General features: G+C 59.7%; 58 protein-coding genes and 1 tRNA gene (1 of these 59 running past the window's edge). 28 read left to right on the top strand and 31 right to left on the bottom strand.

What is annotated here, in order from left to right:
• The 5 genes from BUE92_RS01040 to BUE92_RS01020 all read right to left on the bottom strand — a co-directional run.
• On the bottom strand, positions 1-2,657 hold the 5' portion of the coding sequence (locus BUE92_RS01040) for a fimbria/pilus outer membrane usher protein (protein ID WP_073521583.1). The gene continues 16 nt to the left of window position 1, outside the view; only the first 2,657 of its 2,673 coding nucleotides appear in the window; it begins with the start codon at positions 2,655-2,657; its stop codon lies off the left edge, out of view.
• Between the two features lie 68 nt (positions 2,658-2,725).
• Entirely contained in the window at positions 2,726-3,517 is a 792-nt protein-coding gene (locus BUE92_RS01035; RefSeq protein ID WP_073521582.1) for a fimbrial biogenesis chaperone, read from the bottom strand.
• 93 nt (positions 3,518-3,610) lie between these two features.
• Positions 3,611-4,174: a fimbrial protein gene (locus BUE92_RS01030; RefSeq protein ID WP_073521581.1), complete on the bottom strand. Its 564-nt coding sequence runs from the start codon at positions 4,172-4,174 to the stop codon at positions 3,611-3,613.
• 235 nt (positions 4,175-4,409) lie between these two features.
• Positions 4,410-5,486, bottom strand: a complete 1,077-nt coding sequence (hppD, locus tag BUE92_RS01025; protein WP_073521580.1) for a 4-hydroxyphenylpyruvate dioxygenase — start codon at positions 5,484-5,486, stop codon at positions 4,410-4,412.
• A gap of 246 nt (positions 5,487-5,732) precedes the next feature.
• The gene (locus BUE92_RS01020) at positions 5,733-6,656 is read right to left on the bottom strand and encodes a DMT family transporter (RefSeq protein ID WP_073521579.1); all 924 of its coding nucleotides are present in this window, start codon (positions 6,654-6,656) and stop codon (positions 5,733-5,735) included.
• Between the two features lie 77 nt (positions 6,657-6,733).
• Here BUE92_RS01020 and BUE92_RS01015 point away from each other — a divergent pair, with 77 nt between their 5' ends.
• Positions 6,734-7,612: a LysR family transcriptional regulator gene (locus BUE92_RS01015; RefSeq protein WP_073521578.1), complete on the top strand. Its 879-nt coding sequence runs from the start codon at positions 6,734-6,736 to the stop codon at positions 7,610-7,612.
• On the opposite strand, the gene BUE92_RS01010 is transcribed toward BUE92_RS01015, so the two are convergent.
• The 5 genes from BUE92_RS01010 to BUE92_RS00990 all read right to left on the bottom strand — a co-directional run bounded on the left by BUE92_RS01010 (position 7,613) and on the right by BUE92_RS00990 (position 13,407).
• Complete coding sequence (locus BUE92_RS01010; RefSeq protein ID WP_081372153.1) at positions 7,613-8,344, bottom strand: fimbrial biogenesis chaperone; 732 nt, start codon at positions 8,342-8,344, stop codon at positions 7,613-7,615. It lies immediately after the preceding gene.
• A 5-nt stretch (positions 8,345-8,349) separates the two neighbouring features.
• Positions 8,350-9,393 (bottom strand): fimbrial protein, encoded by a 1,044-nt coding sequence (locus BUE92_RS27355; protein ID WP_081372152.1) that lies wholly within the window; start codon positions 9,391-9,393, stop codon positions 8,350-8,352.
• Positions 9,390-11,930, bottom strand: a complete 2,541-nt coding sequence (locus BUE92_RS01000; protein WP_256673920.1) for a fimbria/pilus outer membrane usher protein — start codon at positions 11,928-11,930, stop codon at positions 9,390-9,392. Before BUE92_RS01000 ends, BUE92_RS27355 begins: the two co-directional genes overlap by 4 nt.
• Before the next feature lie 83 nt (positions 11,931-12,013).
• A complete protein-coding gene (locus tag BUE92_RS00995) occupies positions 12,014-12,787 on the bottom strand; it encodes a fimbria/pilus periplasmic chaperone (RefSeq protein WP_073521576.1) in 774 nt (257 codons plus the stop codon).
• Positions 12,788-12,846: 59 nt separating this feature from the next.
• Entirely contained in the window at positions 12,847-13,407 is a 561-nt protein-coding gene (locus BUE92_RS00990; protein ID WP_073521575.1) for a fimbrial protein, read from the bottom strand.
• Between the two features lie 292 nt (positions 13,408-13,699).
• Between BUE92_RS00990 and BUE92_RS00985 the strand changes: the two genes are divergently transcribed.
• Positions 13,700-15,244 (top strand): EAL domain-containing protein, encoded by a 1,545-nt coding sequence (locus BUE92_RS00985; protein ID WP_073521574.1) that lies wholly within the window; start codon positions 13,700-13,702, stop codon positions 15,242-15,244.
• 194 nt (positions 15,245-15,438) lie between these two features.
• A complete protein-coding gene (locus BUE92_RS00980) occupies positions 15,439-15,804 on the top strand; it encodes a histone-like nucleoid-structuring protein, MvaT/MvaU family (protein WP_014718508.1) in 366 nt (121 codons plus the stop codon).
• 111 nt (positions 15,805-15,915) lie between these two features.
• Here BUE92_RS00980 and BUE92_RS00975 read toward each other — a convergent pair whose 3' ends face one another.
• On the bottom strand, positions 15,916-16,452 hold the full coding sequence (locus tag BUE92_RS00975) for a DUF4946 domain-containing protein (protein ID WP_073521590.1): 537 nt from the start codon (positions 16,450-16,452) through the stop codon (positions 15,916-15,918).
• A 179-nt stretch (positions 16,453-16,631) separates the two neighbouring features.
• On the opposite strand from BUE92_RS00975, the gene gloA reads away from it, so the two are divergent.
• Positions 16,632-17,153 (top strand): lactoylglutathione lyase, encoded by a 522-nt coding sequence (gene gloA / locus BUE92_RS00970; protein WP_003191301.1) that lies wholly within the window; start codon positions 16,632-16,634, stop codon positions 17,151-17,153.
• 63 nt (positions 17,154-17,216) lie between these two features.
• Here the strand turns inward: gloA and ahpF are convergent, their stop codons facing one another.
• The 3 genes from ahpF to BUE92_RS00955 all read right to left on the bottom strand — a co-directional run bounded on the left by ahpF (position 17,217) and on the right by BUE92_RS00955 (position 20,542).
• Positions 17,217-18,782, bottom strand: a complete 1,566-nt coding sequence (gene ahpF / locus BUE92_RS00965) for an alkyl hydroperoxide reductase subunit F (RefSeq protein ID WP_073521573.1) — start codon at positions 18,780-18,782, stop codon at positions 17,217-17,219.
• Between the two features lie 130 nt (positions 18,783-18,912).
• Positions 18,913-19,476 carry an alkyl hydroperoxide reductase subunit C gene (ahpC, locus tag BUE92_RS00960; RefSeq protein WP_003191303.1) on the bottom strand — a complete coding sequence of 188 codons (564 nt, stop codon included), beginning with the start codon at positions 19,474-19,476 and terminating at the stop codon, positions 18,913-18,915.
• Positions 19,477-19,609: 133 nt separating this feature from the next.
• Positions 19,610-20,542 (bottom strand): site-specific integrase, encoded by a 933-nt coding sequence (locus tag BUE92_RS00955; RefSeq protein ID WP_073521572.1) that lies wholly within the window; start codon positions 20,540-20,542, stop codon positions 19,610-19,612.
• 169 nt (positions 20,543-20,711) lie between these two features.
• Between BUE92_RS00955 and BUE92_RS00950 the strand changes: the two genes are divergently transcribed.
• Complete coding sequence (locus tag BUE92_RS00950) at positions 20,712-21,719, top strand: DNA-binding protein (RefSeq protein ID WP_073521571.1); 1,008 nt, start codon at positions 20,712-20,714, stop codon at positions 21,717-21,719.
• Here BUE92_RS00950 and gorA read toward each other — a convergent pair whose 3' ends face one another.
• Both gorA and galU read right to left on the bottom strand, forming a co-directional pair.
• Positions 21,720-23,078, bottom strand: a complete 1,359-nt coding sequence (gorA, locus tag BUE92_RS00945; protein WP_073521570.1) for a glutathione-disulfide reductase — start codon at positions 23,076-23,078, stop codon at positions 21,720-21,722.
• A gap of 105 nt (positions 23,079-23,183) precedes the next feature.
• Positions 23,184-24,023, bottom strand: a complete 840-nt coding sequence (gene galU / locus BUE92_RS00940) for a UTP--glucose-1-phosphate uridylyltransferase GalU (RefSeq protein ID WP_003173830.1) — start codon at positions 24,021-24,023, stop codon at positions 23,184-23,186.
• A gap of 310 nt (positions 24,024-24,333) precedes the next feature.
• On the opposite strand from galU, the gene BUE92_RS00935 reads away from it, so the two are divergent.
• Together BUE92_RS00935 and BUE92_RS00930 are read left to right on the top strand one after the other, a co-directional pair.
• Complete coding sequence (locus BUE92_RS00935) at positions 24,334-24,519, top strand: hypothetical protein (protein ID WP_073521569.1); 186 nt, start codon at positions 24,334-24,336, stop codon at positions 24,517-24,519.
• Between the two features lie 139 nt (positions 24,520-24,658).
• Complete coding sequence (locus BUE92_RS00930; RefSeq protein WP_073521568.1) at positions 24,659-24,940, top strand: hypothetical protein; 282 nt, start codon at positions 24,659-24,661, stop codon at positions 24,938-24,940.
• 5 nt (positions 24,941-24,945) lie between these two features.
• Here the strand turns inward: BUE92_RS00930 and BUE92_RS00925 are convergent, their stop codons facing one another.
• On the bottom strand, positions 24,946-25,176 hold the full coding sequence (locus tag BUE92_RS00925) for a hypothetical protein (RefSeq protein WP_003191314.1): 231 nt from the start codon (positions 25,174-25,176) through the stop codon (positions 24,946-24,948).
• Positions 25,177-25,321: 145 nt separating this feature from the next.
• Positions 25,322-25,672, bottom strand: a complete 351-nt coding sequence (locus BUE92_RS00920; RefSeq protein ID WP_003191317.1) for a hypothetical protein — start codon at positions 25,670-25,672, stop codon at positions 25,322-25,324.
• Positions 25,673-25,884: 212 nt separating this feature from the next.
• Here BUE92_RS00920 and BUE92_RS00915 point away from each other — a divergent pair, with 212 nt between their 5' ends.
• From BUE92_RS00915 to BUE92_RS00870, 11 genes are all read left to right on the top strand, one after another.
• Positions 25,885-26,187, top strand: a complete 303-nt coding sequence (locus BUE92_RS00915) for a DUF1883 domain-containing protein (protein ID WP_003173824.1) — start codon at positions 25,885-25,887, stop codon at positions 26,185-26,187.
• Positions 26,188-26,213: 26 nt separating this feature from the next.
• Positions 26,214-26,378, top strand: coding sequence for a hypothetical protein (locus BUE92_RS28410; RefSeq protein WP_178380669.1), 165 nt, complete (start codon positions 26,214-26,216; stop codon positions 26,376-26,378).
• A 3-nt stretch (positions 26,379-26,381) separates the two neighbouring features.
• Positions 26,382-27,047, top strand: coding sequence for a DNA oxidative demethylase AlkB (alkB, locus tag BUE92_RS00910; RefSeq protein WP_073521567.1), 666 nt, complete (start codon positions 26,382-26,384; stop codon positions 27,045-27,047).
• Positions 27,048-27,122: 75 nt separating this feature from the next.
• Positions 27,123-28,169, top strand: coding sequence for a bifunctional DNA-binding transcriptional regulator/O6-methylguanine-DNA methyltransferase Ada (gene ada, locus BUE92_RS00905; protein WP_073521566.1), 1,047 nt, complete (start codon positions 27,123-27,125; stop codon positions 28,167-28,169).
• Between the two features lie 112 nt (positions 28,170-28,281).
• The gene (locus tag BUE92_RS00900) at positions 28,282-29,346 is read left to right on the top strand and encodes an NAD(P)H-dependent flavin oxidoreductase (protein WP_073521565.1); all 1,065 of its coding nucleotides are present in this window, start codon (positions 28,282-28,284) and stop codon (positions 29,344-29,346) included.
• A 112-nt stretch (positions 29,347-29,458) separates the two neighbouring features.
• On the top strand, positions 29,459-30,211 hold the full coding sequence (gene modA / locus BUE92_RS00895; protein ID WP_073521564.1) for a molybdate ABC transporter substrate-binding protein: 753 nt from the start codon (positions 29,459-29,461) through the stop codon (positions 30,209-30,211).
• Positions 30,212-30,892, top strand: coding sequence for a molybdate ABC transporter permease subunit (modB, locus tag BUE92_RS00890; protein WP_073521563.1), 681 nt, complete (start codon positions 30,212-30,214; stop codon positions 30,890-30,892). It abuts the gene before it with no gap.
• A 5-nt stretch (positions 30,893-30,897) separates the two neighbouring features.
• Complete coding sequence (gene modC / locus BUE92_RS00885; protein WP_073521562.1) at positions 30,898-31,977, top strand: molybdenum ABC transporter ATP-binding protein; 1,080 nt, start codon at positions 30,898-30,900, stop codon at positions 31,975-31,977.
• Positions 31,978-32,051: 74 nt separating this feature from the next.
• Positions 32,052-33,101 carry a DNA topoisomerase IB gene (locus BUE92_RS00880; RefSeq protein ID WP_073521561.1) on the top strand — a complete coding sequence of 350 codons (1,050 nt, stop codon included), beginning with the start codon at positions 32,052-32,054 and terminating at the stop codon, positions 33,099-33,101.
• 124 nt (positions 33,102-33,225) lie between these two features.
• Positions 33,226-34,860, top strand: a complete 1,635-nt coding sequence (locus BUE92_RS00875) for an ABC-F family ATP-binding cassette domain-containing protein (protein ID WP_073521560.1) — start codon at positions 33,226-33,228, stop codon at positions 34,858-34,860.
• A gap of 69 nt (positions 34,861-34,929) precedes the next feature.
• Positions 34,930-35,634 carry a YoaK family protein gene (locus BUE92_RS00870; RefSeq protein WP_073521559.1) on the top strand — a complete coding sequence of 235 codons (705 nt, stop codon included), beginning with the start codon at positions 34,930-34,932 and terminating at the stop codon, positions 35,632-35,634.
• Positions 35,635-35,782: 148 nt separating this feature from the next.
• On the opposite strand, the gene BUE92_RS00865 is transcribed toward BUE92_RS00870, so the two are convergent.
• The 4 genes from BUE92_RS00865 to BUE92_RS00850 form a co-directional block, all read right to left on the bottom strand.
• The gene (locus BUE92_RS00865; RefSeq protein WP_073521558.1) at positions 35,783-36,136 is read right to left on the bottom strand and encodes a hypothetical protein; all 354 of its coding nucleotides are present in this window, start codon (positions 36,134-36,136) and stop codon (positions 35,783-35,785) included.
• Positions 36,137-36,308: 172 nt separating this feature from the next.
• A complete protein-coding gene (locus BUE92_RS00860; protein WP_047710921.1) occupies positions 36,309-36,620 on the bottom strand; it encodes an AzlD domain-containing protein in 312 nt (103 codons plus the stop codon).
• A complete protein-coding gene (locus tag BUE92_RS00855) occupies positions 36,617-37,312 on the bottom strand; it encodes an AzlC family ABC transporter permease (protein WP_073521557.1) in 696 nt (231 codons plus the stop codon). Before BUE92_RS00855 ends, BUE92_RS00860 begins: the two co-directional genes overlap by 4 nt.
• Positions 37,313-37,383: 71 nt before the next feature.
• Positions 37,384-37,599 (bottom strand): hypothetical protein, encoded by a 216-nt coding sequence (locus BUE92_RS00850; protein ID WP_003191339.1) that lies wholly within the window; start codon positions 37,597-37,599, stop codon positions 37,384-37,386.
• 177 nt (positions 37,600-37,776) lie between these two features.
• On the opposite strand from BUE92_RS00850, the gene BUE92_RS00845 reads away from it, so the two are divergent.
• From BUE92_RS00845 to BUE92_RS00810, 8 genes are all read left to right on the top strand, one after another.
• Complete coding sequence (locus BUE92_RS00845; RefSeq protein ID WP_073521556.1) at positions 37,777-38,133, top strand: metalloregulator ArsR/SmtB family transcription factor; 357 nt, start codon at positions 37,777-37,779, stop codon at positions 38,131-38,133.
• Positions 38,134-38,152: 19 nt separating this feature from the next.
• Positions 38,153-39,436: an arsenic transporter gene (locus tag BUE92_RS00840; RefSeq protein WP_073521555.1), complete on the top strand. Its 1,284-nt coding sequence runs from the start codon at positions 38,153-38,155 to the stop codon at positions 39,434-39,436.
• 11 nt (positions 39,437-39,447) lie between these two features.
• Complete coding sequence (locus BUE92_RS00835; protein ID WP_073521554.1) at positions 39,448-39,930, top strand: arsenate reductase ArsC; 483 nt, start codon at positions 39,448-39,450, stop codon at positions 39,928-39,930.
• 159 nt (positions 39,931-40,089) lie between these two features.
• Entirely contained in the window at positions 40,090-40,701 is a 612-nt protein-coding gene (locus BUE92_RS00830) for a LysE family transporter (protein WP_073521553.1), read from the top strand.
• Between the two features lie 318 nt (positions 40,702-41,019).
• Positions 41,020-41,313: a hypothetical protein gene (locus BUE92_RS00825; RefSeq protein ID WP_073521552.1), complete on the top strand. Its 294-nt coding sequence runs from the start codon at positions 41,020-41,022 to the stop codon at positions 41,311-41,313.
• Positions 41,314-41,549: 236 nt separating this feature from the next.
• A complete protein-coding gene (gene mgtA, locus BUE92_RS00820) occupies positions 41,550-44,264 on the top strand; it encodes a magnesium-translocating P-type ATPase (RefSeq protein WP_073521551.1) in 2,715 nt (904 codons plus the stop codon).
• A 64-nt stretch (positions 44,265-44,328) separates the two neighbouring features.
• Positions 44,329-44,676 (top strand): DUF2493 domain-containing protein, encoded by a 348-nt coding sequence (locus BUE92_RS00815; protein ID WP_003191350.1) that lies wholly within the window; start codon positions 44,329-44,331, stop codon positions 44,674-44,676.
• Between the two features lie 18 nt (positions 44,677-44,694).
• On the top strand, positions 44,695-45,507 hold the full coding sequence (locus BUE92_RS00810) for a hypothetical protein (protein WP_073521550.1): 813 nt from the start codon (positions 44,695-44,697) through the stop codon (positions 45,505-45,507).
• On the opposite strand, the gene BUE92_RS00805 is transcribed toward BUE92_RS00810, so the two are convergent.
• Complete coding sequence (locus BUE92_RS00805; RefSeq protein ID WP_073521549.1) at positions 45,504-46,211, bottom strand: tellurite resistance TerB family protein; 708 nt, start codon at positions 46,209-46,211, stop codon at positions 45,504-45,506. The two genes, BUE92_RS00810 and BUE92_RS00805, sit on opposite strands and share 4 nt — an antisense overlap.
• 125 nt (positions 46,212-46,336) lie before the next feature.
• Between BUE92_RS00805 and BUE92_RS00800 the strand changes: the two genes are divergently transcribed.
• A complete protein-coding gene (locus tag BUE92_RS00800) occupies positions 46,337-46,864 on the top strand; it encodes a DinB family protein (protein ID WP_073521548.1) in 528 nt (175 codons plus the stop codon).
• A 107-nt stretch (positions 46,865-46,971) separates the two neighbouring features.
• Here the strand turns inward: BUE92_RS00800 and BUE92_RS00795 are convergent, their stop codons facing one another.
• Positions 46,972-47,448 (bottom strand): hypothetical protein, encoded by a 477-nt coding sequence (locus BUE92_RS00795; protein WP_073521547.1) that lies wholly within the window; start codon positions 47,446-47,448, stop codon positions 46,972-46,974.
• Positions 47,449-47,671: 223 nt separating this feature from the next.
• Between BUE92_RS00795 and BUE92_RS00790 the strand changes: the two genes are divergently transcribed.
• A tRNA-Leu gene (locus BUE92_RS00790) sits at positions 47,672-47,758 on the top strand.
• A 218-nt stretch (positions 47,759-47,976) separates the two neighbouring features.
• On the opposite strand, the gene BUE92_RS00785 is transcribed toward BUE92_RS00790, so the two are convergent.
• The 7 genes from BUE92_RS00785 to pstS all read right to left on the bottom strand — a co-directional run bounded on the left by BUE92_RS00785 (position 47,977) and on the right by pstS (position 55,377).
• On the bottom strand, positions 47,977-49,836 hold the full coding sequence (locus BUE92_RS00785) for a calcium-binding protein (RefSeq protein WP_073521546.1): 1,860 nt from the start codon (positions 49,834-49,836) through the stop codon (positions 47,977-47,979).
• A gap of 366 nt (positions 49,837-50,202) precedes the next feature.
• Positions 50,203-50,820, bottom strand: coding sequence for a hypothetical protein (locus tag BUE92_RS00780; protein ID WP_073521545.1), 618 nt, complete (start codon positions 50,818-50,820; stop codon positions 50,203-50,205).
• Positions 50,820-51,518 (bottom strand): hypothetical protein, encoded by a 699-nt coding sequence (locus tag BUE92_RS00775; protein WP_073521544.1) that lies wholly within the window; start codon positions 51,516-51,518, stop codon positions 50,820-50,822. Before BUE92_RS00775 ends, BUE92_RS00780 begins: the two co-directional genes overlap by 1 nt.
• 56 nt (positions 51,519-51,574) lie before the next feature.
• Entirely contained in the window at positions 51,575-52,336 is a 762-nt protein-coding gene (pstB, locus tag BUE92_RS00770) for a phosphate ABC transporter ATP-binding protein PstB (RefSeq protein ID WP_019817112.1), read from the bottom strand.
• 76 nt (positions 52,337-52,412) lie between these two features.
• A complete protein-coding gene (gene pstA, locus BUE92_RS00765; RefSeq protein WP_003191515.1) occupies positions 52,413-53,306 on the bottom strand; it encodes a phosphate ABC transporter permease PstA in 894 nt (297 codons plus the stop codon).
• The gene (gene pstC / locus BUE92_RS00760) at positions 53,306-54,271 is read right to left on the bottom strand and encodes a phosphate ABC transporter permease subunit PstC (protein WP_003191517.1); all 966 of its coding nucleotides are present in this window, start codon (positions 54,269-54,271) and stop codon (positions 53,306-53,308) included. Before pstC ends, pstA begins: the two co-directional genes overlap by 1 nt.
• A gap of 74 nt (positions 54,272-54,345) precedes the next feature.
• Positions 54,346-55,377: a phosphate ABC transporter substrate-binding protein PstS gene (gene pstS, locus BUE92_RS00755; RefSeq protein ID WP_054919120.1), complete on the bottom strand. Its 1,032-nt coding sequence runs from the start codon at positions 55,375-55,377 to the stop codon at positions 54,346-54,348.
• Between the last annotated feature and the right edge of the window lie 755 nt (positions 55,378-56,132).

The following is a 56,132-nucleotide window of genomic DNA, read 5'->3' as shown; positions in this document are numbered from 1 at the left end:
ACCTGGCGCCCTTGGCTTGCCACGCACACCCCCTGAAGGTAATCGGTAGTGGCCTGTCGTTGGCCCTCGGTGATCGGCGGCATGTGGTAGTAGATATCGCACTGCTCGGCGATTTTGCTGCCCCACTTGACGGTCAGACGACCTTCCTGCGGGATGTCTCGGACGAAGGCTTTACTGGCCTGCCCCACCACGCCTACCTCACGCCCTTGCGCATCAAATACCTGTGCTGCAAATGGCAGCGGGCTGCCATTCTCGTGGACGCCCTTGACCAGTACCGCCCGGCCACTGAGCGTGTCGAACTTGACCAGCGATACTGCGCCCGAGGTCGGTACGACGTTGCGCGTCGACTCCTGGAGCTCCACATCCATCGACATGCCTTCCGGATCGATTTCCACCGCATTATTCTGGAACGCCGTCAGATTGGGCACGACAGCGAACCCGCTGCTGTTGACCCGTGCACCGCTGCTCCCCCCGAGCCTGGCCCCTTCTGCACCTGGCACATGCACCAGCGCCGAGGCTTCGCCTAGGCTTTGCGAGAACGCGATACCTGCGGCATGAACGACCACCCCACCATCGGAGCCAAACGAAAGCTGCGAGCTATCGCGGCTCTGGCTATATCCGGCACGCAGTTGGGTGGCATCCGTGCGATAGCCGGCATAGGTGTTGAACTGGCTGGAATGAGTGCTTTCACTGGTCGCGCGGCTGGCTGAAACACCGTAGTTGAGCGCGGTGTCCTCGCCCAGGAACCCGTTGATGCCCACCTGCTGCTGGCTGCCCCGTGTATCACCGGTGTCCCGGGAGAACGAAGTATTGATCGTCGGCGCTCGTGATTCGCCCCCCAGCGGCATCGACAGTGTGAGCATGTAGCGGTTATCGATACGCCCGGGTTGGCCGATACGCCCGAAAAACACATCGTCGCTGAGCTCGCTTTGGGTCAGTTGTCGCGTGTCCTGGACCCTGGAACGCTGTGCCGACAGGTTCCAGTTGACCTTGTTCCAGGTCGAGCCATAGCTGGCGGTGAATGAAACCTGGCGCCCTTCCTGTCCTCCCCAATAGTCGACGGAGCTGCCGTACAAGCTCAAGGTGCCGATACCCAACTGCTGGCTGACTGTCATGTCGAGCCGGCTTTTTTGCCGGGCATAGCTGTTGATATCACCTGCCCGGCTCGCGATTTCGCGCACATTCAGTGCATCCTGCAGGTTCAGGTAACCCTCGGTGGAGAACCGGTACGCACCCAGCGCAAAATGCGTACCCGAGGCCGGCAGGCTTTTGTTGTAACCCAGGCCCAGGCTTTGCCCGGACTGGCGCCCATGATCGGGCACCTCGGTATGCGAGGTGGCAGTGTCCAGAGAGAAGGCACCGAAGGACGTATTCAACGCGATACCGAGCTTTCCCTGTTCATAGCCTTTGGAAACACTACCGCCACCGTAGACCGTCAGATCATCGGTCAAACCGTGCTGCAAAGTGCCTTGAAAGACGTTGGCGCCCTTTGCATCAACGCCCTTTTGCTGCACCTTACCCAAGGTGGCGCTGTACTTTGTCGTGTCGGCGCGCAATAACTGCGGGGCCACCGAGTACGGCACGACGAAGGTGTTCCGACGCCCGTCGACTTCGGTCACGCTGACGATCAAATCACCACCGTAGCCGGTGGCATGTAGGTCACTGATAACAAAGGGGCCGGGCGGCACCGTGGTCTCATAAATGGTGTAGCCGTTCTGGCTGACCGTGACCGTTGCGTTACTGTCGGCCGTCCCCCGAACCTGCGGTGCGTAACCTTGCTGCGTCTGCGGGCGCATCCGGTCGTCGGTGGCCAGAGTGACGCCCCGCACGCGTACCCCGTCGACAATCTGCCCGTTGCTGAAGGTGTCTCCAAGGGTCAGTTGTGACTGCCAGGGGATGATGCTGCGCTGCACATAGGTGGAGGTGTTCTGATAAGTCTCAAAGCCTGTGCGGTTGCTCCAGGCCTGGGCACCCTGGTGCCGCAAGCGCCAGGCGCCCAGGTTGATACCGGCATTGAGGCCCAGGTAAGTGCGACCGTCACCTTCACCTGCGGTGACCGTATTGGTACTGAAGTTGTAATTGAGCAGCCCGGCGGCAATGCCCTCATCCAACAACTCGGGGTCAATGTAGCCGCGCATGGAACGCTTCATGTAGGCCTGCGGCACGCTGGCCGCCAACTCGAGTGCACCCGGATCGAACGTGCTGGATGCCATCGGAATCCACTGGCCCAGGTCGCCGCAGTACTGGCCGGCTGCGGCAGGGTTCGAGAGTTCGCGCTCATGGGCATCGGTATCGACTTTATTCATCGCGATACCGATTTTTTCCAATACTTCACGACTCAAGCACGGCTGCGCCCCGGTCTTTGCATGGGCCGCAACAAACTCCACCTCCCTGCGCCCCAGGGTCTGGCCGTTGACTACGATATCTACGCGGTATATGCCAGGGCTCATCTGGTTGCTGGTATTGAACCGTGACGTGTCAACCGACGACGCCAGGCCACTGGAGAATGCGTTCAGATCAAAGCTCAACTCAGACGCAAGCGCGACATCGCTGGCGATCACGGCCGCACTCATCAAACCGCCCAGCATTATCGTGCGGTGCTGGAATGGCAAAATCGGGGCGCAGCGATGCACCCGTACTTGGATGTGACTAGGCATAGTTATGACTTCAGTGGACGCTGAGAAATGTACGTTTGCTTGCCATCAGCAACGTTTCGGGGCCGCGTTCAGCGGTGCAATACAGCAGGCTGCGCGGATGAAAAGCCGCCGAAATCGTTGATATAAGTGAAATCCACCCGCGCATCGGCGGGTATTACCTTCGCGGCTTTCGGCACCGGCACCTTCAACGTCCCCCCCGGTTCCACCATGCCCTCCGCCAGGGACAGTTTTTCCGCTTCGGGGCCAGAGCCCATGAGCAGGACAATGTCGTTGAAGGTGACGTGATACGCCGAGGGGTTATGCACCTGTATCACGCGGCCCTGGGCGCCCCGTTCCAGGGACCAGCGCAACAGCCCTGGCGCCTCCTCGGGTGTTCCAGATAACTGCGCGGGGCGAAAAAACACTTTCGTACGGATACGGAACGCAAACTTGAAGTGGTTCCGCTGGCTGTCTTCAAGCGTGGGATCAAACTCATTGGTAGTGCCAGGGACCTCAAGTACATTCAACCAGAACAGTGACTCTCTATCCGTAGGCAGCGCTGCCTTGGTGTAGGACAGGCGCATGGACTGGCTTTTGCCTGAGTCCAGGCGAAACACCGGGGGAGATAGGACGAAAGGCACATCGCTCTGCGACGGCGCTGCCTGTGGGTCTCCTGCGTCCAGCCACGCCTGGACGAGGCGGGGCGCGTGTTTGTCATCATTGGTCACCCGCACGGTGACCTCGCGTCGCTGCTCGGGGTAAATCTGTCGCGTACCGTCGATAACCACACCCGCGTGCACCCCGTGCGAGGCCATCCCTAGGGCCAGGCTCAGCGCGACCCACACTGCGCGACGACTTAAGCACATCAGTAAATCCTGCATCCGGTAATCCTTGAAAACAGTTGTCCTGCGCCCGACCGTTGGGTCGAGCGAGGATCTCAGGCAACAAACGCAGTGGTCATCAGCCTGGCTGCATCAAGGAAAGGTGACCGAGTACTGCACGCTGCTGGTGACATTGCCCGCGCCTGCCGCTCCGCCGTTGGCAATGTAGCGTGCGTAAAACGGCAAGGTCGCCAGACCACTGGTAACGGTGGCAACGGTCGAGTTATTACCTGTGCGCAAGTCCATTGGCGTGTTGGAAGCCCCATCGAGAATTTGTACCTCCACCCGGGAGGCGGGTGTCGCCGTCGCCGTGTTACGCAGGTTGCCGGTTGCCGGGTTGATGCCAGGGCTGGTCGGTTCATAACGTACGGCAACCTTGGTACCGTTCGGGCACCCGCCCGAGCCGCCAACATACACAAAGTAGCGCTTGGCGCCTGCCGTATCGCCTGCCGCCCTGAGGGACGACGTTTGCACCCGGTCAAGCACTACCGGAAAGTTGGCGCCTGAACCTGGCGAGGCCCCGGTACCGCCGCTGATGGTGCAGGTGGTGCCACTGACCGAGCCGGTGATCGTGATGGTACCGTCTGCCGCATGCGCGGAGCTGGCAGCGAAGCCGCACAAAGCGAGCACTGCAGCCGCCAGAGTTTGTCTTGTCATAATCAGTCTTTCCTCAAAAATTGGGGTTCGCGAAACTCAAGGTTGCGACGCGGGAGAAGATCAGCTCTGGCGTCACTCGTGAGTGGAAGCCACGCCAATTCTGTTCCTTTGCCCCCAAGGTTTTGTCTGTTACCAAATCGGTCGGACCTGTTTGGCAGGCAAAAAAAAGCTCCGTACCTTTCGATACGGAGCCTTTGCTTGAAGCGCCGGAACAGCCTGCCCGGCCTCACATGGATCAGTCGGCGGTCAAGACCCCACGGCGCACCTGATCGCGCTCGATCGACTCGAACAATGCCTTGAAGTTGCCCTCGCCAAACCCATCGTCGCCTTTGCGCTGGATGAATTCGAAGAACACCGGGCCCATCAGGGTTTCCGAGAAGATCTGCAACAGAAGCCGCTTGTCACCGGCAATCGACGAGCCATCCAGCAGGATGCCGCGCGATTGCAACTGGTCGACCGGCTCACCGTGGTTCGGCAGGCGGCCTTCAAGCATTTCGTAATAAGTGTCTGGCGGCGCCGTCATGAAGCGCATGCCGATCTTCTTCAGTGCATCCCAGGTCTTGACCAGGTCGTCGGTGAGGAACGCAACGTGCTGGATACCCTCGCCGTTGAACTGCATCAGGAACTCTTCGATCTGCCCGGCGCCCTTGGACGACTCCTCGTTCAACGGGATACGGATCTGGCCGTCCGGTGCGCTCATGGCCTTGGAGGTCAGGCCGGTGTACTCGCCCTTGATATCGAAATAACGCGCTTCGCGGAAGTTGAACAACTTCTCGTAGAAGTTGGCCCAATAGATCATGCGCCCGCGATAGACGTTGTGGGTCAGGTGGTCGATGACCTTCAGGCCAGCGCCTACCGGGTTGCGATCAACACCCTCGAGGTAGACGAAGTCGATGTCGTAGATCGAGTTGCCTTCGCCGAAACGGTCGATCAGGTACAACGGCGAACCGCCAATGCCTTTGATCGCCGGCAGGTTCAACTCCATCGGGCCGGTGTCGATGTGGATCGGCTGGGCACCCAGTTCCAGGGCACGTTTGTAAGCCTGCTGCGAGTCCTTGACGCGGAACGCCATGCCGCACACGGACGGGCCGTGCTCGGCCGCGAAATACGAGGCCAGGCTGTCGGGTTCGTTGTTGAGGATCAGGTTGATCTCGCCCTGGCGATACAGGTGCACGTTCTTGGAACGGTGGGTCGCCACTTTGGTGAAGCCCATGATCTCGAAGATCGGCTCCAGGGTGCCTGGGGTGGGCGATGCAAATTCGATGAATTCAAAGCCCATCAGGCCCATTGGGTTGTCGAGTTGGTCGGTCATGTTCGGTGCCTCATCATTCTTGTGGGTAGCAATTGTTTAGTTGCGAGCAAGGATGAGGCTGGAGGGTGGCGCACAAGAAAGGCCTCGCACGCTGCGGGCGAGGAAGTCACCAAAGATGAGGGGGGAGCCAAGTAGCTTCATGGTGTCATCAGTCTCTGACGGCCGAGGCTTGCGTGAGCGCAAGTCCATATTCTTGTATGCGTAAACCGATTCTACACAGCGTAACCAAGTTTGTCCGTACTCTTATCAAATCCCCATTGCCCTGCCCCGCGCAAGGGGTTTGTTGCACAGGTAGATGCCCAGCAGGATGACTGCGCCGCCCAGTAACATTGGCATCGTCAGCGGTTCGTCCAGCAGCACCGCGCCGCAGATGACCGCCGTCAACGGGTTGAGCGCGATGAACACGCCGGCGCGTGTGGCGCCTATGCGCCGAATGCCATCGTAATAGCCGATGTACGCCAGCGCCGAGCCCAACACGCCCAGGTACATCAGGCTGAGCAGTTGCGGCAGATGAATGGTATCAAGCCCGTCAACAGTCACACTGGGTGAAACCAGCGCCGTAACGCTCAGCATCAGCGTGCCCAGCAACACCGACCATGTCACCGTCTGCAGCGGCCCCAGGCTCTGATTGAGCCCACGGGAGAACAATGTGTAAACGCCCCACCCCGCCACGCAGCCGAGGATCAACAAGTCACCGGCCCACGTCATGGTCGCGCCCTGCAATGCCTGGGGACTGCGACTGATGATGACGGTCACCGCGCCGGCCAGGCAGAGCGCGATACCGATCAATTTGATCCGCCCCAGGCGCTCCTTGAACAACCACCAGGACGCAAGGCCGATCACCGCCGGGTTCAACGCGACAATCAACGAGGCGCGTGATGCATTGATGTAATGCAGCCCATAAAAGAAGCACAAGTTGTAAAAGTAGATCCCGAAGAACCCCAATACCACCAATTGCACCCATTGGCCCAGGCTGGGACGTACCAAGGGCGTGCGCGAGGCGACCATGAACAGCAGCAATGCAGCGCTGGCCAAGGTAAATCGCAGGGTGGCGGCCAGCAACGGGTCGACCTGATCGGCCAGATAGCGCCCGGCGACAAAGGTGCCGCCCCAGATCATGGTGACAGCGGCAAGCTTCAGATAAGTGAGGCCATCGGCGACGTGACGCATAAGGCAATGCTCAGGTGACGGGAAGATTGGCGTATTCTTTCGCTAATCATTCCTCATCGTAAAATGAGCCTTTACTCATGACCCTGACCCAGCTGGAAATCTTTTCTCTGGTGGCCGAACTGCAAGGTTTTACCAGTGCGGCGCATCGCCTGGGTATCAGCCAGTCGGCGGTGTCCCACGCGATCAAGGCCTTGGAGCAGGAACTGGGGGTGGAGTTGTTCCGGCGCCATCAGACGGCGGTGGAACTGAGCGAGATCGGCGCGCAATTGCTGGGGCGCGCTCGGGCAATGCTGGGGTTGGCCAACACCTTGCAGCAGGAAGCGGCGGATGCACGCGGGATGAAGCGTGGCACGCTGCGTATCGGCTCGTTCGGGCCAACCGCGTCGATTCGGTTGTTACCGCCTATCCTCAGCCGCTTTCGCCAGGATTATCCGGGTATTGAAGTGCATGTGGATGAAGGGCCTGATCGCCAGGTTATCCAATGGCTGGATGAGCGCCGGGTGGATATCGGTTTTGTGGTGCTGGAGCAGGAACGCTTCGATACGGTCGCGTTGCTGGAGGATCAACTGGTGGCGCTGCTACCGGCCGGTCACCGGTTGGCCGCCAGTGAGGCCATGACCTTGCAAGCACTCTGCGATGAACCCTTTATCCTGACTGAGGCCGGTTCGTCTGAGCTGGTGATGCGCTTGTTCAGCCAGGCTCGATTGCAACCCAACGTGCGGTACCGCTGCGCGCAGTTGCTCAGTACGTTGGAGGCGGTCAGCCGTGGCGATGGCTTGAGTGTGGTCGCGCAGGCTTCATTGCCGGAACATGCCGACTCGCGTTATGTGGCGTTGCCATTGGCGCCGCGGGTGCCGCGTCGGATCGGGCTTGCTGTGCTGGACCGGCGTCAGTCTTCCCCGGCGACCCTGGCATTCATCGCGCTGGCGCAGGGGCTGTATCCCTCGCTCACTTAGTTACCTGCCTATGCGCAACGTCCTCTCACGCGTCGCACCGTAGTCATCCAATGTGGTGAAACGCAGCGTCGGCGTACCTCGCCACGGTACAACCCAATCCGGCATGATCAACTCTGCCGTTGAGCGCGGCGCCAGCATCGGCGGGTTTTCATGGCGGTATTCGACACCCTCAAGGCTGAGCACCACGCTGGACAAGGTCACATGAAACGCACTCGAGTTGCGCACCCGCAGCACCGGGCGGTCGTCTGCCAGTTGCCATTGCAGCGCCGTCACGGAGTCTTCCACCTTGCCTGGCAACCCGCTGGGGCGCAGGAACAGTTTGATGCGCGTGCGAAACGCCAGTTGCAATTGATGGCTCGCCGCGTCGGTGGGCCGGATCCCCAGCACATTCAGCCAATACACTCCCTCCTGGGGCTCGGCCATGGCTTTTCTCGGTACCGGGTGATAAATCACCCGCAGTGAGCGGGCCTTGCCGGGGTCCATTCGCAGGATCGGTGGCGTGACAGTAAACGGTACGTCACTCAGTTCCGGTGCCGTCTGGGGGTCGCCTTCATCGATCCACACCTGCACCAGTCTCGGGCTGTCCGCCTCGTTGCGCAGGTTGAGGGTTACCCCCTGTGCCGTGGCCGGATAAACGAGCCGGGTGCGATCAATGACAATTTCCGCCTGCAGCATCGCCATATAAGCTGTCAGTGCCAGGCCGAACAGGCATTTCAATAAGGCTCGGAGCATCACGCCTACCGATAGGCCAAGGTGAAGGTTGCCAGCCCGTTGGCCGTGCCAGGGCTGACAGTGGCGCCGGTTTGTATGTAGCGCGCGGTCAACGGAATCTGGAAGGTGCCGTTACCGGTGCTGCCCGCCAACCATTGATTCGGTGTGCCGATGGCGGCGGCGTCGGGGCCGTAGCTGATCAGGCGGTTGCCAAACAGAAGTTGCAGCGCCACGCCCTCGGCGGTGGAGGTGGCGGTCAACGTCAGTTGGTCGCTGCGATTGGCCGGTTGGGTCTGGTCGGTCAAGGTCAACAGCACATCGCCCTCAGCGCCACCGCCACCGGCGCATTGCAAGGTGATCGTGCGGGTGGCATTGCCGGCCACGCTGCCAATGCCCTTGAACGCCCGACTCTCCACCGCGCCCAGCGGGATCGCCACTGAGGGCGTCGAGACCGTGCAGGTCGGCTTGCTCGGTGGGCCTACTTCGACACTGCCGAAGTTGAACGCGTGGGCCGTGTCGCTGGTGTACAGGTACAAGCCTGCGAAGGTCCGCGGCGTAACGGTGCCGCCCTCGATGGGGCCGGTCACTACGAAGAACACGCGTCCGCGCAAGCCCCACGTGGGCAGCCCTGGATGGAGGGGGCCGCGCAACACCGTAACCCCAGTGGTTACGGATTTCATCGACCCGACGTCACGATCCTGCGCCATAAAGGCAAACCCGACACCTCGCACGCCGGTCAGATGCACCGGCATGTAGACCCCGGAGTGGAAGAAGTTGCGCCCCGTCCAGGGAATTTCCCGAGCAATCCGTGTGGAAGACCAATACTCAATAGTAAGGTCGGACGGGTAAGTGCACCTCAGCCCATCCGTCACCTCGACCGGATAGCCGTCCGGGTTGCCCAGGACCTGGCCGACCTCAGCGTCGGCGGGCACGGTAATGCGCGGCACCGACAGCACCGTCGGTGCCGCAGGCGTACAAGTTGCCTTGGCCTGGGCATGGGGCGCGCCGACTAAGACTACGCAGGCCATCATTACAAACGCCGCCAAACGTTGCGTACAGGGGCTGATCATCGGCTGCTGACCTCATCGTTAGCGGTGTTGACGTGGCATTGGCTGACCAGTTGGTCGGCATTTTCCTGACGGTGCCCCGGTGGGTGCGGTGGCAGGCGATACTGGATATAACAGCGGTCACTCGCCGCCTCGGTCCAGCGTACGGTCAACGTGCCTTGGTCGGCCACGCCACGCACAAATGCCTTGCCGGCTTGCCCGATCACCCCGACCTCCCTGCCCTGCTCGTCGAACACCTGAGCGGCAAAAGGCAGTGGCTGACCGTTTCGATGGGTCGCCTTGATCACCACCGCACGGCCACTGACGGTTTCGAACTTGACCAGCGACACCGCGCCCCATGTCGGTACCACCGAGTGATTCGATTCCTTGAGTTCCACATCCATGGCCATGCCGTCGGGGTCGATAGCCACGTCATTGGGATGGTAGGCCCGCAAGCTCGGCAACACGCCGTAACCGTGCGTGTCGATACGTACACCGCCCCCGATCTGCGCACCCTGGGCATCCGGCGCATACACCAGTGCCGAGGCTTCACCGAGGCTTTGCGAGAGGGTCACGCCACCACCATGGGCAATCAGCCCGCCGTCGGCACTCATGGACACTTGCGCATTGTTGCCACTCTGGCCGTAACCTGCGCGCAGGTTGGCCGTGCTGCTGCGATACCCGGCGTAGGCATTGAAGCTGGAACCGGCCTGGCTCCCCGTGCCGCGGCTGCCCGCCAGGCCGTAGTGCGCCTCTGCCGCCTCGCCGAGCAACCCGTTGATGCCCACTTGCTGTTGACTGCCCTTTGATTCACCGGTGTCGCGCGACAACCCGCTGCTGAGGGTCGGCGCCGATGTGCCCTGGCCCAACGGCATCGACAGGGTGAGCGCCAGATGATTATCGACACGTGCGGGTTGCAGCGTGCGGCCGAAGAAGATCGCGTCACTGTGGTCACGATCGCTGGGTTGGTGGGTATCGCTGACCCTTGAGCGCTGCGCCGAAATATTCCAGTTGAGCCGCTTCCAGCGTGATCCATAACTGAGCGTGAACGATGTCTGGCGACCTTGCCGACCCGCCCAATAGTCAACCGAACTGCCGTACAGGCTCAGGGTGCCGTCCCCCATTTGCTGGCTGATCGTCAGGTCGAGGCGGCTTTTCTGTCGGGCATATCGCTCGATGTTCCCATGCTGGCGCGCCATTTCCTGCACATTCAACGCATCCGGCAGGCTCAGGTAACCGGCCGTGGAGAAGCGGTAGGCGCCCAGCGCAAAATGCGTTCCGGAGAACGGCAGGTTCTTGTTGTAGGCCAGGCCCCAACTGTGTCCGCCAACCACCCCATTGCCCTCAATGCGGGTGCGCGAGTGCGTGGTGTCTAGTGCAAATGCGCCGATGGGCGTACTCATCGCCAGCCCGGCCTTGCCCTGTAAGTAACCCTGGGAAAATGTACTACCGCCGTACAGGCTCAGGCCATCGGTAAGGCCGTGCTGCAGTGTGCCTTGAAATACCAGGGAGCTGGCATCACTGACCCCGCGTTGCTGCACTTGGCCCAAGGTGGTGCTGTAGTGGGTGGCGCCCTGGCGCAGCAGCTGTGGGGCCACGGAATACGGCACGACAAAGGTGGTGCGGCGCCCATCCACTTCGGTGACGCTGACATTAAGATCGCCACCGTAGCCCGTGGGGTACAGATCGTCGATGACAAAGGGTCCCGGGGCAACCTGGGTTTCGTAGATCGTGTAGCCATTCTGGCGCACCGTCACCGTGGCGTTGCTGTCGGCGATGCCGCGTACCTGCGGTGCATAGCCTTGTTGCGAAGGCGCCAGCATGCGGTCATCGGTCGACAGGGTTAAGCCCCGCACCCGCACACTGTCCAGGATTTGGCCGTTGCTGAAACTGTCGCCAACGGTCAGTTGCGAACGCCAGGCCGGCAAGGGGCGTTGCAGGTACGTGGCGGTGTGTTGATAAGGCGACAATCGGCTGCGGGAGGTCCAGGCTTGGCCGCCTTGGTGGCGCAGGCGCCAGTCGCCCAGGTTGACGCCGCCGTTGAGGCCCAGGTAACCCCGATCGTCCCCCGTACCCGAAGTCACCGCTGCGGCGCTGAAGGTGTAATTGAGCAGCGCAACGTCGAGCCCTTTGTCCCAGCGGGCCGGGTCGACGTAACCGCGCGCGGCACGGCTGAGGTGGGCCTGCGGGATACTGACGTCGAGCGTCAGGGTCTCAATGTCGAGTTGGCTGCTGGCCAGGGGGATCCATTGACTAAAATCACGGCACGGCGTGTCGGCGTTGCGCTCGGCAGGTGGCAGTAGGATCCCAAGCTGGGCAAGTTCCAGCGCACTCAGGCAAGGCTCGACGTTGTCCTGGCCATCACGGGAGACAAAGCTGATCTCACGGCGCCCCACCGATTGCCCATTGAGTATCACATCCACTCGGTAGACCCCAGGCGCCAATACATTGCCCATATTGAAACGCGAAATATCCACGGCAGTGGACAAGCCGCCGGTAAACGCCTCGATATCAAACAACAGTGGCGCGGCCTCGACCGGCAGCCATAAGGAGGTAAACACACCCAGCGACACCATCAGCCGTAAGTTGCACCACAGCCAGGTAAACAAGGGATGACCCGTAGATTGCAAATAAACAGCCATAGTCAGAACTTCAGGGGAGCTCGCTGCGGCGCAGAGAATGCGCCGTAATCATTGATGTATTTGAAATGCACCTGGGCGTCTGCCGGGATTGTCGGCAGGGCGCCGCGTACAGGCAGTTCCAGGCTGGCACCGGGGGGTGCCATGCCTGCCTGTACCGGTATCAGGCGGGCGTCAGGTCGAGGGCCCAGCGCCAGTGCCACCTCGTTGAACGTCACGTGATAAGCCGTAGGGTTATGTACGCGCAGTACGGCTGTGTGCTCAGTGCGCCTCAGGCTCCAACGCAGTTGCGCTGGGGCCTCGTCTGCGCTGCCTGGCAAATGACGCGGGCGAAAAAACACTTTGGTGCGTATGCGAAAAGCAAACTGCAGGTGGTTTCCCTCAGGGGTTTGCTCGTCGAGTTCGGCCGTGTTGACTTTCGGGGGGATCTCCAGGGCATTGAGCCAGAACAGTGATTCTCGATCTGCCGGCAGCGGATCCTGGGTGTAGACCAGCCGCACCCCCTGGCTTCTACCCGGATCCAGGCGAAACACCGGGGGCGACAGGCTGAACGGCACGTCACTATGGGAGGGATCCCGAGTGGCATCGCCTTGGTCCAGCCACACCTGGACCAGGCGTGGCGCCCGTTTGTCGTCGTTGGTCAGGCGCAGTGTGATTTCACGGCGCTGTTGAGGGTAGATGTGCCGTGTACCATCAATCACCACGCCCGCGACGGCCGTGGGCGGTAAGCTGGCGATAAGCGCCAAGGTGAGGCTCACGAGTAAAGTGCGGGTAAGCATGAGTCCGTCCTTAAAGGCCTGTGCAGGGCCTGGCATGTCGCCAGGTACCTTGGCCTTGATCAGGGGAATGTCACGGAATACAGCACTTGCGTGCTGATCGGGCCGGCTGTCGCTGTGCCCGTGGCAATGTATTGCGCCGCAAATGGCAACGTCACCGCGCCGCCGTCAGGCACTGTCGCGGTACTGGAACTCAGGCCCAGTCGAAGGTCCAGGGGCTGGTTGGTGACGCCGTCCACAATCTGTACTTCAACGAACTTTGCGGGTCCGGGCTTGGCCGGTGCCTGATTGGCCAGGTTGCCGGTAGCCGGGTTGATCGCCGGGCTGCTACTCTCGAATAACACCGCGACCACCGTATCCTTCGGGCAACTGCCGACTTGGATAAAGAACGGCTTTACTCCCGCCGTCTGGCCGGCGGCCTTGAGTGCGCTGGTCTGGACCTTGTGCAGTGCAATGGCGAAGTCCGGCCCGGCGCCAGGCGCAGCGCCTGCCCCGCCACTAATGCTGCAGGTGGTGCCGGTGATCTCACCGGTCAGGGTGATAGTGCCGTCCGCCGCGAAAGCCGGTAGAGCGACAACGCTATTAGCCATCCAAAAGGCAACGGCCAGGGCGATTTTTTTCATTGATGCAAATTCCTGTGGTGTCGTTAAAGGGCAGCAAGGCGACTGCCGAGATTCGAAAGGCACGCGCCGACCGTCCCGCCAAAATTGGGCTAGCACGGCACTGAGAGAAGCTGGAGGGGGTATGGGTCCTGAGTCTCTTACTTCTTGCAACGATGTTTATGTTGCCTAGATGAAATTCCCGGCACAACTGACCGAACGGCTAGGTCAATCCGCTTAAACAAATGAGCAGGCCTGCGTAATGCCATCTATCATCGGCTTATCTCACTCTTCTACTCGCGATTGACTGCCCTCTATGCCCCTGACCGTCAAAGGCCCACGAAGTCGAGCCGCGCGCTATTTCATCAGTGCAACCAGCGGCGTATTGCCTATCCTGCTGGGGGTTGTGATTCTGTATTGGCAAGCCGAGCGCACCCTTGAGCAAAGCACGGCGCAAACCGCTCAAGAAGCGGTGCGCCAGTTCGACCTGATGCTCGACAATACCGCCATCGCTGCCCAGGCTTTGCTGCCGCTGGCCGGTAAACCTTGTGACAGCGCCGCCAAGTTGGCGCTACGTGAACAAGTCACGCGCCGGCCGTTTGTGCGGGCCACGACGCTGTCCTGGCAGAAAAACATCTATTGCAGCTCGTTGTTTGGCGGTCGCTACCAATCGCCTGTCAACCCGGACGACTATGTGGATGGGCGCCTGTGGTTGATGAAAGGCAACCCTGTTACACCCGATACCGCCCTGCTGGTGTACCGCCTGGTGGAAGGCGATCAAGGCGCGTTTGCTTCGGTTGACGGTTACCACCTCAGCAACGCCTTGCGCCTGATCAGCCGTTACGCGTACTTGGTATTGCATGTCGGCCCGAACTGGCTGGGTGCCGACGGCAAGGTGCATCAAGGCGCGTTGCCGGTATTTGCCGTGGCGCCACAACGCCTGGCTTCCGAGCGCTATCAATACAGTGTCGAGGCCGGGATGCCCGAGGGTGAAGTCTGGCGCTACATGCAGGCGCGTTATCCAGCGCTGTTCAGCCTCGTGGTGTTCTTCGGGATATTGGCGGGACTGCTCGCTCACTGGCTGCAAAAACGCTCGTCCGCGCCGACCCACGAGTTACTACGCGCCTTGGGGGCCAATGAGTTCATCCCGTATTTCCAACCGGTGGTGCGGGGTGACACACGCCAATGGGCCGGCTGTGAGGTCCTGATGCGCTGGAAGCATCCCAAAGAAGGCCTGGTGCGCCCGGACCTGTTTATTCCCCTGGCCGAAGACTCTGGCCTGATCGTGCCCATGACCCGCGCCCTGCTGCGCCAGACCGCCGCGCAATTAGCGCCCCATGCCGCACGCTTCAGCCCTGGCTTTCATATCGGCGTGAACATCACAGCGCGCCATTGCCAGGACATGGCGCTGGTGGAGGACTGTCGGGAATTCCTCGCCGCGTTCCCACCCGGCCAGGTCACCCTGGTGTTGGAGTTGACCGAGCGAGAACTGATCGAACCCACCGAGACCACCCGCCGCCTGTTCGAGGCGCTGCATCAAATGGGGGTCATGATCGCCATTGATGACTTCGGCACCGGCCACTCCAGCTTGGGCTATTTGCGCAATTTCAATGTCGACTACTTGAAGATCGATCAAAGCTTTGTCGCCATGATCGGTGCGGATGCGCTGTCGCGGCATATTCTCGACAGCATCATAGAGTTGTCGGTCAAGCTGGATCTAGGCATTGTTGCCGAAGGCGTAGAAACAGCCCAACAGTGTGAATACCTCGTTGCCCAGGGCGTGGATTTCCTACAGGGTTACCTGTTTGGTCGACCATTACCCTGCGATGAATTCATTAAATCGTTGGGTATCGTTGAATAGCCTTGTGCGACCTACCATGAAAGATTGGTCTTTCTTTAAAAGACATGATTTACTCGAGATAAATTAACTACTACAATTTTTTCTGCCTGTGCAGAACTCGCAGAAGGGTCTTTTTCGTTGACGTGGCTTGACGTTCTTGGCTTATAGCTTTGTCTGCAGTTGATATCAGCAACTACATTATTGGAGTACAGATTTTGTCCAGACTCGCCGAATTTCGCGCAGCAGAAAAAGCCCTTCAAGAGCAGCTTGCCCAGCTGGAATCCTTGAAGAACGACGCTGGCCTGAAGAAAGAAATCGAATTCGAAGAAAAGCTCAAGACGCTGATGGGCAAATACGACAAAAGCCTTCGCGATGTGATCGCCATCCTCGATCCAGCGCCACGCAAGGGCGGCGCACCGGCTGCCGCCGCGCCCAAACAGCGCCGCGCACGGGTGGTCAAGGTTTACCACAACCCGCACACCGGCGAACTGATCGAGACCAAGGGTGGCAACCACCGCGGCCTCAAAGCCTGGAAAGAGCAGTACGGCGCCGCCACTGTAGACTCCTGGCTTCGCGGTTGAAACATGCACTAAAAAATAGCCCCGCATACGCGGGGCTTTTTTTGCTCTAACGGTTCGGAATCGAACTTAACTCAGCGTTCATGTTGTTCAAATTCGCTCAGCTTGAACCTGTCAGAGTTTCAGACTGTTACGCACCAAACTGACTTCCTCCTTGCTCGCCTCGTACGCTTGCGCCTGGCCCGCGTATGAAAAAACATAGGCTTTGTCGACATCCAGCGCACCGACTAATGTTTGCGACAATACGTGTCGACCGTTCTCGGTAATCACACAGGTAGTTTCCAGCGCATCAAGACGACTCAATGTCGTGGGGTGCATTTTGCTGCACACGCTTTGATAACCGCCACGGGCAAAGTCTTTCTGGATCGACTTGCGCATCTCCAGCAACACGCCGGGAAGATTAACTTTATGGCCGGCCTCAATCGGCGTCCCGGTCAACTCCATCACCATCAACGTGGCGCCATTTTCATCATTCTTGATCGCTCGTTGCCGGGACACTGCTTGGGGTTTGACAGGGAGTTCGCCGTCAGGCACGACTTCCTCGACCTGCCAACCGCTGGGCCAATGGACTTCCGGCTCGGCGGCCAGCACAAACGGGCTGCCCAACAACACGCACACAGCACTCAACAGCGGCCTACGAAACTCGATCATTGCAAAAAATACCCAAGGTTCCAGCCGCAAAGTGTGCGGCCCGGCACGCGCGGACCGCAAGGGTTGGGCGCGCTTTTTCATTTGGCGCAGCCGGCGCGGCTTGCGTATCATGGCCCGCCTGCATGGAAGCAGGCCGCAAGCCAATGGACCGCTCATCTCACATTTTTTCTGGAGGGCCCATGAGCCTGCACGAATTGAACACCTTCCCGGGCGTCACTGCCCAACCCGACAACGCCACGGCGAACTTTGTGTTCAACCACACCATGTTGCGGGTCAAGGACATCACCAAGTCGCTGGACTTCTACACGCGCATCCTGGGTTTCTCCCTGGTCGAGAAACGTGACTTCCCGGAAGCCGAATTCAGCCTGTACTTCCTGGCCCTGGTGGACAAGGCCCAGATCCCGGCCGACGCGGCCGAGCGCACCCAGTGGATGAAGTCGATTCCGGGCATCCTCGAACTGACCCACAACCACGGCACCGAAAACGATGCCGACTTTGCCTACCACAACGGCAACACCGACCCGCGTGGTTTTGGCCATATCTGCATCTCGGTGCCGGACATTGTCGCGGCGTGCGAACGTTTCGAAGCCTTGGGCTGTGATTTCCAGAAACGCCTGACGGATGGCCGCATGAAGAGCCTCGCGTTCATCAAAGACCCGGATGCTTATTGGGTGGAGATCATCCAGCCGGCGCCGATGTAAGCGTATCGCGCACAACAAAAAACCCCATGATCGCTCATGGGGTTTTTTATTGGCAGCCCAGGATTACGCCGGAGCAGAGGTACGGATCAAGTGATCGAACGCGCTCAACGAAGCCTTGGCGCCCTCGCCTACTGCAATCACGATCTGCTTGTACGGCACAGTCGTTACGTCACCGGCGGCGAACACGCCAGGCAGTGAGGTCTCGCCACGGGCATCGACAATGATCTCGCCACGCGGCGACAGCTCTACGCTGCCTTTGAGCCAGTCGGTGTTGGGCAGCAAGCCAATCTGCACGAAGATGCCTTCCAGATCGACAGTCTTGAACTCGCCACTGTCGCGGTCCTTGTAGGCAAGGCCGGTGACTTTCTGACCATCGCCTTTGACTTCACTGGTCAGCGCGCTGGTGATCACATCCACGTTCGGCAGGCTGTAGAGCTTGCGTTGCAACACGGCATCGGCGCGCAGCTTGCTGTCGAATTCAAGCAAGGTGACATGGCTGACGATACCGGCCAGGTCAATGGCCGCTTCCACGCCGGAGTTACCGCCGCCGATCACCGCCACACGCTTGCCCTTGAACAGCGGGCCATCGCAATGCGGGCAGAAGCACACGCCCTTGGCCTTGTATTCCTGCTCGCCGGGCACACCCATCTCTCTCCAGCGGGCGCCGGTGGCCAGGATCACGGTCTTGGACTTGAGGGTCGCACCGCTTTCGAAGCGAATTTCGTGCAGCTCACCGGCATTTTTTGCCGGAATCAAGCTACTGGCGCGTTGCAGGTTCATGATATCCACGTCGTACTGACGCACGTGGGCTTCCAGTGCACTGGCCAGTTTCGGCCCTTCGGTTTCCTGTACCGAGATAAAGTTCTCGATGGACATGGTGTCCAGCACCTGGCCACCAAAGCGTTCAGCCGCCACACCGGTACGAATACCTTTACGTGCCGCATAGATGGCAGCCGAAGACCCGGCCGGGCCACCGCCAACTACCAGGACGTCGAAGGCATCCTTGGCGCTGATTTTCTCCGCGGCTTTCTCGATACCACTGGTGTCAAGTTTGGCGAGGATTTCTTCCAGGCCCATACGGCCCTGGCCAAAGTTGACCCCGTTCAAGTAGACACTTGGGACCGCCATGATCTGGCGCTCATCGACTTCAGCCTGGAACAGCGCGCCATCAATCGCAACGTGGCGAATGTTGGGGTTCAGCACCGCCATCAGGTTCAGCGCCTGGACCACGTCCGGGCAGTTCTGGCACGACAGCGAGAAGTAGGTCTCGAAGCTGAACTCGCCTTTGAGGGCGCGGATCTGTTCAATCACCTCGACACTGGCCTTCGACGGGTGGCCACCGACTTGCAACAGGGCCAACACCAGCGAAGTAAATTCATGGCCCATGGGGATGCCGGCGAAACGCAGGTTGATCTCGGCACCCGGGCGGTTGATGGAGAACGATGGCTTGCGCGCATCATTGCCATCGGTGTTCAGAGTAATCAGCGTGGAGAGGCTGGTTACGTCCTGCAAAAGAGCAAGCATTTCCTGGGATTTCGCACCGTCGTCGAGGGAGGCGACGATCTCGATCGGCTGGGTGACCCGTTCCAGGTATGACTTCAACTGAGCTTTAAGATTGGCGTCCAACATACGGGCGATTTCCTGTTCATTCGGTTTATTGCAGACAAAAAAACGCCCGAGCGAATCTCGCCCGGGCGTTCTGAGGGCGGATGCAGCTTACTTAAGTGCGGATACCCGCCCTTGATACGCGTTCACAGACTTAGATCTTGCCGACCAGGTCCAGAGACGGCGCCAGAGTGGCCTCGCCTTCTTTCCACTTGGCTGGGCAGACTTCACCCGGGTGGGCAGCCACGTACTGAGCGGCCTTGATCTTGCGCAGCAGCTCGGAAGCGTCACGGCCTACACCACCGTCGTTCAGTTCAACGATCTTGATCTGACCTTCTGGGTTGATCACGAAGGTGCCGCGGTCTGCCAGGCCAGCTTCTTCGATCAGTACGTCGAAGTTGCGGGAGATGGTCAGGGTTGGGTCGCCGATCATGGTGTACTGGATTTTGCCGATGGCTGGCGAGGTGTTGTGCCAAGCAGCGTGGGCAAAGTGGGTGTCGGTGGAAACGCTGTAGATTTCGACGCCCAGCTTCTGGAATTCGGCGTAGTTGTCAGCCAGGTCTTCCAGTTCGGTTGGGCAGACGAAGGTGAAGTCGGCTGGGTAGAAGAATACAACCGACCACTTGCCTTTCAGGTCAGCGTCGGTCACATCGACGAAGCTGCCGTTTTTGAAAGCGGTGGCTTTAAACGGTTTTACTTGGCTGTTGATGATAGGCATCGTTGACTCTCCGTCAGGGGTTAAGAAGTTGATGAGGTGAATCCTACCGGCTCTTTCGGTCGATGGCTCATTGGCAAACCTGATGCTGACGATTGGCTTTCTCTATCAAGTGACCCTATTAATAGAAAGAATTTCAAATCAGCGGCTGGGTTGCCAACGTCATGCCCAGAAACGGCGTTGCTTCAACATAGCGCATCGCAGATTTCATGTCGTTCCAGCCGACGTAACTCATCAGCGACTTCAAATCCCAGCCGCTGCGGTGCGCCCAAGTGGCAAAGCCCCGACGCAGGGAGTGGCTGGTGTATTGCTCGGCGGGGATGCCTGCGCGCTCAAGGGCCTGGCGCAATAACGGGATCACACTGTTGGGGTGCAAGCCCTTCTCACCCAGGTTGCCCCAGCGGTCAATGCCGCGAAACACCGGGCCGCGCACCAAAGCCGAGGCGCTGAGCCACACGCTATAAGCCTGTACCGGGCACAGCCGCAGCAACGCTGGGGTCTGGTAGGTTTTACCGAGGTTGTCACGGTCACTTTTGCTGCGTGGCAAGTACAGGCTGATGCCTGCGCCTGGCACGGCTTTCACGTGCTCAATGCTTAATCGGCACAGCTCATCACTGCGAAAGCCGCGCCAGAAGCCCAGCAGAATCAGCGCAGCGTCGCGCTTGGCCCGCAGCAATCGCGGCTGGTCGTGATGCTCGCTGGCCTGTTTGGCTTCAATGTCCAGGGCAGCGATTACTTGCTCCAACTGCGTGAGCTGCAAAGGCTCGGCCTGGCGCTCCCGCGCCGGGTGCACGGCGCGGATGCCCTTGAGCACCTTGCGTACCACCGGCGCCTTCGTCGGGTCGGCAAACCCTTGGCTGGTATGCCATTGAGCCAAGGCCGAGAGACGCAGTTTCAAGGTGTTGACTGCTAACACCCCGGCATGCGCCACGAGGTAGCGCGCCACGCTGTCGCTGGTGGCCGGCAGGAACCCTCCCCAACTGACTTCGAAATGCTCGATGGCCGCGCGGTAGCTGCGGCGCGTGTTGTCGCGGGTGGCGGCGTTGAGATATCGGTCCAGGTCGCTCATAGGCGTCTTTTCGTACTGCTGACAGGTGGATGACTGATGAAAATGCTTATGACACGGGATAATACGCCAATATCCCATCTGTTAAATCATGAATTTCAACGAATTTTCAATCATGATATAGTATGTATATACATACTATGTACCACAGTACTAAATCGACGGAGACCCCATGGCTCGCGGCGGCATAAACAAAGCAGTAGTGCAAACGGCACGCCTGGCGATCCTCGCCCGTGGCGAAAACCCCAGCATCGATGCGGTGCGTATCGAAATGGGCAATACCGGCTCGAAAACCACCATCCATCGCTATTTGAAAGAGCTGGACGAAAGCGAGACGCGCCAGACCATCACCCAAGCCCCAATTGATGATGAGCTGGGCGAGCTAGTCGCACGCCTTTCCCAACGCCTGAAAGAGAAGGCCCAAGAGCCGATCGACCTGGCCCTGGGGCAATTCGAGCAACAAAAAGCCGCCCTGCTCGCCCAGGTAGAAACCCTGGAAGAGGCGCACACCCAGCTCAAACAGCAATTTGATATCCAGGCCGCTGCCCTCGCTGAAGAAAGCGCGGCGCTGCAAACCGCCAGCACCAGCCTGCAGACCGAGCAAACCCGTAACGCCGGGCTGAGCCAGGCGTGCAGCGACTACGAGCTAAGGCTCAACGACAAGGACGAGCAAATTCGCTCACTGGAAGAAAAACACCTGCACGCCCGCGATGCGCTTGAGCATTACCGCACTGCCATCAAGGAGCAGCGCGAGCAGGAACAGCGCCGCCATGAGGGCCAGTTGCAACAGGTACAGGCCGAATTGCGTCAGGCGCAGCAAAGCGCACTGGTGCGCCAGGACGAAATCACCCAACTGCATCGCGACAACGAGCGCCTGCTGAGTGAGCAGCGAGTGACAACCAAGGAATTGAATGCGCTGCAGGAGCAAGCTCGCCAGGACCAGGCGCTACAGCTGAAACTCAAGGAGCAGCTCAGCCAGATCGACAGCGAACGCACCCTGCTCCAGGAACGCCTACGGGTTGCCGTGCTGGACAGCCAATCGCGCCAAGCGTCACTGCTTGAGTATCAGCAGCACAACAAGGCGCTTGAGCTGGACCTGATCAAGGCCCAGGCAAGCATCGAAGCCCTGCGCCTGGCGACCGTCGTTGCAACGGCGCCAGAGGCTGCAGAGCCAACCTGATCAGTCCGCTACAGGCGTGCGCATGGTGACGAATTCTTCCGCCGCCGTAGGATGCACGCCTATGGTTTCATCGAAATGCTGTTTGGTCGCGCCCGCCTTGAGCGCGATCGCCAGCCCTTGCACGATCTCACCCGCCTCCGGGCCGACCATGTGGCAACCCAGTACTTTGTCGGTGTCGGCGTCGACCACCAGCTTCATCAAGGTCTTTTCCTGGCAATCGGTCAGGGTCAGCTTCATCGGCCGGAACCGGCTTTCAAAGATCTGCACGTTGTGGCCATTTTTGCGTGCATCTTCTTCTGTCAGGCCGACTGTGCCGATATTCGGCAGGCTGAACACCGCTGTCGCGATATTGGCGTAATCCACCGCACGGTATTGCTCGGGCTTGAACAATCGCCGCGCCACGGCCATGCCTTCAGCCAGGGCCACCGGCGTCAGTTGCACACGACCAATCACATCGCCTATTGCCAGGATCGACGGCTCGGCGGTCTGGTAGAGATCATCCACCGCGACGAAACCGCGCTCGTCCAGTTTGACCCCGGTATTTTCCAAGCCCAGGTTATCCAGCATCGGACGGCGGCCAGTGGCGTAGAACACGCAATCGGCTTCCAGCACGCGGCCATCCTTCAAGGTGGCCTTGAGGCTGCCGTCGGCTTGCTTGTCGATGCGCTCAATGTCGGCATTGAACTGCAAGTCCAGGCCGCGCTTGGTCAACTCTTCTTGCAGATGTTTGCGCACCGAACCGTCAAAGCCGCGCAAAAACAGGTCGCCGCGATACAGCAATGAAGTGTGTGCGCCCAAGCCATGGAAAATGCCGGCGAACTCAACGGCGATATAACCACCACCCACTACCAGCACGCGCTTGGGCAGCTCTTTAAGGAAGAATGCCTCATTGGAGCCAATGGCGTGCTCGCGCCCTGGAATCTCAGGGATCAGTGGCCAGCCGCCGGTGGCGATCAGGATGTGCTTGGCAGTGAAGCGCTCACCGTTGATCTCCACCTGATGGGCATCGACCAGGCGCGCATGTCCTTCATGCAGGGTCACGCCGCTGTTGACCAACAGGTTGCGATAGATACCGTTGAGGCGGTTGATCTCGCGATCCTTGTTGGCGATCAAGGTCGCCCAATCAAAGTTAGCCTCGCCCAGGGACCAGCCAAAGCCGCTGGCCTGCTCAAAATCTTCGGCAAAATGCGCGCCGTACACCAACAGCTTCTTTGGTACGCAGCCGACGTTCACACAGGTGCCGCCCAGGTAGCGGCTCTCGGCCACAGCCACCTTGGCGCCAAAGCCCGCGGCAAAGCGCGCCGCGCGAACACCGCCGGAACCGGCGCCAATTACATACAGGTCAAAATCGTAGGCCATTTCACTCTCCTCGGCAGTACACCAGCATACCGACTTACATGGGGCTGAAAAACGAAAAAGCCACCCGAAGGTGGCTTTCGCTTAAAACGTACCGGCAAGCGTGGATCAGTAAGCCTTGCCCGTCTTGTAGAAATGCTCGTAGCAGAAGTTGGTCGCTTCGATGTAGCCCTCAGCGCCGCCGCAGTCGAAACGCTGGCCCTTGAACTTGTAGGCAATCACGCAACCGTCTTTGGCTTGCTTGAGCAGAGCGTCGGTGATCTGGATCTCGCCGCCCTTGCCTGGCTCGGTCTCTTCGATCAGCTTGAAGATGTCCGGCGTGAGGATGTAACGACCGATGATCGCCAGGTTCGATGGCGCGTCTTCCGGCGCTGGCTTCTCGACCATGTCGCGTACGCGGATCAGGCCATCGCCAATATCGTCGCCGGCGATAACACCGTACTTATTGGTTTCGGTCGGGTTGACTTCCATCACCGCAACGATGGTGCAACGGTATTTCTGGTAGAGCTTGACCATCTGGGTCAGCACACCGTCGCCTTCCAGGTTGACGCACAAGTCATCCGCCAGGACCACGGCGAACGGCTCGTCACCGATCAGCGGGCGACCAGTAAGGATGGCGTGGCCGAGGCCTTTCATCTGAGTCTGACGGGTGTAGGAGAACGAGCACTCGTCGAGCAACTTACGGATACCGACCAGGTATTTTTCCTTGTCGGTGCCCTTGATCTGGTTTTCCAGCTCGTAGCTGATGTCGAAGTGGTCTTCCAGCGCGCGCTTACCACGACCCGTGACGATGGAGATCTCGTTCAACCCGGCATCCAGAGCCTCTTCCACACCGTACTGAATCAGTGGCTTGTTCACCACTGGCAGCATTTCCTTGGGCATGGCTTTGGTCGCTGGCAAGAAGCGAGTGCCGTAACCGGCTGCTGGGAACAAGCATTTCTTGATCATATGAGTCCTTACAAAGGGCTGTGCGTACGGAATTCGGCGCAGTCTAATCAGGCCGCAGTCACCTTACAATGGGGTCCTGCTGGCGTTGCGATGTCATCATAGAGAAAAAATGTCGGCGTAAGTTCCGCTGATCCTGCAATGGGTGTCACCAACGGTCAGCCAGAATCCGCCTTGGCCCTTGTTTAACAGGGCTGCAATGGTTTTAGCATGCTTTTGCCCCCCAGGCACTGACCTGCAACAACTTGCGCCCTGCCCCGGCATTTGGCGCTATCATGGACGCCTTGAACCAAGACCACGAGATTGCCAACAGATGTCAGAACCAAAAGGTGTAAACGGCTACCTGATCACGAAGCGAGCAGACGGCTGGCACTTGATCAATTTTCACGGTGACAGCGTTGCCGGCGTATTCGAGACCGAAAGCATGGCGAGTGCCGTAGCCGAAGTGTTTGTGGATGAGGCAGGCCATGCATCGAGCAAGCGGCCGAAAACCAAGTAAGCCTCGTTGCACTGCTCTGAAAGCCCCGTTAAGCGGGGCTTTTTTGTTTGTCTGTACCTAGATGGCAGTTCGCTATAACCTTCAACAACGCCACGACAGTGTCAGCGCGCCCTTCCAATACCCTCGATGACGAACCTCTATGAAAAATATCCTGGCACTGACTGCGGTTCTGGCACTCGCCGGCTGCACCACCGCTTCCGACACCTTGCTGAAAAATGGCGAACAAGGCTTGACCATCGACTGCTCGGGAGAGGCCAATTCATGGGCCAGTTGCTACGAGAAGGCGGACGCATCCTGCGCAGGCACCGGTTACCGCATCGTTGGCACCAATGGCACGCCGGCACTCAAGGAAAGCGACAAGACCCTGGGCCAGGACGTGGGCAACTTCAAAGGCCGCAGCGTGGTGGTGGTCTGCAAGTAACGGTGCTACAGGTGCACTTCAGCGAACTTGATCCCCAGGCCACGCAGGGTTTCGATCAGGTCATCCAGACGAGCAAATGACTCGACCTCATCCTGCTCGTCCACCAAGAAGTAGCTGCGCCCGCCGCTCTTCTTGAAAAATACGATCCACTCGCCCAAGTCGGCTGGGTTCTGGATGACATGGGTGGCTGAAATCTGCCCTTCGGCATGGCGGGCTTTGACGTGTTCTCGTTTCATAACGGACTTTCCAGAAAAACAAATGCCGCTCAAACCCCGGGTTTGAGCGGCATCTTTGTAGTGAATGCCCGACAGTTTAACGGATGCATGCCGTCCCTGCTGGGTGAGGGCTTTTTTTATCGGGTTTGAGGGATGAGTCTGGAGCTCAACCGGAAATGCATTCTTCCCCAGCCTTCTTCACGTCGCCCGGGCGGATGGGCACATTGGACATACTTTCATAAAGCTTGATGCTGCTACCGCTGGAGCGGTCTTCGATTTCAAAGATCGCCGAGGGATCTGCCGAGAACTTCTGCGGCACGATCACCTGAATGCCGTCTTTATGGGGTTCGATCTGCGGCGGCCGACGGGTCGCCTCCAATTTGCGCACTACACACGCCGCATATTCCTGCGGTTTCTTCCCTGAGATGACCACCAATGTTGGCGGGGTCTGCTTGATATCTGCAACCGAAGCACACCCACCTATTGCCAAGGCCAGCACCAACACACTCCACTTCATACAAAAACCTCCGATAAAGACCCTACGACAGCGGGGATGGTAATTTTCTCCCACCAACGTAGGATTTATCTGTGATAACTCGGTAAATAACTGTTTTAAATTGTCGAAGTCGTCGACGACGGCCCGATAATAAACGCGCTGGGGCTGATAAACTCCATCTTAACCTACGTATCGTTCTGATTTTTCAGAAAAAGCCCTTCTGGAGACACCCCATGAAATTCATCCACCAGCGTGAGCACCTCAACGAGGGAGACATCGTCGTCATCGAATGCTCGCAGACCTGCAATATTCGCCTGATGAGCGATGCGAACTTTCGCAGCTTCAAAAATGGCGGCCGCCATACCTACCACGGCGGCGCATTTGATAAATTCCCGGCCAAGATCACCGCGCCCAGCACCGGGTTCTGGAACATCACCCTCGATGTGGTCACCCGTCGCGCCATCAGCGTGACGCGTAAGCCTGCGTTGTCCCACAAGATCCGTATCGTTCGCCGCACCAGCACCAAGCTGAGCTGACCCGAGCCCTCGACAGGAAAAAAGCTGTGACCACCACCAAATACGTCATCAAGTACAAGCTCAACGGCGAGCGCCGCTTTGAATTTGCCCAGTTGCACAGCAACGACGTCGAAGAAGCCAAGCAAGCCCTGGCGAAAATTCATGATGCCAGCGACGAAATTACCGACGTCAATGTGAGCAAGGCGCTGTAAGTCATGCCGGGCCCTACCGCCGATTTGTTTGCCGATGATGCCCTGCAACAGCCTGCCGGGCGCGAGCAAATTGGCGAAGAATCCTACGTGCTGAGGGGCTATGCCCTGCCCTGGATCGAGCGGTTGTTGCCTGAACTGCGGCGTGTCCTGGCTCAATCACCGTTTCGGCAGATGGTCACCCCCGGCGGCTTTACCATGTCGGCGGCGCTGAGCAGTTGCGGCGAGCTGGGCTGGACCACTGACGCCCGTGGCTATCGCTACAGCCCACTCGACCCGCGCAGCCAGCAACCTTGGCCCTTCATGCCCGACACATTGCGCCAACTGGCGGTGGCAGCGGCTATCGAGGCCGGTTTCAGCGGTTTTCAACCCGATGCCTGCCTGATCAACCGTTACGTACCGGGGGCGAAAATGTCCCTGCACCAGGACAAGAACGAGCGCCGCTACAGCGCGCCTGTGGTCTCGGTGTCCCTGGGGCTGCCGGCGATTTTCCTGTTCGGTGGCCATGCGCGCAGCGACAAAACCCACAAGGTCTCGCTGTTCCATGGTGATGTGGTGGTGTGGGGCGGCGTTGATCGCCTGCGCTTTCATGGCGTAATGCCGATCAAGGAAGGCGTGCATCCGCTCATGGGACCGCAGCGCATCAACCTGACCTTTCGTACCGCCGGCTAATTTGACCGCAAGCTTCGGAGTGTCGATTGCGAGCGGCAGGCTTAATCTGCTCCTGAACCGTCAAGAGTGCAGGCCATGAACAACGAACACGATCCGCGCTGGGCTGCCATTATTGCCCGTGATGCCAAGGCTGACGCCTTGTTTGTCTACGGCGTGAAAACCACCGGCGTGTATTGCCGCCCCAGCAGCGCTTCGCGTTTGCCGCGCCCGGAGAATGTCGAGTTTTTCGACACGCCGGCGCAGGCCGAAGCCGCCGGTTATCGTCCCAGTAAACGCGCTGCCGGCGACCAGACCCAGTTGGCCGCTCACCATGGGCAATTGGTGGCCGAGGCCTGCCGGCAAATCGAACAGGCCCAAACCCCGCCTAGCCTGGACATGCTCGCCCGATGCGCCGGGCTGAGTCCCTTTCACTTCCACCGCGTATTCAAAGCCAACACCGGGTTGACCCCCAAAGGTTACGCCAGCGCCCTGCGTTCGCGCAGAGTGCGCGACGGCCTCAAGGGCCAGCATTCGGTGACAGATACCCTGTACGACGCGGGCTTCAACTCCAATAGCCGCTTTTATGAAGCCGCCGACCAAGTGCTCGGTATGAAACCTCGAGACTACAAAGGCGGCGGCGCCAATAACACCATTCGCTTTGCCGTTGGCCAATGCTCGCTGGGGGCGATTCTGGTGGCGCAAAGCCAACGTGGCGTCTGCGCGATCTTGCTAGGGGATGATCCAGACACGCTGGTGCGCGACCTGCAAGACCAGTTTCCCAAGGCTGAGTTGATCGGCGCTGATCAGCGTTTCGAACAACTGGTGGCCCACGTCGTCGGCTTTGTCGAGGCCCCTGCCCTGGGCCTGGATTTGCCCCTGGACCTGCGCGGCACGGCCTTTCAGGAACGGGTGTGGCAGGCGTTGCGCGAAATCCCTGCGGGCAGCACCGCCAGCTATGCGCAGATAGCCGAACGTATCGGCGCGCCCACCTCCTTTCGCGCCGTGGCCCAAGCCTGTGGTGCCAACCACTTGGCGGTGGCGATTCCCTGTCATCGCGTGGTGCGCAGCGATGGCGAGCTGTCGGGCTACCGTTGGGGCGTGGAACGCAAGCGCCAGTTGCTGGACCGCGAAACGCCACGCTGATACCTGCGCCCCACAAAACGCCGCTTCCGTCCAGTGAATAAAACAGACTGGCCGGGCGCCGATTGCCCTGCTAAAACAGCGAAAAGCCCTACTAACGCTGGAGAAGCACCCCATGAGCACCTGGCCAGACACCCGCATTCTTGACCTGTTGGGCATTGAGGTGCCGATCATCCAGGCGCCGATGGCTGGCGCGACGACCACCGCCATGGTCATCGCCGCCCAGCAAGCCGGAGCCCTGGGCTCGATGCCTGCGGCCGCGCTGAGCCTGGAGCAACTGCGCGATGCCTTGGCTCTCATTCGCCAGGCCAGTCATGCGCCGCTGAACATCAACTTCTTCTGCCATCAACCGCCCGATGCCGATGACGCGCGGGACCAGGCTTGGAAGGCCTTGCTGCAACCTTACTACCATGAGCTGGGCGCCGACTTCGATGCGCCAACCCCGGTGTCCAACCGCGCGCCGTTCAATGACGCGGCCTGTCAGGTGGTGGAAGAGTTTCGACCAGAAGTGGTGAGTTTTCACTTTGGCCTGCCAGAGAAGTCCTTACTGGACCGAGTAAAAGCCGCCGGTGCCAAGGTGCTGTCATCGGCCACCACCGTCGAGGAGGCCGTGTGGCTGGAACAGCACGGCTGCGACGCGATTATCGCCATGGGCTTTGAAGCCGGTGGGCATCGGGGCCTGTTCCTCAGCGATGACCTCAACAGCCAGATCGGCTTGATGGCGCTACTGCCACAGATTGTCGACGCAGTCAGCGTGCCGGTGATTGCTGCAGGCGGAATCGGCGATGCGCGAGGTATCGTCGCGGCCTTTGCCCTGGGTGCTTCGGCGGTGCAGATCGGCACGGCATACCTGTTCACGCCCGAGGCCAGTGTGAGCGCCTCCCATCACTACGCGCTGCGCCATGCCCAAGCCAGCGAAACCGCGCTGACCAACCTGTTTACTGGCCGCCCGGCGCGGGGCATCGTCAACCGGGTGATGCGTGAACTCGGCGCAATCAACCCAGCGGCGCCGGCGTTCCCCAAAGCCGGAGGCGCATTGATGCCGCTCAAGGCCAAGGATGAAGCCGGTTTCAGCAACCTGTGGGCAGGCCAGGCCCTGAGACTGGGCAAAGACCTGTCCACCTATGACCTGACCCGCGAATTGGCCGAGCACGCAATAGCCAGATTCACCCGCGACTGACCTGCGCAGCAACTTGGTGCTGTACCGGCAATAGCCTACCGCTATATATTCCCATACATAGCGGTAAGCCTTTTTACCTACAACCTGCCGTACACATTCAAGGAGTTGCTTCATGATGACCCGCGTTTCGCGCCTGGCCCCCCTGCTTGCCGCCTTTGCCTTGGGTACGGCCCATGCCGATGAAGTGCAGGTGGCCGTGGCCGCCAACTTCACCGCCCCGATCCAGGCGATTGCCGCCGACTTCGAGAAAGACACCGGCCATAAACTGGTCGCGGCCTACGGTGCCACCGGGCAGTTCTACACTCAGATCAAGAACGGCGCGCCATTTGAGGTGTTCCTCAGCGCCGATGACACCACCCCGCAAAGACTCGAAAGCGAAGGCGCTACCGTCAAGGGTTCACGCTTTACCTACGCGGTCGGCACCCTGGCGCTGTGGTCGGCCAAAGAAGGCTATGTGGATGCCAAGGGCGATGTGCTGAAGAAAAACCAATTCAAACATTTGTCCATCGCCAACCCCAAAACAGCGCCCTACGGCCTGGCCGCCACCCAAGTGTTGGCCAGGGAAGGCTTGAGCGACAAGGTCAAGGACAAGCTCGTCGAGGGCCAGAACATCACCCAGGCTTATCAGTTTGTCTCCACCGGCAACGCCGAGCTGGGTTTTGTGGCCTTGTCGCAGATCTACAAAGACGGCAAAGTCACCGGCGGTTCGGCGTGGATTGTTCCGGCCTCCCTGCATGACCCGATCAAACAGGACGCCGTCATCCTCAATAAGGGCCAGGACAGCGCCGCCGCCAAGGCCCTGGTTGACTACCTCAAAGGCCCGAAAGCGGCTGCCGTTATCAAATCCTACGGTTACGAGCTGTAAATGCCCCTGACGAGTGCTGATTTTTCTGCGATCTGGTTGACCCTCAAACTGGCCTCACTGACCACCCTGATCCTGTTGATCATCGGCACACCGATCGCCCTGTGGCTGTCGCGCACTCGTTCCAAGTGGCGCGGCCCCATCGGCGCAGTGGTTGCACTGCCGTTGGTGTTGCCGCCAACGGTCATCGGCTTCTATTTACTGTTGGCCATGGGGCCCAACGGGTACGTCGGCCAGTTCACCCAGTGGCTGGGCCTGGGCACCCTCACCTTCAGTTTCGCCGGGCTGGTGATTGGCTCGGTGATCTACTCCATGCCCTTCGTGGTGCAACCGTTGCAGAACGCGTTTTCTGCCATCGGCACGCGCCCGCTGGAAGTGGCCGCGACCTTGCGCGCCAACCCGTGGGACACGTTTTTCACGGTGATCCTGCCGCTGGCACGCCCTGGGTTTATCACCGCCTCGATCCTCGGCTTCGCCCACACTGTCGGTGAGTTCGGCGTGGTGCTGATGATCGGCGGCAATATCCCGGACAAGACCCGTGTCGTCTCGGTGCAGATCTACGACCACGTCGAAGCCATGGAATATGCCCAGGCCCATTGGCTGGCCGGCGCCATGGTGGTGTTCGCCTTCCTCGTGTTGCTGGCGCTCTATTCCAGCCGTAAAACCAAGATGGGCTGGAGCTGATCGCGATGATGGATATACGCCTGCACCTGAAGTATTGCGCCTTTGCATTGGATGTGGACCTGCGATTGCCCGGCCGTGGTGTGAGCGCGCTGTATGGGCATTCTGGCTCCGGCAAGACCACCTGCCTGCGCTGCATTGCCGGTTTGGAACGCGCCGAACACGGCTTTGTGCAGATCAACGACGAGGTCTGGCAAGACAGCCGCAAAGGGCTGTTTGTACCGCCGCATAAACGCGCCCTGGGCTATGTGTTCCAGGAGGCGAGCCTGTTTCCTCACCTGTCGGTGCGCGCCAATCTGGAGTTCGGCCTCAAACGTGTCCCACGCCCGCAACGGCGCGTGGACATGGCCCAGGCCACCGAACTGTTGGGCATCGGGCACTTGCTTGAGCGTCACCCGCAACACTTGTCCGGCGGCGAGCGCCAGCGCATCGGTATCGCCCGCGCCTTGCTCACCAGCCCCAAGTTGTTGTTGATGGATGAACCGCTGGCGGCCCTGGACAGCCAGCGCAAAAGCGAGATATTGCCTTACCTGGAACGCCTGCACGACGAGCTGGATATCCCGGTGCTCTACGTCAGCCATGCCCAGGACGAAGTGGCGCGACTGGCCGACCATATCGTCTTGCTCAGCGATGGCAAGGCCCTGGCCAGCGGCCCTATCGGCGAGACCCTGGCACGCCTCGATCTGCCCCTGGCGCTGGGCGACGATGCCGGCGTGGTGATCGCCGGCAGCGTCGTTGCCTACGACGCGCACTATCAGTTGCTCACTCTGCAATTGCCTGATTGCCCGTTGCAGATGCGCGTGGCCCATGTCCCGCTGGCGGTGGGCAACCCGCTGCGGGTCAAGGTCCAGGCACGGGATGTAAGCCTGAGCCTGCAGGCCCAAGAACACAGCAGCATCCTCAACCGCTTGCCGGTGACCGTCACCCAGACTATCGGCGCGGACAACAGCGCCCATGTGCTGGTGCGCCTGGACGCCGGCGGCACGCCATTGCTGGCGCGTATCACGCGCTTCTCACACGACCAGTTGCAACTGCATCCAGGCCAGACGCTATGGGCGCAAATCAAGGCGGTGGCGGTACTGGCTTAACCATTTGGCACGACCGCAGGGCGCTGCGGTCAATCAGACATACCGGCCTGATTTGTTGCCAAGGAACCCGCCCCATGCCTGACTCTTCGTTACCCGCCGACCTGCCCCGCGACCTGCATTACGTTGATGACACCCAGCCCGGTATCCGCCGTAAAAAAGTGCGAGGCAAGTTCCAGTATCTGAACGCCAAGGGCGAGCGCATTACCGACGCGGACGAAATCAAACGCCTGGACGCTTTGGCGGTGCCGCCCGCCTACACCGACGTGTGGATCTGCGCCGACCCTCGCGGCCACCTGCAAGCCACCGGCCGCGACGCCCGTGGCCGCAAGCAATACCGTTACCACCCACGCTGGCGCGAGGTGCGCGACAGCGACAAGTACTCGCGCTTGCAGGCTTTTGGCGCCGCTTTGCCCAAATTGCGCAAACAGCTCGAAGCACAAATCGCCGAGCCGGGGTTTACCCGCGAAAAGGTGTTGGCCACGGTGGTGATGTTGCTGGACGCCACGCTGATCCGCGTCGGCAATACCCAATATGCCCGTGATAACAAATCCTACGGCCTGACCACCTTGCGCAACCGCCATGTGGACATCAAGGGCAGCGAAATCCAGTTCCAGTTTCGTGGCAAGAGTGGCGTGGAACACCAAGTCAGCGTCAAGGATCGGCGCCTGGCCCGGGTGGTCAAGCGCTGCATGGAATTACCGGGGCAAAACCTGTTCCAGTACCTGGACGAAGACGGTGATCGGCATACCGTCAGCTCCCAGGACGTCAACGACTACCTGCACAGCCTGACCGGGGAAGACTTTACCGCCAAGGACTACCGCACCTGGGCCGGCACGGCGATGGCGCTGGCGGTGTTGCGCGAGTTGGCGTGGCAGCCCGAATCCGACGCCAAGCGGCATGTGGTGGCGATGGTCAAGGATGTCGCCCGGCAGTTGGGCAACACGCCGGCGGTGTGCCGCAAGTGTTATATCCACCCGGCGGTGCTTGAGCATTTCAGCCTCGGTCAATTGTCGAAGTTGCCCAAGCCGCGGGAGCGCAAAGGCCTGAAAGCCGAAGAAGTCGCACTGGCGATGTTCCTGGAAAAACTGGCCGAGGACTTGCCGCACAAAGTTAACGTGGGTTAGGCTCTGCCTCCCTTCTGACTCACGGGATGACGGCCGACGTGAACAACTAAGCCTTCCAAAATGTATCTGCAACGAGCCGCCTGGCGCGCTTGTTGGCCTGTTCGACATTTTTTTGGAGGTGCTGATGACTGACGTCAAACGGTTGCCCGCGCTTGTTTCCCTGCAACACCTGTCTTTCCAGTTCGCCAATGGCGAAACCTTGCTGGCCGACGTGAACCTGTCCATTGATCAAACGCCTACCGGTATCGTCGGGCGCAATGGGCGGGGCAAAAGTATCCTGGCCAAGTTGATGGCCGGCGTGCTGCTGCCCTCCTCCGGCACGTTGAGAAAACCGGCCCATGTTGCCTATGTGCCCCAGACCATCGCGGTTCAAGCAGGGCAAACCATCGCCGATATCACCGCAACTGCCGCTGCCTTGGCTGCCCTTGCACGCATGGCCCAGGGCGATGCGCGCCTCGGTGACCTGGAGCTGATCGACGATCGCTGGGACCTCGCCGAGCGCCTGCGCCAGGCACTGGATGCAGCGGGTTTGCAGACCCTCAGCGCCAGTACCCCGGCCGATCAACTCAGTGGCGGCCAACTTGCCAGGGTCGCGCTGATCGGGGCGTTATTGGCTGCGCCGCAGTTGCTGATTCTGGATGAGCCCAGCAACCACCTTGATGCTGCCGGGCGCGATTGGCTGTTGCGTGTGTTGCGCGATTGGCGTGGTGGCCTGGTGGTGGTCAGCCATGATCGACAGTTGCTCAACGCCATGGGCCGCATCATTGAGCTGTCGCCACTCGGCATCCAGGTCTATGGCGGCAACTACGATGCCTATCGCCAGCAACGCGATACGCACCAGCAGGCCGCGATTGCCGCGTGGGAACAGGCACGCCAGGTCCGCAGCCGCGAGCGTCGGCGCCTGCAAAAAGACCACGACGACCTGCAGCGCCACGCCGCACGCGCACGTAAACAGGCCGAGACCGCCAATGTCGACCGTTTTACCAAGGCGCGCTGGAAAAGCGCAGCAAAGGAGGTCGTCAGCAGCGTGCGCAGCGCCCATCATGCGTGCAAAAACCAACTCGACGCCCAGGTACGTCAGGCTTACGAGCGTGTGGTGGATGAGACGCCTACACTGCTCGCATTACCAGGCTCGACCGTCCCCAATGGCCGCCAGGTACTGGTGCTGGAGCAGGCGCAATTGCCCTGGCTTGATCCCCTGGCACCCGTCAGCTACCTGACGCTCAACCTGACAGGCCCGGCTCGCGTTGCCGTGCGTGGGCCGAACGGTTGCGGCAAATCGACCTTGCTCAAACTGCTTGCCGGCCACTGGCGGGCAGTCAGTGGCAAGTGCAGCGTGGCGGTACCCAGCGCGTATATCGACCAGCACCTGGCGCTGCTGGACGACCGGCGCAGCCTTGTCGAACAACTCAACCTGCTCGACACGCCCCTGGCCGAAGCCGAACTGCGCACACGTCTGGCGTTGTTGCAGTTGGACGCGCTGCGGGTCACACAACCGGCAGGGCAACTCAGCGGCGGTGAGCGCTTGAAAGCTGCGATGGCCGTAGCCTTGTGGCGTGAGACACCGGCGCAATTACTGTTGCTGGATGAACCCACCAACCACCTGGACCTGGAATCAGTGCTGGCCTTTGAGCAGGCATTGAAGAGCTTTACCGGCGCGCTGCTGGCCGTGTCCCATGACGAGGTATTCTTGCAGGCGATAGAGCCGACTCACCATCTGACGTGGCACGCCACAGGCTGGCGACTGGAGCGTGTCTGAGGTCATTGCGCGGACAGGCAAAGCGTCCTACGGTAGTGGCCGGATAATCTCACCGAGGAAACCGGCCCCATGCTGCCTTCGTCCCGCAAGCCTTACACCAATGCCACGCTCGCCCGTCGTCAGCGCTGGCGCGGGCGGGTGGGTTTGATGCTGGTGGCCTGCCTGTCGGTGCTGGCGGGCATGACCGATGCGATCGGTTTCATGGCCAGCGGCGATTTCGTCTCGTTCATGAGTGGTAACACCACGCGCCTGGCGGTGGCCATCAGTGCGGGCGACCTGGGACTCACCGGGCGCCTGGTATTGCTGGTCGCCACCTTCGTGGTCGGCAATGCCTTGGGGGTTTTGGTAAGCCGTTTCAGCAAGCGCCATGCGTTGCCCTTATTGCTGTGCATCGGCGCCTTGCTCTGCGCTGCGGCACTGTGGCCCTCGACCGACACCTTACCTGCGTTGCTTGCGGCGATCATTGCCATGGGCATGCTCAACGCGGCCGTCGAGGAGGTGAACGGGCTGCCGGTGGGGCTGACCTACGTCACCGGGGCGCTGTCACGTTTTGGTCGCGGGTTGGGCCGCTGGTTATTGGGCGAACGCCGCAATGGCTGGCGTGTGCAATTGATTCCATGGGCGGGGATGTTTATCGGCGCGGTGATCGGCGCACTGCTGGAACACCAGATGGGCCTGCGCGCACTGTGGGTCAGTGGTGCCTTGGCTGCGGCCTTGGGGGTGGCGACACTGTTGATTCCGCGACGCTGGCACTTGGGTTTCATGCCCCGTTGAGGTTGGGGTGGAGGAGCTCGTTCGACGTTCAAGCCTCGACATCCGTGTACTGGTAAAGAGCCATCACGCCGAACGAGCGAGTGAATCATAAGCCAATGCCCCGCGGCTGTCCCGCCAGGCGTTTCGGAATATGGCTAAGGCAACCGACTTACAGACAAGTGGCCAGTGCTGCCAGGCGACGTTTAGCCGGCATATTGTCCTGCACAGCGTAGTAGTTGACCGTAGAACCCGCGCCGGTGCCGAGTACATCGACAAAGTAATCGCCACCGGTGGTGTACACCGTAAAACCACCCGCCTCGGTCGCTTCCTTGAAGCCGCCGGCATCCACGCCGAACACGCTTTCATCCTGCCAGCCGAACTGGATGCACTGGGCAACGACCAGGGTGGCCTTGTCCGATACCAGGGTCTTGTAAGGGCTGCCTGCGCGCGCCTCCTTCATCTTCGAACCAGCGCAACCGGCCAATGCCGCCAGTATCAATGCGCCCATTACCACTTTGTGCATGCCATTGCTTCCTTGGAAAAACCACAACTCTACCACTGTGCCGAGGCCAACTGGCGCGCCCATGAACTTTGTTTCACTGTGAAGGGCAAACACGCCGCCTATAGTGGGCAGGCTCATTTTTTAGAAGTCTCCCTTCTGCCCGCCACCCCGCGGGCTTTTTTTTGCCTGGGTGTCAAAACCACCAACGCAGCAGATAGAACAGCGCCATGCTCAATAGCACGGTGGTCAATACGCTGCGCGTCCAGTACATCAACGCTACGGCGCAGATACCGGCCAGCAGGTAAGGGTTGGTCGGGCTCAGGTTGAGCTGATGGTCAGCGAGGAAAATAATCGGCCCGCAGATCGCGGTGAGCATGCCCGGCACGGCGAAGCCCAGAAATTCACGCGCGCCGCGATTGAGCCGTACCGGCAAGCGTGGCTCGATAAACAGGTAACGGTTGAAGAACACCACCAGGCCCATGGCCACAATCATCAGGTAAATCATCGTTGCCCCACTCCCAGCCGCTTGCAGGCAAACCCCGCGCTCATCCCCAGCACGCCCGAGACCACCACCGCAGATTCCCAGTGCAGATAACTCAGCCAGACCGAGCACAGCAATGCCACCGCGACGCATACCACCGTGGGCACGTCGCGCACCACAGGAGTAATCAAGGCGATAAAGGTCGCAGCAATCGAGAACTCCAGCCCTAATTGGTCAAGGCCGGGAATGCTTTTGCCCAACACAATGCCGGCGAGGGTGAAGAGGTTCCAGATCAGGTAAAACGTCAGGCCGACGCCCAAGGCGTACCAGCGATTGAAGGTCTCGCGGTCGTAGTGGTTGACCAGAGCAAAGAATTCATCGGTCAACAAGAACCCCAGGCTCATGCGCCAACGGGTGTTGAGCGAAGACAGTGTAGGACGCATGTGCATGCCATAGAGCAGATGCTGGGATGTGAGCAGCAAGGTGGTCAGCACGATGGAAATCAGGCTGGCACCGCTCTTGACCATGCCGATGGCCACCAGTTGTGCGGCACCGGCAAACACAATGGCAGACAAGCCTTGGGCTTGCAGCGGGGTAAATTGCGCGTCGATGGCCATGGAGCCGGCCAGCAACCCCCAGGGCGCACAGGCCAGGGATAAGGGAATGACGGCAATGGCGCCGCGGGTGAAGGCGTAATGAGGTAATGCAGTGGGCATGGAAACGGCTCATCGACAGACAGTCGACAAGCATGCCAGCACGAACGAAGGCTTGTCTTGAACGATCTTGCTCAGGCGAGCTTGACCGAAACCTGCTCCACCGAATCCCGCGCTTCGCGCAATTCATACGCATCCTGGTTCAGCCGGTGGATGGTATTGAGCAGGCGCTGGCGCAGCACTTCATCGCCGAGTTTTTCCACGGCGCGCATCAGGTCAAAGGCCGCGGTTTCGTTATTTTCCGCGACGGAATCCAGGGTCTTGCGCAGGTTGCGGGTGGCTCGGGTCACGCGGGGTCTTCCTTCATCAGCAATGGGCAGGCACGTTAGGACATTTGTGTTTCATTTTAATTTCAAACAGTTGTGGCGCTTTCAAAGGGTTTTGATCCATATCAATTGAAACAAGATTTGACCTACACATATGGAAATACGTATATTCGAATATATCTACTTGAAAAGTCCTTGACCATGTCAGACCTCTTCTCGCCTCCCACCCTGTTCAAGTGCCTGGCCGATGCCACCCGTTCACGGGTGACCTTACTGATCCTGCGCGAGGGCGAACTTTGCGTGTGTGAATTGATCCATGCCTTGGACGACAGCCAGCCAAAAATCTCCCGTCATCTCGCGCAATTGCGCAGTTGCGGGCTGCTGGTGGACCGACGTCAAGGGCAATGGATCTACTACCGCATCAATCCGGCCCTGCCCGCTTGGGTTACCCAGGTGCTGGACACCACCCTACAAGCCAACCAGCCATGGTTGCAGGACGACGCACTGCGTCTGAATGCAATGGGCGACAGACCACAACGGGCCAGCACCTGCTGCTGAGCCATCGGAGCTTTTATTCATGCTTGTCGCAATTGCGATTTTCCTCGCCACCATCGTGCTGGTCATCTGGCAACCCAAGGGCCTGGGCGTCGGCTGGAGTGCCACACTGGGCGCGATCCTCGCGCTGGGCTGCGGAGTGATCAGCCTGGCGGACATCCCCGCGGTGTGGCACATCATCTGGAACGCCACCGGCACCTTCGTCGCGCTGATCATCATCAGCCTGTTGCTGGACGAAGCCGGTTTCTTTGCCTGGACGGCCCTGCATGTGGCGCGCTGGGGCCGGGGTCGCGGACGGCGGTTGTTTGCCTATATGGTGTTGCTGGGGGCGCTGGTATCGGCGCTGTTTGCCAACGACGGTGCGGCGTTGATCCTGACGCCTATCGTGATGTCGATGCTGCTGGCCTTGCGCTTTTCCCCGGCGGCGACCCTGGCCTTCGTCATGGGCGCAGGGTTTATCGCCGACACGGCGAGCCTGCCGCTGGTGGTGTCGAACCTGGTGAATATCGTGTCGGCGGACTATTTCAAGATTGGCTTCAACGAATACGCCGCGGTGATGGTGCCGGTGAACCTGGTCAGTGTCGCTGCCACGCTCGCGGTGCTGCTGTGGTTTTTCCGCCGGGATATTCCGCAGAGCTACAACCCGTCCGACCTGGAAGACCCCGCCAGTGCCATCCATGACCGTGCGACATTTCGTGCCGGCTGGTGGGTACTCGGTATTTTGCTGATCGGCTGTTTCGCCCTGGAACCGTTGGGCATTCCCATCAGTGCGATCTCGGCGTTCTGTGCGGTACTGCTGCTGGTGATTGCTGCCAAAGGCCATCAGATTTCCACGCGCAAAGTCCTCAAGGAAGCCCCGTGGCAGATCGTGATTTTTTCCCTGGGCATGTACCTGGTGGTCTATGGCCTGCGTAACGCCGGCCTGACCGACTACCTGGCCACCTGGCTCGACACCTTCGCCACCTATGGTGTGTGGGGCGCGGCCATGGGCACAGGGGTGCTGACCGCGCTGCTCTCATCAGCCATGAATAACCTGCCGACCGTGCTGATTGGCGCTTTGTCCATCGAGTCCAGCCATGCCGTGGGCGTGGTCAAGGACGCGATGATCTATGCCAATGTGATCGGCAGCGACCTGGGCCCGAAAATCACCCCCATCGGCAGCCTGGCCACCTTGTTGTGGTTGCATATCCTGGCACGCAAAGGCATCACCATCACCTGGGGTTACTACTTCAAGGTCGGGATCGTGCTGACCCTACCCGTGCTGCTGATCACCCTCGCCGCCCTCGCCTTGCGCCTGAGCATCTAAAGGAGACTGCAATGAAAGTACTGTTCATGTGTACCGCCAACAGCTGTCGCAGCATCTTGTCCGAAGCGATGTTTAATCACATTGCGCCAGAGGGGTTCGAGGCGATCAGCTCGGGCAGTTTTCCCAAGGGGCAGGTGTTGCCCCGTAGCCTGAGCACGCTGCAGGCGGCGGGCATCAGCATCGAAGGTTTGTACAGCAAGGGCAATGACGCCTTTGAAGGCAGCCCGCCGGATGTGGTCATCACCGTGTGCGATAAAGCAGCCGGTGAAGCGTGCCCGGTGTATTTCGGCCCGGCGCTGAAGGCACATTGGGGCTTGGAAGACCCTTCCGAGGTGCAAGGGAAGGAGGCGCAAGTAGACGCTGCATTCAAGGCCACCCTCGACATTATCACCGCACGCTGCGAGGCTTTTTTTGCGCTGCCCTTTGCACGTCTATCGCCGGATGAATTGAAGGCTGAACTCCACCGCATTGCCTCAACGCCGCAGCCTTTGTAGGAGCGAGCTTGCTCGCGAAAAATTCATAGGCGCAGCGTTCATTCAGGCAACACGCCTTATCGTTGACGTTTTTCGCGAGCAAGCTCGCTCCTACAGACGGCATGGTATCCGCCTCCCGGACTGACGTATGCTCTGGCACTTTCTCGAAAGGAGCTGAGCATGCTGTCGATTTTTGTTTATGCGCTGGTATTCGGCTTCGTATTTTGCCTTTCCCCCGGCGCCGTACTGGCAGAGACCCTGCGCCGCGGCTTGCTCCATGGCTTCACGCCGGCGTTGTTGGTGCAGTTCGGCTCGCTGGTGGGCGATGCCGTCTGGGCCGTGATTGGCCTCACCGGTATCGCACTGCTGATCCAACATGATGCAGTAAGGGTTCCACTTACAATCGTCTGCGCGCTGTACCTGGCCTGGCTGGGCATTCGCAGCCTGATTGATGCCTGGCAGTTACCGGCAATGGACAACGCCCCTGCCAGCTCAGGCAAAAATGCGTTGGCGGTGGGCGCGGCGATTTCCTTGGCTAATCCGAAAAACATCGTCTACTGGGGCGCCTTGGGCAGCGCACTGTCGGGGATTGTCGGCACCACCCCCAGCCACGGGCAGACCCTGATGTTTTTTGCCGGCTTCATGCTGGCGTCGGTACTCTCGTGTTTTCTTACCGCCGCCTTGGTGAACCTGCTACGCAAGAACGCATCACCGACTTGGCAGCGTGTGAGTTATGCGGCCTGCGGTTTAGTATTGATCTATCTGGCACTCCTCGCCGCGCAAGGTATATGAAGTTATCCCGCCAGCAACTTGCACACGCCTCTTGTCTGAACAAACTCTGAACACCGGTTAATTTAATTAATCATACGTTGACATTCACTGACGCCCTGAGTAGATTGCCCGTGCCCGCAACTGGGGCCTTTTTTAAACCTCACAAAAGAAGCCAATGGACACAGTATCTAGTCGCTGTCCGAGCACCGCCTCTGCGGGCATCGGGCGCCAAACCCAGAATATGACAGGACTCGCGTTCCAGGTCCGGTAAGCTGCGCTAGAGCTTGATGCTCCACCGTAACTGCCTCACCGGTCGCCCGTCCGGTCCCGAGGTGTGTTATGACCTTCCAACTCCTTGTTTTGCCTGATACACGCACACTGGTCGCAGCCCTGCGCGCCAAGCTGTGCCGAGCGCCGGTGGGCTTTTCGCCAACCCGCTCGACCTTTGCTGCACCCTCCCCTCAAGTGCGCCCGGCCCCGCCGCTGGCGCACTGGCGTATCTGCCCTGAAAGCGGCCACCTGGTGCAGCACTGGGATCATGCCGACCCTCAAGACCCGCAGAGACCCCAGGTTTCCCGCCTGGCGCAAGCGCGCTTGATGCTCGGTCTCTACCTGAGCACTCGCGCCGCCTGACCTGGCTGGAAACAGCAACTTTCTTAGTGATGACCCTGGAGTTCTTTATGAACACGTCCAGTAGTAGCCTGCTGCACGCTAGTTAACTAGCGTGCTGTTAGCGGGCCCTTCAGAAGTTATGTGATTACTTTATTTAAACCGATCGCGAAGTCCGCGACTCGGCATGCTTTCGCTCGCCTGTCTGCAGGTAAGTAGTGGGTATGTTTTGTCGAGAATTGGCGACAGGAGTACAGACAATGAGCGCCGTAAAAAACACGCCTCTGCACAAGAAAAATAGCACCGCCCCCGACACCAGGCTGTCGATGCGTGCCGCCCGCGAAGCCCACAATGGCCTGGCGGCCACCCTCGCCAATGTACGGGCCACCCAGGACGGCCTGACCGAGCTGGACGCCTCGGCGCGCCTGCAACGGGAAGGCTATAACGAAGTCGCCCACGACAAACCGCCACACGCGATCATCCAGTTCCTGCAGGCGTTGAACAACCCGTTCATCTACGTACTGTTGACCCTGGGCGGCATCAGCTTTGTGACTGACTGCTGGCTACCGATGCAAGAAGGCGAAGAAGCCGACCCGACCAAGGTCGTCATCATCATGACCATGGTGTTGCTCAGCAGCCTGCTGCGTTTCTGGCAAGAACACCGCTCGGCCAAATCCGCAGAAGCTCTCAAGGCCATGGTACGCACCACCGCCACCGTGCTGCGCCGCGAGCAGGTTGGCGCCCAGCCGGTCTTGCGCGAAGTGCCGATGCGCGACCTGGTGGCCGGCGACATCGTGCAGCTGTCAGCCGGCGACATGATCCCCGCCGATATCCGCCTGATCGAGTCCCGCGACCTGTTTATCAGCCAGGCCGTGCTGACCGGCGAAGCCTTGCCGGTGGAGAAGTACGACACCCTGGGCGATGTCACGCAAAAATCCGCCTCTACCCTGGCCGCCGACCAGGGCAACCTGCTGGACCTGCCGAACATCTGCTTCATGGGCACCAACGTGGTCAGCGGCCGCGCTAAAGCAGTGGTGGTGGCAACGGGGCCCCGCACTTACTTTGGCTCCCTGGCCAAGGCGATTGTCGGCTCGCGGGTGCAAACCGCCTTCGACCGGGGCGTGAACAGTGTCAGCTGGCTGCTGATCCGCTTCATGCTGGTGATGGTACCCATCGTGTTTTTCCTCAATGGCTTCTCCAAGGGCGACTGGGGCGATGCCTTCCTGTTTGCGCTGGCAGTGGCCGTCGGCCTTACCCCGGAAATGCTGCCGATGATCGTCAGCGCCAACCTGGCCAAGGGCGCCACGGCCATGGCCAAGCGCAAAGTGGTGGTCAAGCGCCTCAATGCGATCCAGAACTTCGGCTCGATGGATGTGCTGTGCACCGACAAGACCGGCACCCTCACCCAGGACAAGATCATCCTCGAGCATCACGTCAATGCCTTCGGCCAGCGCGATGACGCCGTGCTGTCCCTGGCCTGGCTCAACAGCTTTCACCAGAGCGGCATGAAAAACCTGATGGACCAGGCGGTGGTGCAGTTCTCGGAACAGAACCCCAAGTTCCAGGTGCCGTTTGCCTACAGCAAGGTCGATGAATTGCCGTTCGACTTTGTCCGTCGTCGCCTGTCGATCGTGGTCAAGGATGCCGCCGGTGACCAGTTGCTGGTATGCAAGGGCGCGGTGGAAGAGATGCTGAGCATTTCTACCCATGTCATGGAGGCCGGCGAAGCCTTGCCCCTGGATGACCGCCGTCGTGAGGCGCTGCTGGCGCTCGCCAATGACTACAACGAAGACGGTTTCCGCGTGCTGGTGGTAGCGACCCGAAATATCCCCAAAGCACTGGCACGCCAGCAGTACACCACCAGCGACGAGCGCAACCTGGTGATCCAGGGCTTCCTGACCTTCCTGGACCCGCCGAAGGAAACCGCAGGCCCGGCCATTGCGGCGCTGCAACAGATTGGCGTGGCGATCAAGGTGTTGACCGGCGACAACGCGGTGGTCACCAGCAAGATCTGCCGCCAGGTTGGCCTGGAACCCGGCCAGCCGCTGCTGGGCGTGGAAATCGAAGCCATGGACGACGCCACCCTGCTGCGCCGCGTAGAAGAGCGCACGGTATTCGCCAAGCTCACGCCGCTGCAAAAATCCCGCGTGCTCAAGGCCCTGCAAGCTAACGGGCACACCGTCGGCTTCCTCGGCGACGGCATCAACGATGCACCAGCGCTGCGGGATGCCGATGTGGGGATTTCGGTGGACAGCGGCACCGACATCGCCAAGGAATCGGCCGACATCATCCTGCTGGAAAAGAGCCTGATGGTGCTCGAAGAAGGCGTGCTCAAGGGCCGCGAAACCTTCGGCAATATCATGAAGTACCTGAACATGACTGCCAGTTCCAACTTCGGCAACGTGTTCTCGGTGCTGGTGGCCAGTGCGTTCATCCCGTTCATGCCGATGCTGGCGATCCACCTGCTGCTGCAGAACCTGATGTACGACATCTCCCAACTGGCCCTGCCGTGGGACAAGATGGACAAGGAATACCTGGCCAAGCCACGCAAGTGGGATGCGAAAAACATCGGCCGCTTCATGATCTGGATCGGGCCGACCTCGTCGATCTTCGACATCACCACCTTTGCGCTGATGTGGTACGTGTTCTCGGCCAACAGTGTGGAAATGCAGACGCTGTTCCAGTCGGGCTGGTTTATCGAGGGGCTGCTCTCGCAAACCCTGGTGGTACATATGCTGCGCACCCGCAAGATCCCGTTCTTCCAGAGCACCGCCGCCTGGCCGGTGTTGATGATGACCTGCATCGTGATCGCCCTGGGCATCTACGTACCCTTCTCGCCTCTGGGCACCCTGGTGGGCCTGCAACCGCTGCCGCTGGCGTACTTCCCATGGCTGGTGGGCACCTTGCTGGCTTACTGCTGCGTCGCCCAACTGATGAAGACGATCTACATCCGCCGCTTCAAACAGTGGTACTGACCCTCCCCGCCGTTCAAACGCAGGCGGCCGCCCGGTCGCTTGCGTGCAATACAAGGATTTGCTCATGCGCGTGTTGATCTGTGCAGGTCGTCATTACGCCGACACCAAAAAGTCCCGCCATGTGCTGGACGCTTACCACCGCCTGCGCCCGGTGCAGGTACTGATCCACGGCGGCAACCAGTTCCTTGGCAGTGAGATCGAGGAATGGGCGCGGGAAATCGGTATCGACGTGGTGCGTTACCCACCCAATTGGCAGCGCCACGGCAAACAGGCGGAACGCCAGCGCAACCACTTCATGCTGGCCGACAGCCGCCCCGATCTGATCATCGCCCTGCCGGGTGGTGACGATACCTCGGAGCTGGTTTGCCAGGCCAAAGCCAGCGGCATTTCGGTGCTGACCGTAGAAAGCTGAACTCAAGCGAGGTGCATCATGCACAAAAAACACACGCCGACACGCCGCGACGGGTTTGCCAAATATCGCGCACGCCACTCTCGCCACACCCTGCTGTTACTGCCGCCAGCAAAGCGCCGTGCATTGCAGCGCAACCTGATCTTTATCGGCATGACCCTGGGCCTTGTCCTGGTGGTCGCGTTGATTTCAAAAGCGCAAGCCGCAGGCGGCGCTTATGTGGTCGACGACGGCGCGATCAATGCGCCGGGTGAATGCAATGTCGACGCCTGGTACAGCGCCCAGCGGCACGCGGGCAATACCCATAACAGCAGCTTGTCGCCCGCCTGCACGTTCAGCGCCATGCCAGCCGTGCAATGGGGCGCCGCGTTGTCACGGGCCGTGGATGCAGGCAAAGGCGAGACGCAGATCAGCCCGCAAGCCAAGGTGCAGGTGCTGTCACGGCAAGACTTGGGCCTGGAACTGGCGATGGCTGTCGGGGCGCATGTCGCGCTGGATCGCCATCACGGGTTTGACGGCGCAGACCTGAACATCCCGCTGACATGGCAACCCCTGGCACCCTTGCGCCTGAACCTGAACGCCGGCTGGAGCCACGCCTATAACGACGGTGATCAACAACATCGCCTGACCTGGGGCACAGGGTTCGAATATCAGTTGGCAGAGAAGCTCACGCTGATTGGCGAGCGCTATGGCCAGGAAGGCGGCGAACAGGCCTGGCAGGCTGGGCCACGTTTGCACATTGGCGAATGTGTCGACGTGGACCTGCTGGTCGGGCGCAGCCTGATTGGCGAGCGTGCCCAGTGGCTGACCACTGGGGCGACGCTGAGGTTCTAGGCTTTGGCCTGCTGTTCCAGATGCAGCTTCAATTGCGGATCGATTTGCAACTGACCGGCCAGCGCGTCGAGGTAATTGCGCTCGGCGTCCTGCTGATCATTGACCAGCATCACGCTTGCCAGGTAGATCTCCGAAGCGAGTGCCGGGTCATTGGCATACTCGGCAAAATCGGTGGCATCCAGGGGCTTGGCGACTTCGTCTTTGAACCACTGCCTCAATTGAGAGTCGCCGGTATGTTGGCTTAACTCGTTATCGATCATCTGTTGCTCTTGTCCATCGATCTCGCCATCCGCCTTGGCCGCCGCGATCAACGCGCGCAAGACACCGTGGCTATGGGCTTCGGCTGCTGGCCCGTCAAGCTGGTCAACGGTCTGGATAGCTTGCTGCGGTGCCGAGGCCTGTTGGCGCTGCCAGGCTTGATAGGCCTGGAAGGCGGCCATCCCCAGGGACGCCAGCGCCGCGTAGTTCATCCCACCGCCGCTACGCGCCTGGGTAGTACCACCTGACGGAGCGCCGCCCAACAAGCCACCCAGTCCACCCAGGCCACCGAGTAAACCACCCAAACCGCCGCCAGCCGAAGATGCATTGCCTGTTCCCGCGCCCTTAAACAACCCTCCGAGCAATCCGCCCAGGCCGCCGCCCGACGCGCCGGCGCCTTGCTGCCCTGCACGCAACAGTTGTTCCAGTAGATCGCTGGTATTCATGGTGTCGCCCTCCCGGGGCGCAATAATGGCGTTGATCAAACATAGTCCGCCCCCGATGGAACACCATGACCGTCGGGCGGGCAAGCTTTATGATGGCGCCATCACGCCGACAAGGGAGAACCGCGGTGAACCGCATCGAGCACATTGCGCTGATGGCCACCTATAACCAATGGATGAACCGCAAGGTCCACGACGCCGCCAGCACCCTCACGCATGCGCAGTTGACCCAGGACCGCCAAGCGTTTTTCGGTTCGATCTTCGGCACCTTGAACCACCTGATGCTGGGTGACACCGTCTGGCTCAAGCGCTTTGCCGAACACCCGGCCAACTTTGCGGCCTTGGCGCCGCTGAACGGGGTTGCCACGCCCAGCGACCTCAAGCAACTGGCCTTCGCCAGCCTTGCCGAACTAGCGGCCCATCGCGCCTGGCTGGATCAACTCATCATCGAGTGGGCCCACAGCCTGCACGAGCCCCATCTCGACCAACGCCTGCGCTATCACAACATGCGCGGCGTGGCCGCCGAAAAGCCCTTCTTCGGTTTGCTGGTGCACTTTTTCAACCACCAGACTCACCACCGCGGCCAGGTGACGACACTACTGAGCCAGGCATGTGTGGACGTGGGGGTTACCGACTTGCTGGCACTGATTGATTGAAAGCCGACACGGTCAATGTGGGAGCTGGCTTGCCTGCGATGGCAGCGCCGCGGTGTGGCAGACATACCGAGGTGGTCGCATCGCAGGCAAGCCAGCTCCCACACTAATCATTTCACCTTGCTGCTCAAGGTTTCCACACTGCGCTTCAAATCATCCAGGCTGCGCTTGAGGCCTTCGATCTCGCTTTTCTGCCGCTCTATCGCGCTCTTCTGCTCATCCACCGTACGCTTGAGACTCGACAGCTGACTGTCACTGCTACTGGCACTCGAACCGTCCTTGCGCTTGAACTCATCAAACGCACGTTCCTGCCCCTCCACTTTGCTTTTCAAGCTTTGCAGTTCGCTTTGACTCTGTTTTTGCCCTGCTTGCAGCGACTCGACATCACCCACCGAAACACCCGACGGCTTCAGCACATAGGCACCGCCCACATCCATCGAGCCGGCCGTCAACTTGTCTGAAGACGACGCACTAAATTCGCCCCACTGCACCGCACTCCCCGCCTGCGCCAGGTTGAACGCGCCAGTGCCCAACAACCCCGCTACACCTGCGGCCATGATCCAAGCCTGCTTACGGATACTGAGCATCAAACGACTCCCTGCGAAATGCCGAAATGGCATATCGCTATGACTGTCATTTGTGAGGCTTGTTCCTGGGTTGCGAGCGTTCATCAGGACTTGGCACAAAGGTCATGTAGATCACTGATCTGCCAAGCTTTTTCACGCGCATCCTTATGAGGGAAAACCGGCTTGGAGGTTGCGCTGAAGCGGCTGGATCTATATATTCCCAACCCTGTTACACCGCGCTACCGCCCGAATGGCGAAACTGGTAGACGCATGGGACTTAAAATCCCCCGCTCGTAAGGGCGTCCCGGTTCGATTCCGGGTTCGGGCACCATAGATATCAAGGGCTTGCCAGGGAAACCTGGGCAGGCCCTTGTCTTTTCTGTTCCGCAATTTCGAACCTCGCTCCGCAAACCCTTCCCCGGCGTCCAGCCAAACAAAATCTGGCACTGCTTCTCGTACGGGTCCACTGCTATGACACGATAAGAAAGAAAAAACCCCACAGCATCAACGACCCTGTGAGGTTATATCGCCAGCTTTACCGATCCCGCATCAAACCACGCTGATCATCTCTGCACTCAACTGCGCCGCATTGAACCCCACCAAGGTGACACTGCTGTCCCCCGCCAGAATCACGCTGTCACTGCCGTGCTGGGTAGTCGCACCGAGCACAGCATCGGCGCTGGCAAACAGCGACTTGGCGAACACCAGCAGGTCTTTCCCATTCTGATGAATGTTGAAGTCACTGATCACGTCGTGACCGAACCCGCGTTGGTCGAAAACAAACAGGTCGCTGCCCACGCCACCGCTGAGTTGGTCATTACCCTGCCCGCCGATCAAGACGTCATTGCCATTGGCGCCATACAGCGCGTCGTTACCCGTGCCGCCCAGCAGTGTGTCGTTGCCCTCACCGCCGTGCAGCAGGTCATTGCCGGCGCCACCGTCGAGCCGGTCATTGCCGTTCTGGCCGAATATCAGGTCGCGCGCGGCGGTGCCTTTGAGGGTGTCGGCCAGCTGGCTGCCTTCGATGGATCTGGCATACGCCTTATCGGCGCCGAACAGGCCTTCGAAGTCGAGTTTGCCACTGGTCACCGTATAGGCCGGCGTGAGGGCCTCGCCGATACCACCGAAGAGCCCGCCGAGCACGGGCACATGCCCGAGGCTGTTGGCCAGGCCGGTTTCGAACTCTACATGCTCTACGCCGTGCAATTCCTTCAGGCCATATTGGGCGCTGCTGTCGTTCAGAAACAACGTGCCATCGCTGAGTTTCACCGCTTCGTAGGAAGACGCGGTGCCTTTGAGGAAGACTTTATCGTTGCCTTCGCCGCCAGCGACGATATCGGTACCGGTACTCACTCGGAAACTGTCGTCACCCTTGAACCCGTCGAGAAAGTCATCGCTACGACCGTCCTGCAGCTTGTCCGAACTGTCGGTGCCCAGCAGGAAGGCCGGTGTGCCGTAATGGTTGGAGGTGGCGGTCTGTTTGTCGCTGACCCAGGTAAAGCTGCGGCTGATGGCGTCGAGGTTGCTGATGATGATGGTGCTGTCGCGCTCGATGTAATCGTAGAAGGTCGATTGGGCGATACGCTGGATAGGGTTGATGAAAATGCCTTCCAGGTGCGCGGCCCATCCTGACAGGTTGGCAATCGAGAACGGGCCGTTGGGCCAGGTTGGCAGCGCGTAGATCGTGTCGAACAGCACGATGTTGTCGGTGGTCGAGGTGTAGCTGGCGTCACTGCCTTGAAGCGCATCGATAATGGCGCTGCCCACGTTGGTCTCTTGACCCGTGAGACGGTGGACCACATCGTTTTCAAAACCGAAGTTGAAGATTCCGTCGCTGTTGCTGGACTTGGGCGACTCCATGCCAAAGTAGTCCGAATCCTTGAAAAAACCATCTGCCAAAGTGTCCTTGCCGATATACATGCTGTTGGTGACAGAGCCACCTTGGCTGTAGCCGGTTACCAGAACATCTTTGCCGCTCAGATTGTGGTCGGTGGCGTAATCCTTGATTGAATTGAGCAGGTAGTCGTAGCCGTTGATATAAGAGTTATCGATCATCGCCGGCCAACCCAGCAGATCAATTGGCGAGTTGGTGCCGGCAATGGAAAAACCCATTTTGACTAATTGGCCGCTGTCATCGTATTGACCAAACACCCTGGCTTGAGAACCAAAGACGCCGTCGCCGGTAAAACTTCCAGTGATGTCGGTGTGGCTGCTATCAACCTGCAGTTCGCTCGCGCCGATCTCACGCCAGCCCTTTGGCAGCGCGAAGGTGTTGCCCTCGCCCAGCACAAGCCCCGGGATGTTGTAGAGCGCGCCTACGGTGGCAACACCACTGGTATAGGTGGCGAGGTTCCAGGCATCTGAAATCAGGACGCGGGCGTCTTGCCCCTTGTAATCGAATATAGCCATGTCAGTACTCCTTGAGCCCAGCGATCAACACCGAAAGTCAACGGTAATACCTGATACGTCGGGCTAAACAATATGCATTGAAGTTGTTGTTGTGCATTCTGTTCAGGCTGCTTCGTTTCTTAATATCAAGGTTGACCATTAAGGAAGCTCGTCAACACTAGCCTAGAAGTGCCGCCGTAAAGTGACCGACTATCGGATGGTAAGGGTATGTAATTAGGGATATAGACGACAAAAGCGCCATAAGCGCTATTTGTCGAACAAGAAGGGAAGTGTTGTGTTGTTCGTGACTAATGAGTCAAAGAAACTCAAACCCTTATAGCAAGTTGTGAACTGCAATAAGGGGTCAAGTTCAGGCTTCTCTGGACTTCAGGAAGAATAAACCTCAGCACCTTGGCATACAGGCTGCTTGAACCTGGGCAATCGCTGGCGGGCCAGTTGCGCCTGCACGCCCGCGACCGCTTCAAGCACTCTTTGCGCCCAGTGCTCATCCTGTGGGTCAACCACCACCACGCGAAAGCCGTGGTCGTTGCCTTCAAGGCGCACGCCCTCGGAATCATCCACGTGCAAATCAATGTCGAAGGCCGGCGGAAATTTCGAGGGGGTGTTCGACAGCCCATGCACCGTAAGGGCGTGGTTATGCCGCACGCTGTTGACCACACCGTCGACACGGATGCCGTACAGCATCAGCCAACGCCTGATGTAGGAAGGCGCCCTGCCCGATGAGGTGTAGACCCAGATACTGCAACCCTGGCGCCGCAGCTCCCGCGTCAACGAACGGGTGCCAATACGCAGCGGTTCTCCCCACCAACGATGAGCGCAGGCCGGTAGCCAACTGCTCTCGACGTCAGCGTGGTGGAGTTGGCAAGCCAATGTGTCGTCGATATCAAAGGAGATGCGTACGCGCGGGCGCCTGGCGGCACGCGTGAGGATCGCTTGCTGGATGGCTTGCACGGCTCGGCGGGCGAGTGTTGGATACCGGCGCATTAATGGCCTCCCTGATAAATAGGCTGTGGTGCGTCGCTCAAGAAAAACGCCTTGGGATCCGGGGCCTGTTCCTCCAGGAAGGCGGCGTACTTTTTCTTGATCTTGGGCAATTCATACAACGCCTTGACGCCATGTTTGGCCGAGTTACGGATTACCGAGGAAGGATTGAAGTAACCCTCGGCATTTTCCAGCGTCAGCACGAACGGTGGCAACCCGGCACGCATCAGCAGATAACTGACGATCAGCGAGCCACTGCGGTTGTTGCCTTCGATGAACAACTGCGGCTTGCTGAGGATGCGCACATACACACCGGCCGCCCGCTTCCACACCGATTCACTGCGATACGCGCAGTACCAATTGAACAAGTCCTTGATACCACCCTCAACGTTGTTGAAAAAGTGCTCCTCGGTGGCGGCCAGGTGCTGCGCGTATTCCACGCGGCGCGCCGGGTCGCTACCGCAGAGCACCGTGGCGTTGATCTCCAGCATCAGGTCCAGATGATGAAGGTCAAACAGGTCAACGCCCCGTGCGACATAGTCGTCAACCAGCGCGTAGCCTTCAAGCACGTTGTGCAGCACTTCGTCGGTCAAGGGGTCGCGCGGCTCGGTAAATTGCGTGCTGAGCTCGGCAAAGCGGCTCTGCACTTTACGGAGCGCGCGTTCAATCGCTGACAAATCAAGACGATGCGTTGCAGACATTGGCATTCCTGGGCTGACGGTGGCGCACGTGCGGCTTTTATCGAACATGGCGTGGCTCAGCTGAACTTGCCGCTGATGTAATCCTCGGTCATTTGTTCACGCGGGCTGCCAAAGATCTGCGCGGTCGGGCCCATTTCCACCAGGTAGCCGGTACGCGTGCCCTGGGAAATATCCACCGAGAAAAACGCCGTGGTGTCCGCCACGCGGATAGCCTGCTGCATGTTGTGGGTGACCAGGGCGATGGTGTAATCCTTCTTCAGTTCCACCATCAGTTCCTCTACCCGGCGAGTCGCAATAGGGTCGAGTGCCGAGCAAGGCTCATCGAGCAACAGCACTTCCGGCTCGGTGGCGATAGCGCGGGCAATACACAGCCGTTGCTGCTGGCCACCGGAGAGCGACAGGCCGCTGACCTTGAGCTTGTCCTTGACTTCATCCCACAGCGCAGCGCCTTGCAGGGCGTGCTTGACGCGGTCGCCCAGGTCGCCTTTGTAGCGGTTCAGGCGCAGGCCGAAGGCGACGTTGTCGAAGATGCTCATGGAGAACGGGTTCGGCTGCTGGAACACCATGCCGATGTAACGGCGCACCACCACTGGGTCTACACCCTTGCCATACACGTCCTGCCCCAGGAAATGCACGTGGCCCTCGAAGCGAAAGCCTTTCACCAGATCATTCATGCGGTTGAGGCTGCGCAGTACCGTACTTTTGCCGCAGCCGGACGGGCCGATGAAACCAGTGATCTTGTTTTTCTCGATCGGCACATGACTGTCACGCACCGCCATGAAATTACCGTAGAAAATCCTGTCCAGCTTGCAGTCCATGACCACAGGCGATTGGGTGACAAACGGAGCGGCTATTTGCGCAGTTGAGACGTTCAAGATTCAGATGCTCCCGTTCTTAATACTTAGGCTTGCCGAAGATACGGCTCACAATATTCACGACCAGCACGATCATCACCAACACCAACGAGGCCGCCCAGGCGAGCTCCAGCTGGTTGTCGAAGGGCATGCCGGAAAAGTTGTAGATCAACACTGCAAGGGAGGCCGTCGGGTTCATCACCGCCAGGTCGCCGTCGTGGTAGATCCAGTAGTTGCTGAACAGCGCGGTAAACAGCAGCGGCGCGGTTTCGCCCGCGGCACGTGCCACTGCAAGCATTACGCCGGTGAGGATCGCTGGCAGGCCGGTCGGCAAGATGATCTTCCAGATCACTTGGGAGCGGGTGCAGCCCATGCCGTAGGCGGCGTCCTTCATGATCTTGGGCACCATGCGCATCGACTCTTCAGCCGTCAGCACCACGATGGGCAGCATCAGTACCGCCAGGGCCACGCCGCCTGCCGGTGCCGAGTAGGTGCCGGTGGTCATCACCACCAAGGCATAGGCAAACACGCCGGCCAGGATCGAAGGCAAGCCGGTGAGCATCTTGGCGGCAAAGCGTGCAGCGTTGGCCAACTTGCTGTCCGGCCCCAGTTCGGCCAGGAAGATCGCCGCCATGATGCCGACCGGCACCGCAATCGCCGCAGCGATACCGACCATCACAAAGGTGCCTGCCATGGCGTTGCCGAAACCACCGCCCGTTTCGAAGCCGGTGGGCGGCAGCTCGGTGAACACCTCCAGGCTCAGGCGGGCGCCGCCACGGGTGATCAGCATGTAGAGCACGGAAATCAGCGGCACGCTGGCCAGCAGCGCACCCAGCCATACCAATGTGGTCAACACCAGGCTGCGCAAGGCGCGGCCTTCGAACTTGCGCTGCAGGCTCGGCACAGCGGTGATAGGGGATGTGAGATTAGTCATCATCGGTTACCCCGTTGGGCGTAGAGCATGATCATGGAACCGATGACATTCACCAGCAGGGTGATGAACATCAAGACTAGAGCGGCGTACATCAATACCTCCACCTCGTTGGGCCCGGCTTCGGGGAAGTTCAGCGCCAACAAGGCTGCCAACGTGTTGGCCGGCGCGAACAGCGAGAGGGAAATGTTGTTGGCGTTGCCCACCAGCATCGCCAGCGCCATGGTTTCGCCCAGCGCACGGCCGAGGCCGAGTACCAGGGAGCCAAAAATACCGGTGGCGGCGGATGGCACCATCACCTTGAGGATCGCCTCCCAATGGGTGGTGCCCATGCCGTAGGCGGCCTGCTTGGTTTTCATCGGTACGCTGGTGAGCGCGTCCTGGGACACGGCGGCAATCGTCGGCAGAATCATGATGGCCAATACCAGCGCCGCAGGCAGCAACCCCGGCCCGCTCAAAGACGTGCCGAAAAACGGAATCCAACCCAGTTCGCTGTTCAACCAGGTGGTCAGTGGCCGAATGGCCGGGATTACCACGTAGATGCCCCACAGGCCATACACCACGCTGGGGATGGCAGCGAGCAATTCAACGATGGTGCGAAACACCGCCGCCAGCTTGGCCGGCAGAAAGTCCTGAGTCAGGAAAATCGCCATGCTGACACCGAAAAAGCCGGCAATCAGCAGCGCGATAAAAGCGCTGTAGAGCGTGCCCCAAATGGCCGGCAGGATCCCGTACTTGCCCTGGTTAACGTCCCAGACGCTGCCAAAAAGCACATCGAACCCGTGCTTTTCCATGCCTGGCAAGGCCTTGCGTCCCACCTCGAATACCAAGGCTGCGACCAACGCCAGAATCAGTACCACCCCGATTCGCGCGAGCCCACGGAAGGTGCGATCGACCAGGAAGTCTTTGGCCGAGGGAGGTTGGCAGGCAGAATCCCGGTTAACCGGTACGACGAAAGGTTTGTTCATTGGCTAATTCCGGAACAGGGGGGAAACGCCCCCGGCGAGGCAAACAGCCCACACCGAGAGCGGCCTCACGGGTGTTACTGAATGTTGGCGGAGGCTTTGCGAACCTGCTCCACCACCGATGGCGGCAGCGGGATGTACCCCATCGAGTCGGCGATTTTCTGCCCCTCGGTCAGGCTGTACTCAACCATTTCGCGCATGGCCTTGGCCTTGGCAGGGTTGCCGTTGTCCTTGCGGAAAATCATCCAGGTGTACGAGGTGATCGGGTAAGACTTGGCACCGTCCGGGTCCGGCAACCAGGCCACCAGGCTTTCCGGCATCTTCACTGCGGCCAGGGCCTCGGCGCCGCTTTCGGCGTTCGGCACCACGTACTGGCCGGCCTTGTTCTGCAACTGGGCGAAGTCAACCTTGGCCAGTTTGGCGAAGCCGTACTCGATGTAGCCAATCGCGCCTGGGGTCTGGCGTACGGTGGCGGTCACACCATCGTTCTTGGGCGACTTGATGAATTTGTCGCTGGCCGGCCAGTTGACGGTGTTGCCCTCCCCCAGTGCCGTTTTGAATTCAGGGTTGATGGTCGCCAGGTGCTTGGTGAATACCGCCGTGGTGCCGCTGGAGTCTGCGCGCACCACCACGGTGATCGGCGTGTCGGTGAGCTTCAGGTCCGGGTTGGCGGCGACGATCTGTGGGTCGTTCCACTTGGTGATCTTGCCCAGGAAGATATTGGAGTAGACATCGCGTGGCAGCTTGAGGCCCTTGGGATTGCCCGGCAGGTTATACGCCAGCACGATTTCACCGGCGGTCATTGGCAGCAGTTGCACGCCCTCGGCGACCTTGGCGATGTCTTCGTCTTTCATGGCCGAGTCACTGGCGGCGAAGTCGACGGTTTTATTCAGGAAGTCCTGCACACCTGCGCCGCTGCCCTTGGACTGGTAATCCACGGTGACGCCAGCGGTCTTCTTGCTGAAATCCTTGAACCAGGTGAGGTAGATCGGTGCAGGGAAGCTGGCGCCGGAGCCGGTGAGGCGCACGTTTTCGGCGGCGAAGGTCAAGGAGGAGGCACACAGGGATACCGTGACGGCGAGTGCTGCGGACTTCATCAAGCTTTTCATTAAAAGGAACTCGTTGTGGTGACGGGCTCCCGAACTGTGAAGCAGGGTTGTTACATTTTTATGAAAATTGAATGGCGAGATGGCCTTTTGTCCCGCTTTGCCGCCACAGCGCTGTATTTTTAGGTCATGGGTTAGTAACAAATTACGACTAAAGTGCTGTCATCCCTCTAGCGGTACTGTTCTTGTGGCGAGGGAGCTTGCTCCCGCGACGGTCAACGCCGATCCAACTGACGCTCCGCGATCCAACTGTGGGAGCTGGCTTGCCTGCGAAGGCGGCCTTAAAGGCGACCAGGATCTCTGGTCAGACCGTGTACATATCCGTTCCTGCGGTAATGGCTGCTATTGGTTCCGCTTTTACAGCGGGTCACTTTTGAAAAGAGCCGGAATGCCGGCCCAGCCAAAAGTAACCAAAAGGCTCTTGCCCCACCACTCGGCACCTCGCTTTGGCTCGGTGTGCCCGTAATCCGCCAGTGATTTGGGGGGCCGCCGCCACGCGCCATCCATGGCGCGGGGCGGCTAAACCGGCATCCCTGCCGGTTTACCCCCCAAATCCCTGTCGAATTCCGGCCAGCGTGGTTTAACGGGGCGCCTAAGATCAAAAGCAGATCAAGATCAAGAACGGCTCGCTCCCCCGGTGTCAGGGTAGTTGTCGTGTCCCCCGCTTTTTGAAAAGCATTCCGGGGGCGGCAAGAGTATGGTCATGCCTTTCTACTCAGAAGAACGTAAAGCTGCGCTGCTGAAAATGATGCTTCCGC

This window comes from Pseudomonas fluorescens, from assembly GCF_001902145.1.
Taxonomy (GTDB): domain Bacteria; phylum Pseudomonadota; class Gammaproteobacteria; order Pseudomonadales; family Pseudomonadaceae; genus Aquipseudomonas; species Aquipseudomonas fluorescens_BV.
This window is presented reverse-complemented; position numbering and strand designations above follow the sequence as displayed.

Coding starts and splice junctions, on each gene's coding strand:
- BUE92_RS01035 (WP_073521582.1), bottom strand. CDS start 3,517: ATGCAGGATTTACTGATGTGCTTAAGTCGTCGCGCAGTGTGGGTCGCG.
- BUE92_RS01030 (WP_073521581.1), bottom strand. CDS start 4,174: ATGACAAGACAAACTCTGGCGGCTGCAGTGCTCGCTTTGTGCGGCTTC.
- hppD (WP_073521580.1), bottom strand. CDS start 5,486: ATGACCGACCAACTCGACAACCCAATGGGCCTGATGGGCTTTGAATTC.
- BUE92_RS01020 (WP_073521579.1), bottom strand. CDS start 6,656: ATGCGTCACGTCGCCGATGGCCTCACTTATCTGAAGCTTGCCGCTGTC.
- BUE92_RS01015 (WP_073521578.1), top strand. CDS start 6,734: ATGACCCTGACCCAGCTGGAAATCTTTTCTCTGGTGGCCGAACTGCAA.
- BUE92_RS01010 (WP_081372153.1), bottom strand. CDS start 8,344: ATGCTCCGAGCCTTATTGAAATGCCTGTTCGGCCTGGCACTGACAGCT.
- BUE92_RS27355 (WP_081372152.1), bottom strand. CDS start 9,393: ATGATCAGCCCCTGTACGCAACGTTTGGCGGCGTTTGTAATGATGGCC.
- BUE92_RS00995 (WP_073521576.1), bottom strand. CDS start 12,787: ATGCTTACCCGCACTTTACTCGTGAGCCTCACCTTGGCGCTTATCGCC.
- BUE92_RS00990 (WP_073521575.1), bottom strand. CDS start 13,407: ATGAAAAAAATCGCCCTGGCCGTTGCCTTTTGGATGGCTAATAGCGTT.
- BUE92_RS00985 (WP_073521574.1), top strand. CDS start 13,700: ATGCCCCTGACCGTCAAAGGCCCACGAAGTCGAGCCGCGCGCTATTTC.
- BUE92_RS00975 (WP_073521590.1), bottom strand. CDS start 16,452: ATGATCGAGTTTCGTAGGCCGCTGTTGAGTGCTGTGTGCGTGTTGTTG.
- gloA (WP_003191301.1), top strand. CDS start 16,632: ATGAGCCTGCACGAATTGAACACCTTCCCGGGCGTCACTGCCCAACCC.
- ahpF (WP_073521573.1), bottom strand. CDS start 18,782: ATGTTGGACGCCAATCTTAAAGCTCAGTTGAAGTCATACCTGGAACGG.
- ahpC (WP_003191303.1), bottom strand. CDS start 19,476: ATGCCTATCATCAACAGCCAAGTAAAACCGTTTAAAGCCACCGCTTTC.
- BUE92_RS00955 (WP_073521572.1), bottom strand. CDS start 20,542: ATGAGCGACCTGGACCGATATCTCAACGCCGCCACCCGCGACAACACG.
- BUE92_RS00950 (WP_073521571.1), top strand. CDS start 20,712: ATGGCTCGCGGCGGCATAAACAAAGCAGTAGTGCAAACGGCACGCCTG.
- gorA (WP_073521570.1), bottom strand. CDS start 23,078: ATGGCCTACGATTTTGACCTGTATGTAATTGGCGCCGGTTCCGGCGGT.
- galU (WP_003173830.1), bottom strand. CDS start 24,023: ATGATCAAGAAATGCTTGTTCCCAGCAGCCGGTTACGGCACTCGCTTC.
- BUE92_RS00935 (WP_073521569.1), top strand. CDS start 24,334: ATGTCAGAACCAAAAGGTGTAAACGGCTACCTGATCACGAAGCGAGCA.
- BUE92_RS00930 (WP_073521568.1), top strand. CDS start 24,659: ATGAAAAATATCCTGGCACTGACTGCGGTTCTGGCACTCGCCGGCTGC.
- BUE92_RS00925 (WP_003191314.1), bottom strand. CDS start 25,176: ATGAAACGAGAACACGTCAAAGCCCGCCATGCCGAAGGGCAGATTTCA.
- BUE92_RS00920 (WP_003191317.1), bottom strand. CDS start 25,672: ATGAAGTGGAGTGTGTTGGTGCTGGCCTTGGCAATAGGTGGGTGTGCT.
- BUE92_RS00915 (WP_003173824.1), top strand. CDS start 25,885: ATGAAATTCATCCACCAGCGTGAGCACCTCAACGAGGGAGACATCGTC.
- alkB (WP_073521567.1), top strand. CDS start 26,382: ATGCCGGGCCCTACCGCCGATTTGTTTGCCGATGATGCCCTGCAACAG.
- ada (WP_073521566.1), top strand. CDS start 27,123: ATGAACAACGAACACGATCCGCGCTGGGCTGCCATTATTGCCCGTGAT.
- BUE92_RS00900 (WP_073521565.1), top strand. CDS start 28,282: ATGAGCACCTGGCCAGACACCCGCATTCTTGACCTGTTGGGCATTGAG.
- modA (WP_073521564.1), top strand. CDS start 29,459: ATGATGACCCGCGTTTCGCGCCTGGCCCCCCTGCTTGCCGCCTTTGCC.
- modB (WP_073521563.1), top strand. CDS start 30,212: ATGCCCCTGACGAGTGCTGATTTTTCTGCGATCTGGTTGACCCTCAAA.
- modC (WP_073521562.1), top strand. CDS start 30,898: ATGATGGATATACGCCTGCACCTGAAGTATTGCGCCTTTGCATTGGAT.
- BUE92_RS00880 (WP_073521561.1), top strand. CDS start 32,052: ATGCCTGACTCTTCGTTACCCGCCGACCTGCCCCGCGACCTGCATTAC.
- BUE92_RS00875 (WP_073521560.1), top strand. CDS start 33,226: ATGACTGACGTCAAACGGTTGCCCGCGCTTGTTTCCCTGCAACACCTG.
- BUE92_RS00870 (WP_073521559.1), top strand. CDS start 34,930: ATGCTGCCTTCGTCCCGCAAGCCTTACACCAATGCCACGCTCGCCCGT.
- BUE92_RS00865 (WP_073521558.1), bottom strand. CDS start 36,136: ATGCACAAAGTGGTAATGGGCGCATTGATACTGGCGGCATTGGCCGGT.
- BUE92_RS00860 (WP_047710921.1), bottom strand. CDS start 36,620: ATGATTTACCTGATGATTGTGGCCATGGGCCTGGTGGTGTTCTTCAAC.
- BUE92_RS00855 (WP_073521557.1), bottom strand. CDS start 37,312: ATGCCCACTGCATTACCTCATTACGCCTTCACCCGCGGCGCCATTGCC.
- BUE92_RS00845 (WP_073521556.1), top strand. CDS start 37,777: ATGTCAGACCTCTTCTCGCCTCCCACCCTGTTCAAGTGCCTGGCCGAT.
- BUE92_RS00840 (WP_073521555.1), top strand. CDS start 38,153: ATGCTTGTCGCAATTGCGATTTTCCTCGCCACCATCGTGCTGGTCATC.
- BUE92_RS00835 (WP_073521554.1), top strand. CDS start 39,448: ATGAAAGTACTGTTCATGTGTACCGCCAACAGCTGTCGCAGCATCTTG.
- BUE92_RS00830 (WP_073521553.1), top strand. CDS start 40,090: ATGCTGTCGATTTTTGTTTATGCGCTGGTATTCGGCTTCGTATTTTGC.
- BUE92_RS00825 (WP_073521552.1), top strand. CDS start 41,020: ATGACCTTCCAACTCCTTGTTTTGCCTGATACACGCACACTGGTCGCA.
- mgtA (WP_073521551.1), top strand. CDS start 41,550: ATGAGCGCCGTAAAAAACACGCCTCTGCACAAGAAAAATAGCACCGCC.
- BUE92_RS00815 (WP_003191350.1), top strand. CDS start 44,329: ATGCGCGTGTTGATCTGTGCAGGTCGTCATTACGCCGACACCAAAAAG.
- BUE92_RS00810 (WP_073521550.1), top strand. CDS start 44,695: ATGCACAAAAAACACACGCCGACACGCCGCGACGGGTTTGCCAAATAT.
- BUE92_RS00805 (WP_073521549.1), bottom strand. CDS start 46,211: ATGAATACCAGCGATCTACTGGAACAACTGTTGCGTGCAGGGCAGCAA.
- BUE92_RS00795 (WP_073521547.1), bottom strand. CDS start 47,448: ATGCTCAGTATCCGTAAGCAGGCTTGGATCATGGCCGCAGGTGTAGCG.
- BUE92_RS00785 (WP_073521546.1), bottom strand. CDS start 49,836: ATGGCTATATTCGATTACAAGGGGCAAGACGCCCGCGTCCTGATTTCA.
- BUE92_RS00780 (WP_073521545.1), bottom strand. CDS start 50,820: ATGCGCCGGTATCCAACACTCGCCCGCCGAGCCGTGCAAGCCATCCAG.
- BUE92_RS00775 (WP_073521544.1), bottom strand. CDS start 51,518: ATGTCTGCAACGCATCGTCTTGATTTGTCAGCGATTGAACGCGCGCTC.
- pstB (WP_019817112.1), bottom strand. CDS start 52,336: ATGGACTGCAAGCTGGACAGGATTTTCTACGGTAATTTCATGGCGGTG.
- pstA (WP_003191515.1), bottom strand. CDS start 53,306: ATGACTAATCTCACATCCCCTATCACCGCTGTGCCGAGCCTGCAGCGC.
- pstC (WP_003191517.1), bottom strand. CDS start 54,271: ATGAACAAACCTTTCGTCGTACCGGTTAACCGGGATTCTGCCTGCCAA.
- pstS (WP_054919120.1), bottom strand. CDS start 55,377: ATGAAAAGCTTGATGAAGTCCGCAGCACTCGCCGTCACGGTATCCCTG.